We start from the raw sequence: 57,671 nt of genomic DNA on the forward strand, positions 1-57,671 counted from the left end.
TGACCCACCCTGACTTAAAAACGGAAAAGTGATTCCCGTCAATGGGATCAAACCAGTGATCCCCCCTAAGTTGATGAAAATCTGAGACATAAATAATGTCCCTATGCCGATACACATCATGGAATTAAAGGGATCTCTTGAACGGATACCGACAAGAAAGATCCGTCCCACCATATAGAACAAAACACCTAAGATAATGATCGATGGGATCAAGCCTAATTCTTCCATAACGATCGAAAATATATAATCGGTGTGCGCTTCGTTTAAGAAGCCACGTTTTTGGATACTATTTCCAAGTCCGCGTCCGAAAAGCCCACCGTTGAACATTGCATAATACCCATTGACCATTTGATGACCTGTATTGTATTCATCCGCAAATGGGTTTAAAAATGATGAGAAGCGACTATAGACATAATCAGGTAAAAGCTTTCCACCAGTTAAATTTACCAAGAAGACGATCAATGTACTGCCTACGATTCCTGCCACACCTAATATCAGGGTATACAGGTAATTCAGACCACTAGATAATAAAACGACAAAAGCCAGTAGCATGACGATCACAGCATTCCCGAAGTCGGGATAAAAGGCCATGATCCCGGTGTAGACGAAGACGATTCCGATTGGACGCCAAACCGTTTTCCAAAACTCTTGTTGGATACCTTTTTGACGATAGGAAAGAGTCACAGATAAAAACCAGATGACAATAAATTTCAAGTACTCAGCTGGTTGAATGGAAAAGCCCGCAATCGTTAACCAACCATGTGCCCCGTTTCTTCTTGGGAAAAAGAAGGCAGCGATCAATAAAAACAAAATGACGATCATGGCGATCTGGACAAATTTTTTGTTCCGAAAAACATCCGTTTTCATTTTATACATGACAGTGATTGCTACTAGACTCAACAACCAGAATATTGCTTGATTGATGACGTAAGAAGCAGCTGTGGTCGGTTGTGTGGCGGTCATCGCAACATAGGATGTGGAGCTGTAGACCATCATCAAACCCGTAACACACATCACTATATAAGGCAGTAAAATACTATAATCTAATAAATGTCTTTTCTTTACTTTTTCTGGCAAGTTTATGCCTCCTTGCCGATTTCAGGTGTCCGCTGGTCTTCATAGACCTCGCTGTACAATTGGTTCAGATCTTTTTCGAGATCCGCCATCAATTGTTGTCCTGTTTGATTATCGACGATCCCCAAGCGGATCGCAAATGCCACTTGCCGTGATAGACCATACATTTGGGTATCAACCACTTCTTCAAATGCTTTGCATTGTGCGATACATAAACTATTTTCTTGGTTTCGGATCAGCTTTTTGATTCGTTCTGCGTCATCTCTAAGCAGATCTAGCGCTTTTGTAGAATCGATGTGCTCCATTCCGGTCCCCCCATTTCTTCGTTTCACCATTATAGCATATTCTCTCTGGCTTTTGCATCATTAGATTGCATAGAAATACGTAAATGACGAACTTTAACGAGTATATTTTCAAAAAGTTCGTTTTTTAGCGAAGATCGTTCGTTTTTCCAATTTTTCATTCGTTTTATCTTCATGAATCGCGCTGGCAACCGTGAAACAAACACCCGCTGTGGAACATAAAACAAAAAACGTCCTTTACTAAAATTTAAGAAAAGCTGTTTTATCAACTTTTCTTAAAAATATTCCTGTTACTTTTTCCACAATTTATTTTTTAAAAAAAGAACAGGTCCAAAAGTCCCTGTTCTTTCACTTTGCATGAAAAGAAAAATCGTTTACCTTGTTTCGTCGCCGATCTTGCCATCGCCATTGATGTCCTCATCGGAAAGACGTTCGACTTCTTTAATAAAACCTTCGCTCATCTCTTGATAGTTCTGCTCACCAACGACCGCATCATCAGGAATTTGATCGACATTCGCAAAAAACTCAATATGATTGTGTAGATTTTCAAAGCGCATAGGAGCATCTCCGCCGTATTCACCATCAAGGTTGATCATTAATCGATTGACCTGCTCTGGCGCGTCTACTTCAAGAAAAGATGTTTTCGTATAAATCAGACGACGATCGTTGATGTGCTTGCCACCATTCATCATTAAAGCAACTAAGTGGACAATCTCAAAAATATTGGCCGTTTTGACAATGATCAACGAAAATTTCCCATCGTCAAGCTTTGCATCAGGCGCAATCTGTTCAAAGCCTCCCACTGAATTCGTCAGCCCTAAAAAGAACATCGACGCTCCGCCAATGTATTCTCCGTCTTCATACTTTAGATGCATTTTGATCGGTTTGACACGAGGGAGTAATTCCGCTCCTTTTGCTAGATAAGCTAAGTAGCCAAAAACACTTTTCAACTCAGAAGGAACATCATAGGTCAGTTCTGTTAAGTGTCCGCCAGCAGCGATGTTGATAAAATACGTGTTAGGTGTTTTTCCAACATCCATCTTCACCGTTTGCTGCTTCAAAATCACTTCCGCAGCTGCTTTGATATCTGTACGGGGAATCTTTAGTGCTCGTGCGTAGTCATTGGTCGTGCCTCCAGGAATGATCGCCATTTTTGGTCGCTTTTCTAAAGGAGCGATCCCATTGACGACTTCATTGATCGTGCCATCACCACCGGCAGCTACCACCAAATCAAAACCAGCTTCGCCAGCTCTTCTTGCTTCATCACGGGCGGAAAATGGTGCAGCGGTGGTGGCAAACGCACTCGCCTCATAACCGCCTCTTTCCAAAACATCTAAAATATCTGCTAAATTTTTTCGAATCAATTCTTTCCCAGATGTCGGGTTATAGATTACTCTTGCTCTTTTCATCGCTTGCCTCTTATCGCTTTGCTAGTTCTTCTTGCAACAGCTTGTTCACAACGCCTGGATTCGCTTGTCCTTTGGTTGCTTTCATGATTTGACCAACTAAGAAACCAACTGCGCGGTCTTTTCCGTTTTTAAAGTCATCGACGGATTGTTGGTTGTTATCTAGTACTTCATTGATCATTGGTAGTAATTGCGCAGGATCTGATAATTGGATCAATCCTTTGGCTTTTACGACTTCTTCAGCGTCGCCGCCGTTTATGATCAATTCTTTGAAGACTTTTTTCGCAATCTTCGAACTGATCGTGCCATCGGCGATCAAACGAATCATTCCCGCTAAATTGTCTGGGGTTAATTTTGTTTCTGGCAGTTCCAATTTTTCACTGTTCAGATACGCTGAAACTTCCCCCATCAACCAGTTAGAAGCTTGTTTGGGATCAGCACCGGCATCAATGGTTTTTTCAAAGAAATCGGACATTTCTTTTGATAAAGTCAAGACCATTGCATCGTATTCTGGTAAGCCCAATTCAGAGATGTAACGGGCACGACGTTTTTGCGGCATTTCTGGCAAGCTTTGACGTACCCGTTCGATCCATTCATCATCGATCACAAATCGTGGGATATCTGGTTCTGGGAAGTAACGATAATCAGAAGAACCTTCTTTGACACGCATCAATAAAGTTTTGCTGGTTGCTTCATCAAAACGACGAGTTTCTTGTTGGATCTCGCCTCCAGAAAGCAATACTTTGGCTTGGCGTTTTTCTTCAAATGCTAAACCTTTTTTCACGAAGGACATAGAGTTTAAGTTTTTCAGTTCTGTTTTTGTTCCGAATTGTTCTTGGCCGTAAGGTCGCAACGAAATATTGGCGTCGCAACGCATGGAGCCTTCTTCCATCTTCACATCAGATACTTCTGTAAACAAGATGATTGAGCGCAATGCTTCTAGATACGCATATGCTTCTTCTGGTGAACGCATATCCGCTTCGGAAACGATCTCGATCAAAGGGGTTCCTTGACGATTTAGATCCACATAAGAATAACCGCCTTTGCCGTGCATGTTTTTCCCGGCATCTTCTTCCAAATGAACTCGCTCGATGCGAATTTTTTTCTTTTTGCCTTCGACTTCAATTTCAATCCACCCGTCATGACCGATTGGTTGGTCAAATTGAGAGATTTGATAGGCTTTCGGATTATCGGGATAGAAATAGTTTTTGCGGTCGAAATGCGTTTCTTTTGAGATTTCACAATTCAACGCAAGCGCAGCTTTCATCCCAAATTCGATAGCCGCTTTGTTCATTACTGGTAAAACACCTGGATAGCCCCAGTCGATCACATTCGTGTTGCTATTTGGTTCAGCGCCAAAGTGAGCAGGTGCTGGAGAAAAAATCTTTGATTCTGTTTTTAATTCTACGTGGACTTCAAGCCCAATGACTGTTTCGAAGTTCATGCCTTATCCCCTCCTAAAATCACTGGTTTTTTCGTGTGGAAATCAGTTGCTTGTTCAAAGGCATAAGCCGCTTTATACATGGTTGCTTCATCAAAATGTTTCCCAATGATCTGCAAGCCAACAGGCAGTCCTTCAGAGAAACCAGCTGGGATCGACATCCCTGGCAGTCCTGCTAAGTTCACAGGAATGGTTAAAATATCATTTAAGTACATGGTAATTGGATCATTGATATTTTCTCCAATACCAAATGCTACCGTTGGGGAAGCTGGGCCAATGATCAAGTCGTATTGGCTGAAGACCTTATCGAAATCTTGTTTGATCAACGTTCGTACTTGACCGGCTTTTTTGAAGTAGGCATCGTAGTAGCCAGCACTTAGTGAAAACGTACCTAACATGATCCGACGTTTTACTTCTTCCCCGAATCCTTCACTGCGCGAATTAACATAGACATCTTCTAAATTGCTGACATTTTCTGAACGGAAACCGTAACGGATGCCGTCAAAACGTTGCAAATTAGAACTTGCTTCTGAAGAAGCGATGATATAGTAAACAGCTACCCCATACTTTGAATGTGGCAAGCTGACTTCTTCCACGGTCGCTCCTAACGCACGGAAAGTGTCTGCAGCTTTTAAGATCGCTTCTCGGACGCCCGCTTGAATTCCTTCGCCTAAGTATTCTTTTGGCAAAGCAACTTTCATGCCTTTGATATCACCAGTCAGACCTGCTGTAAAATCAGGAACAGCTGCCCCGGCTGACGTACTATCTTTTGCATCAAACCCACTGATGGCATTTAATGCGATGGCATTGTCTTTCACACCACGGGTCATTGGACCAATTTGATCTAACGAAGATGCAAACGCGATCAAACCAAAACGAGAAACCCGTCCGTATGTTGGCTTCAACCCGACGATTCCATTGAAAGCTGCTGGTTGGCGAATCGAACCACCCGTATCGCTACCTAATGATAAGGGGATTTGTCCCGCTGCAACGGCAGCCGCCGAGCCACCTGATGAACCACCAGGTACTTTTGTCTCGTCCCAAGCGTTTTTTGTTTTCTTAAAGAACGACGTTTCCGTACTCGCCCCCATCGCAAATTCATCCATGTTTAACTTACCTACTGGAATCATGTCTGCTTGGTAAACTTTGTCCATGACGGTTGCATCGTAGATTGGGTCAAAGTTGCCTAAAATTTTAGAAGCAGCTGTTGTGCGTAGATCTTTGGTAACAATGTTATCTTTGATCCCAATGGGAATCCCTGCCAACACATTGCTTTCAGTGATACCTTTTTGATCGATAGCTTGCGCTAACGCATGGGCTTTTTCTTCGTTCAATGCAAGAAACGCATCGACTTTTGGCTCTGTTTCTTTAATGCGAGCAAAGGTTTCGCTCGTTAGATCTGTCGCAGTGATTTCTTTTAATACTAATAAGCTATGCAATTCTTCTAAGCTTTTATTATATAGTTCAGTCATTAGGCACCCGCCTCCCCATTGTCAATGATTGCAGGCACTTTAATAAAGCCTTCTTCAGATTCTGGAACATTTTTCATTAATTCATCACGGTCCCAGCCACCGGTCGTTACATCTTCACGCATCACATTGATCGTTTCTGCGACATTCGATGTGAATGGTACTCCTGTGGTGTCCACTTCTTCAAGTGTTTCAACCATATCAATAATTTTTCCTAGCTGAGAGGTAAACTCATGTAATTCATCGTCTGAGAATGAAAGTTTTGCTAGTTTGGCAACGTGTTTGACTTGTTCTTCGCTGATCGCCATAAAATCCTCCTCTTTCTCGTATCCGTAATCTACGTTTACGTTTTTCCAATGTATTGTATCATTTTTTTAACAAATCATGAAATAGAATTTGAAAATTATCAAATATAATTGCAAATAAAAGCAGAAATCATTTCTTTCCTCGTATTGCAGGGAAGAAATGATTTCAATTAGACAAGAAGAAACAACTGCTTCTCGTCTGTGACAATACTTAACAGTTATTGTTCTGCCGAATGACTGCCTTCGATCGCAGCCACCATTTGAGCTTCATCCCAAACGGTAACGCCTAGGGACTGGGCTTTGGTCAGTTTACTGCCAGCCTCTTCCCCGGCAACAACGATATCAGTCTTTTTCGACACACTTCCGGTGACTTTTCCACCAAGGTTTTCGATTCTTTCTTTGGCTTCTTCGCGGGTGAAATGACTCAATTTCCCTGTCAAAACGACTGTTTTCTCTTTAAATGGCGACTCCACTTCTTCCAATTGATCCGTTCTCAGCCCTAGATAAGCAAAGTTAACACCCGCTTTTTCAAGTTCATCTAAAAGGTCGTGAACTTCTTGATTGTCAAAATACGTAACGACACTTTCTGCAATTGTAGCACCAATGGTTTCCAACGAAATGATCTCTTCTTCTTTGGCTTTGCTAAGGGTCCGAAGGTCACCAAAATGTTCCGCTAAAATCCGAGCCGCTTTGGCACCAACATGACGGATGCCTAGCCCGAAAATCAAGCGCTCAACTGAATTTTCTTTGCTTTGATGGATGGCACGCAAAAGGTTATTAGCTGATTTCTCTTTGATTTTATCGAGGGTCAGCAATTGTTCTTCTGTTAAAAAGTACAAGTCGGCCACATCTTTGACTAAGGATTTATCGAACATTTGCTCTAAAACACGTGGCCCTAAACCATCAATATTCATAGCATTTCGGGAAACAAAGTGGCTTAAGCCCTCTTTAATCTGCGTTGGACACTTCGGATTGATACAACGCAAGGCAACTTCTTCATCTAAATGGATCAGCTCACTCCCACATTCGGGACAATGTGTAGGCGCTTCAAAGGGTTCACTTGTTTCCGTGCGTTTTTCTTCCAAGACTTTCGCAACCTCTGGAATAATGTCCCCCGCCTTATAGATGATGACCGAATCGCCAATGCGAATGTCCTTCATTTTAATGAAATCTACATTATGCAAACTGGCGCGGCTGACCGTCGTTCCGGCAACCCGGACAGGGGTCATAACAGCGGTCGGTGTCACAACACCCGTTCGTCCCACGGTCCATTCGATCGTTTCGATCACTGTTTCCGCTTCTTCCGGTGGAAATTTATATGCCGCCGCCCATCGGGGTGCTTTTACGGTAAAGCCTAGCGCATCTTGATCTTTAAAATTATTGACTTTGATGACAACACCATCAATCTCGTAAGGAAGCTCACTGCGCTTGTCATGAAACTCTTCGATATATGCCCACACCTCATCGATGGTGTGGCACACTCTGCGTTCGTGATTTGTACGAAAGCCTAATTGATCTAATTCATTCAATGCCGAAAATTGATCATTGGCTTCAATCGGACCAAAATCAGCCAGTGTGTACAAGAAGGTGCTTAAGTTTCTTTGGGCTGCGATCCGTGTGTCTAATTGTCGCAAGCTTCCAGCAGCTGCGTTTCTCGGATTGGCGAAAACTTCCACCCCTTCTTCTTCTCGCTGTTGATTCAACTTCAAAAACGAAGCCTTTGGCATATAGCATTCGCCACGAACTTCCAACGAGATTGGTTCTTTTAATTTTAGTGGGATCGATTTGACGGTCTTTAGGTTTTCTGTAATGTTTTCACCTACCGTACCATCCCCTCGAGTTGCTCCCCGAACAAAGCGCCCTTCTTCATATTTTAATGAGATAGACAATCCATCGATTTTTAACTCGCAGACATAATCTACCGCTTTCCCCAATGCTTTTTGAACACGGGCATCAAAAGCCACGATTCCTTCTTTATCAAACACATCGTTCAAACTATAAAGTGGGATATCATGGGTGACTTTTTCAAAGCCAGGTAAAATGATGCCACCTACTCGTTGGGTGGGCGAGTCTTCGGTTACTAGCTGCGGGTAGTTGGTTTCAATTTCAACCAGTTCTGCATACAGCTGATCATAGAGATAATCTTCAACAGAAGGTTGATCTTTTACATAGTATTCGTACGCGTACTGATTTAATTGCGTACGTAGCTCTTCTGCTCGTGATTGGATTTCTTTTGAAGGGACATCCATCCTAATATCCTCCTTATTTTTCAACTTTTTCAATCGGCGCAAAGGCCGCCAACAGTCGTTTGACGCCTTGTTGTGGGAATGCCACATCTAATTCGATGTCTTGCGCGCTGCCAGTCGTCCGAACGACCGTACCGATTCCCCATTTTTTATGTTGAACTTTCTCGCCAACTTGCCATGTATTCCCCGCTGCAGAGGTCTGTTGCTTAGAAGTGACGGTCGTTTGACGCGGCTGTGTATAGCTCGGTTTAAAGACTTTTGGTTGAAACGGTGCAGCAGCTTTCGGCTGTGAACGCTCGCCTAATGATTGCAGCAGATCTTGTTCGATTTCTTCGATAAACCGTGACGGGCGATTGTATTGGGTACGGCCGTATAATGTTCTGGAAAAAGCGTTGGTCATAAAGAGCTCTTCCTCAGCACGAGTGATTCCCACATAAGCAAGGCGCCGTTCTTCTTCGAGTTCGCTTTCTTCCATTAAAGCCCGAGAAAGCGGGAAGATATTTTCTTCCAAACCAATCAAGAATACCACTGGAAACTCCAGTCCTTTTGCAGCATGCAAGGTCATCAACGTAACTTGACTACTTTCTTCTTCATAACTATCGACGTCTGACAATAAAGCTAAGTCATTTAAGAAAACACTCAACTTCTCATCTGGTGCATCTGCATCGTCTTCGTTTTGCGCCTCAAATCGTTTATCGAATTCTTGGGTAACCGATAAAAATTCTTCCAGGTTTTCAAGTCTAGCTTGTGCTTCTAAATTATTCTGGTTGACTAACTCTTGACGATAACCCGTCTTTTCTAATATTTCTTTCGTCAGTTCAGTTACTGAGAGGTAAGGAACCATTTGGGCGAAGCCATCCATCATCATCCCAAAGCTTCCTAATTCTTTGCCGGCCTTTCCAGAAATATTCGCCAACTCGACGTTCATGGCTGCTTCTAGCAATGACCACTCATGAAGATTCGCAAAATCTCGTAGTTTTTCGACGGATGTCGCACCGATCCCACGTTTTGGTACATTGATGATTCGTTCCAAGCTGATGGAATCACGAGGATTGGCGATCGCCGATAAATAAGCCAAAATATCACGGATTTCTTTGCGGTCATAGAACTTTCTGCCGCCGACCATCGTATAAGGAACGTTGGCTTTTAAAAGCATTTCTTCAATGATCCGTGACTGGGCGTTGGTCCGATACAAAATCGCAAAATCACCGAATTTACGGTTCTTTTCTGCAATTTGTTTCTGCATTTCACTGACGATAAATCGCGCCTCATCTCGTTCACTATCCCCGCGATAATAAGTGATTTTTTCCCCATCACGATTTTCTGTCCACAGATTTTTGTCTGGGCGGTTGCGGTTATTTTTGATTACTTGGTTTGCCGCATTTAAAATCGTTTGCGTTGAACGATAGTTTTGCTCTAACAATATCGTTGCGGCATCCGGATAGTCTTTTTCAAAGTCTAAAATATTTTGCATGTTGGCGCCACGCCAACCGTAAATACTTTGGTCCGCATCCCCAACGACACAAAGATTTCGAAAACGAGCGGCCAATAAATTGACTAGCGTGTATTGGGCATGGTTGGTATCTTGGTATTCATCGACATGGATATAGTGGAATTTCCGTTGATAAAATTGCAGCGCATCTTCATTGTCTTGGAAGAGGCGGATCGTATTCATGATTAAATCATCGAAGTCCATGCATTGATTATTACGCAGCTCTTTTTGATATTTTTCATAACAACGACCTACGATTTGCTCAAAGAGACTACCTTCCATGGCTTGGTAAGCTTCAGGTGTCAACAGCTCATTCTTTGCATGAGAGATCGTTCCCAAAATAGAACGAGGATCATATTTTTTGGGATCGATATTCAATTCTTTTAATACTCGTTTCATCAGCGTATTTTGCTCAGAAGAATCAATGATAGTAAAATTCTTCGAATACCCGATTCGATCAACATCCCTGCGCAAAATTCTGACACACATCGAGTGGAAGGTTGAAACCCAAACGTCTTCACCACCCGATCCTAATAGTTGACTGACCCGTTCTTTCATTTCACGTGCCGCTTTATTCGTAAATGTGATGGCTAAAATATTCCATGGATTTACATTTTTTTCTTCTATTAAATAGGCGATTCGGTGGGTTAGGACACGGGTCTTCCCGCTTCCTGCCCCTGCCATCAGCAGCAACGGCCCTTCCGTATGCATAACGGCTTCTTTTTGCCGTGGATTCATGCGTTTAAGTAATTCACTTTTGGATGACATGCTTTTAAACATCCTTTCTTTCTCAATCTTCTCAATTATAGCATTATCCGTGAATGGGGAAAACCGAACGCTTTGAAAACTTTTAATTAAAAGCGCTTTGATTTTAGTACTCACGATGCCATCAGTTTTGAAAGATAAAAGTCAGTCCGTTGTTTGTTTACATAATAAAAAGGCTGTAAACTTACCAGCCTCTTATTATGACTATTGAAAGAGATCAGCTAAAGTATTTCTCTACTAGCTTTTCATTCACATAGATTGACACTTGCCCATCATTGACCGGGAAAACACCTTTTCCGGTATCATCTAAAACAACTTTCGCTTCATTATTTCTCAATATATCCACGAAGGTCTCTCCACCATGGATCGCGCTGATGGTCATTTCTTTTTCCGCACCTTGAGCATTGGTCATCACGACCGCCAATCCAGAAAGTTCGTGTTCATAATCCCCCGTTAATACCCAACCAATACAATTAGAATCATCAAAATAGTCCACTTGATTCCCAAATGCAAGCTTCTCTCGAAGTTTTAACATATGGATCAAAGCATCACCAACAGGAGCGATTTCTTGCGCTGGGATTCCGAATAAGTCACCCCAGAAAACAACCGGTACACCCGCTTTTCGTAAAAGGATCAATGAATAAGCATGGACTTTAAACCAACCGTCTATCCAAGATTGTAAACTTTGACCAACCTGTGTATCATGATTGTCCACAAAAGTCACGGCATAATCTTCGCGCGCGGCAGTCAGTGTACCGGCAAAAATTTGACTCATATCATATTCGCCATTTGAGTGAGATGCTTCATATAAATTATAGTGCAAAGGCACATCGAATAAATAAATCAGATTTCCTGAAGAATCTAAATACTCTTCTAATTTTGGCAGATCCCCTGACCAATATTCTCCCACAACGAATAGCGGTTTGCCTTTTTCTTCCCGACGGTTCAAGATCCAGTCCGCATAATAATTGAACTCAATGTGTTTGACCGCATCTAAGCGATAGCCATCAACACCAGTCAGCTCTTGGTACCATTGCCCCCATTTATTGAGCTGTTCCACCGTCTCAGGGTTTTCCATGTCCAGATCACAACCCATTAAGTAGTCATAATTGCCCATCTCATCATCCACTTGGCTTTCCCAGCCCTTATCAGCGAAGTTAAAAATCCCGTGGTCTTTGTTACGGTCATCATAATCAACACCAGAAAAATTATGCCACGTCCAAACGTAATCATTGTACGTCCCTTGACGTCCTGGGAATGTGAACTTGGTCCAGGCTTCGATTTCTTCCTCATCACTGATCGGTTCATTACGGTTTTCGGTATTGTATTTAACCGCTGGAACGACTTCTTTTTCATCGGCACCAATCAAGTGATTGAAAACGATGTCGGCATAAACCTCTATTCCTTGTTCTTGCAGTGCTTTGATGGCTTCTAAGTATTCATCCTTTGTCCCATATTTTGTTGGCACCGACCCCTTTTGATCGAATTCGCCTAGATCATAATAATCATAGACACCATATCCAACGTCTTCGGACCCAGCTGTCCCTTTATAGGCAGGCGGCAGCCAAATTGCGGTAAATCCATACTCTTTGATTTCTTTACTCATTTCTTTCAATTTGTTCCAGTGTTGGCTATCTGCCGGCAGGTCCCATTCGAACCCTTGTAAAATGACTTTGTTATTCATTTATTTATCCCCCCTTAATTCAATTAAGCCAAATAATAGTAAAAATTGTCAAATATAAGGACAGCAATCTCAGGAAAATGAAGGTTAGCATGACCGTTTGTGACCGATTTCTATTATTCGCGCTTTCATTTTGAATGTTTTTTACTGTTTATGATTGATTTTGAATGAATCATATGTTACTATGGCAGGTGAAGAGGTGATGTAAATGCTTACAGAGGAGCGGCATCAAGCGATTTTGGCACGATTAGAGCAAGAGGAGATCGTCAAAGTCAGTGAACTGATCCAACTGCTGGATGCTTCAGAATCAACGATCCGCAGAGATCTCCAAGAACTGGAAGATAAAGGGTTTCTAGTTAGAATTCACGGCGGGGCCAAAAAAAGCCAGCAATTAGGTTTTGAACCCAACATGTCTGAAAAAAAAGCGAAATTTCAAACAGAAAAACAAAAAATTGCTCGCGCAGCCGCACAAACGATCAAAAATGGTGAAGTCATTTATCTAGACGCAGGAACAACGACCCTTGAAATGATTCCTTTCTTATCGTCCATCACAGCGCTGAAAGTTGTCACGAACTCCGTCAAGCACGCTTCCCTACTGATTGATCACGGGATCGACACCATGATTTTAGGGGGAACCATTAAGATAGCTACGAACGCTGTTTTAGGAATCAATGCCGGTGAACAGTTGCGTAAATTGCGCTTTAACCGCTGTTTTATGGGCATGAACGGTGCTCATTCGGAAGCTGGTTTCACCACACCCGATCCTGAAGAAGCCCTGATCAAGCAGATTGCACTAGAGCACAGTCAACAAGCCTATGTCTTGCTAGACCATTCCAAGTTTCAGCAAACAACTTTTGCTCAAGTTGCTTTTATTGAAGGTGCAACGATCATCACCGATTATTGCCCAAAAAACTATTTAGCGAAATTCAGAGCAAAAACAACCATTATGGAGGTAATACAATGATTTACACAGTAACACTCAATCCATCGATCGACTTTATCGTCCACGTCGATCATTTGGAGATCGGTACCCTTAATCGAATGAAACAAGACTTTAAACTACCTGGTGGCAAAGGAATCAATGTCTCACGGATTTTGAAGCGAATTGGCATCTCCTCGACTACCCTTGGTTTTGTTGGCGGATTTACTGGTCGTTTTATTGAAGAGTGGCTGACCAAAGAGGAAATCAACAGCAATTTTACGCAAGTCGCTGCCGATACCCGGATCAATATCAAATTAAAATCCGGCGAAGAAACAGAAATCAACGGCCTTGGTCCAGTCATTCAAGAGCAAGAAATCGCTGAATTGAAACACCAATTAGCCGCTCTTTCTGCCAAAGACATCGTCATCCTATCAGGAAGTAAACCAGCTGGTCTTCCAGCCGACTTTTATAAAGAATTGATCAAAATCGTTAAAGAAGCTGGTGCAGAATTTGTCATTGATACGACTGGTGCGGAACTATTTGATGCCTTATCCGATCAGCCTTTGCTGATCAAACCAAATAATCATGAATTAGCGGAACTTTATGAGACTTCTTTTTCAACGATCGAAGATATCTTGCCTTATGGCCAAAGAATGCTAAAGGATGGCGCTAAAAATGTCATCGTCTCTCTAGGTGGTGATGGTGCCCTGCTCTTTACTGGCAATGAGATCTATCGCTCCAATGTGTTGAAACGACCTTTGAAAAATTCAGTTGGCGCTGGAGATTCCATGATTGCTGGATTCATTGGGCGTTACGCAAAGACCAAAGATGTGGTTGAAGCATTCAAATGGGGGGTCGCTTGTGGCAGTGCCACTGCGTTCTCAGATGATTTAGCTGAGGCGTCATTTATCGAAGAATTACTACCGGAAGTCATTATTAAACAAGTGAATCTATAGGAGGATGGAAAAATGAAAATCAATGAGTTGATGCTGAAAGATGCCATGATCATGGACTTGCAAGCAACAGACAAAAAAGGTGCCATTGATGAAATGGTAGCAAAATTATATGCTGTCGGACGGATTTCAGATGTCGAAATCTACAAAGAAGGAATTCTTGCCCGAGAAGCCCAAACCTCAACAGGGTTAGGTGACGGCATCGCAATGCCCCATGCCAAAAACAGTGCAGTCAAAGAAGCGACGGTTTTATTCGCAAAGAGTAATGCGGGTGTCGACTATGAGGCGTTAGATGGACAACCAACGTACCTCTTCTTTATGATCGCAGCACCAGAAGGAGCAAATGATACTCATTTACAAGCGTTAGCAGCTCTATCTCGCTTATTGATCGATCCAGATTTCGTTGCTAAACTAAAAACAGCGACAACTGCTGATCAAGTACAACAACTTTTCTCAGAAGCTGAGGCACAGCAAGAAGCCGATGCTTTAGCAGAAGAAGCGGCAAACCAAGAAGCAGCACCTGCTAGCGAACGTCCCTATATCGTCGCAGTTACAGCTTGCCCGACAGGGATCGCCCACACCTACATGGCAGAAGATGCTTTGAAAAAGAAAGCCAAAGAACTTGGTGTTGACATCAAAGTCGAAACAAATGGTTCAGAAGGAATCAAAAATCGTTTAACAGAAGCTGATATCGCCCGAGCTGCTGGTGTGATCGTAGCTGCCGATAAAAAAGTTGAAATGGATCGCTTTGACGGCAAACATTTAGTAAACCGTCCTGTGAGCGATGGTATCCGTAAAACCGAGCAATTAATCAATGAAGCATTGAGCGGAACTGCTCCTGTTTTTCACGGTAGTGGCCAAGCTTCTGATAAAGAGGACGCTTCTGCTGATGGTTCAGTCGGTCAACGAATCTATAAAGATTTGATGAATGGTGTTTCTCACATGTTACCATTTGTTATTGCCGGTGGAATCATGATCGCTATTTCCTTCATGGTGGACCAGTTCATGGGTGTCCCTCAAGATGCCTTGAGTCAATTAGGAAACTACAACCAAGCCGCTTCTTGGTTCAATCAAATCGGTAGCGCGGCATTTGGTTTTATGTTACCTGTCTTAGCTGGTTTCATCGCTTCAAGTATCAGTGACCGACCTGGATTGATCGTCGGTTTCGCAGCAGGTGCCCTAGCAAATACGGGTGGTGCTGGATTCTTAGGAGCATTGATTGGCGGTTTCTTAGCTGGTTATGTCATCAAGTTCTTGCGTTCATTATTCAAAGGTTTACCAAAATCATTAGAAGGAATCAAAACGATCCTTTTCTACCCTGTTTTCGGCCTATTGATCACTGGCTTCTTGATGTTACTGATCAACGTGCCAATGAAAGCCATCAATGACGGTTTGAATAGCTTCTTGACTGGCTTAAGTGGTACCAACGCCGCTTTACTTGGTGCTTTGTTAGCAGCAATGATGGCAGCCGATCTAGGTGGCCCAATCAACAAAGCCGCTTATGTTTTCGGTACTGCAACATTGGCAACGACCGTTGCTGAAGGTGGTAGCGTCGTGATGGCATCTGTAATGGCGGGCGGAATGGTTCCTCCATTGGCAATCTTTGTCGCAACGTTATTGTTTAAAAATAAATTCACCAAAGACCAAAAAGAAGCTGGTTTAACAAACATCGTCATGGGGCTATCCTTCGTCACAGAAGGTGCGATCCCATTTGCAGCAGCAGATCCATTGCGGGCGATCCCAAGCTTTATCGTTGGTTCTGCACTGACTGGTGCGCTTGTCGGTGCCTTTGATATCCAATTAATGGCACCACATGGTGGGATCTTCGTTGTTCTATTATTATCTAAACCAATTTTGTTCTTGCTATTCATCTTAATCGGTGCGATCGTTTCTGGCGTTGTATTCGGTTTGTTGAAAAAAGCGCCTGAACAAGCTGCCTAATTGAAAAGACCCGCAAGATCCTCGTGATCTTGCGGGTCTTTTTCATTCTTGATTGGTAAAGAGCTGCTGTTCGACTAGCTTTTGGGTATTCATAAAATACACTCGTAGTTTTTTCCCATCCTTCTTTAGGTTAACCCACGTATATTTGCGCGTGCGGTGCAAATAGCCAAAATGAACATCCGGCATCGCTGCTTTCAATCCGTCTATCGGCAGCTCCTTCAAGGCTGTTTCTGGTAAATAAAATTGTAAGCAAGCTGTATAGTCTTTAAAGCGATCCTCTGAGTAATCAATTTCGAGGTGATTCCGAATATAAAAGGCATATGCCTCAATTCCATCATCTATAGTCAATTCCGGTTTTAATACAATATAATCCATCATGCGCAACCGGTCTTGGTCGATCCAAGGAAAATACGCTTGTGCATTCAAGTAACCTTTCACCCGTCGCTCCTGGTACTCTTCGTTCACCAAATCGAAGCTTCGAGTGACGAAATGTGTCGCGTTACGCTTAGTCGTCGGCTGCAGCCGATCATTTTGGTACTGGATGGTTTGGATCAATTGGTCGCCAAAGGCGTACTCAATATATGGTTCCCTCAAAATACCGACGCCATTATCCCATGTCAATTGATCGATCCCAGTTTGATCGCGAAACAAACGCTGGTATGAAAGATTCAACTCGTGATCCCACTGAAACGGATCGCGATACAATTCCACCATCACGATTCCCTGATCTCTAACTTGGACCTGCTCGACTTGTTGGGCATCCGTAATGATCACCTGAGGAATAATACGGGCATAGAATACCGAAAAGTACATTCGCCAACAAGAGGTCAGTGTGTAGCCATTGTAAAAAACATCGTACCCAGCAAATTGATTGCAATCAATAACGATCTCTTGTTCAAAATTTTTCCGCTTCGGTAACGCGTTGATTTCAGCAATCGATTGAAAATTTTGTCTTTTCTCGATTCGCTCGACGTTATGCATCAGGTACTCATCATATGAACGCAAATAGCCAAACAATCCATCTCTTTGCATCGTTTCATCGAAGTAACTTAAAATCACTGTTTTCTGTGTGGAAAATACGTCTTTCGTAAACAGGTGCCGTTGTAAAACAGCCTCTTGAATGATATGGATACTGGACTCATTTTGGCCGTCCGTCACAATCAATTCAGTATTGATTTCTTCAGGGGCGCTATGCAGCAGTTGACTGACCTCATCAAAATCATAAGGTTTCTTTTCTTGCTGATTGTAATAGTATTCCGTCGGCTGATAGCTAAGACGAACCAAAGCGAACCAATTTTCAATCAACAAACGTAACTGTGATGCTTCCATTTGTGTCGATTGTAGAAAGCCGTAAATTTTTTCAGTTTTGATCATCGCTATCCCTCTTTTCTATCCCCTTTCTTTAATTATAGTAAAGGGAGAAACGATTGAACACTATTTCGCTTTTTTTTGGTGAAATCTACGACCGTTCGTGGTAAACTAAAGGCGCTTGGAGGTGAACCTTATGGGCTTAAAATTCCAACGAGAAGACTCGCTAGATAAAATGTTTGATGATTTTGCCTTTCTTCCCGATAACGACAAAGACAATAAAAAGCAGGAAAAGGACATTGAGCGTTTCTTAAAAAACGAACCTGATGATGAAAAAGAGCAAAAAAAAGCAAATAATATAAAAAAAGCAGACTAACAAAAAAGGCACAGGACTGCGAGGTCCTTGCCTTTTTTACCTTTTTAGCTAAGAAATGAGCGACCAAATCAACTTATCTGGGAGAATTAGAATCTGATCCTCCTTCTCACATTACAACTCTTCATATAAAACACTTTGCCGTAAGCGAATCAAGCCGATAATCACCAGACAAAGAATGAAAACGACGCCTGCTAGGATCGTGACCACAAAGCCAGCTACCACGATTGGGGATTGAGTAAAGCGAATCATTGGTTCAAAAAAAGTGGTTTTGATCAAATCCGGGATGTCTGTCGCTAGCAGTTGCTGAATCGCATGATTGAAATCCTTTGCCGTTGCACTCGATGGCAAAACAGCCATAAAACTCCCTACACCATAATTTGCAACTCCAATCCATGCAACAGCAACATTTCCTAATGCAAGTAATCCGATACCAACATTTCCAACAACAACCGATCCAACGGCGATATTTCCTATACCAACGAGCAAGGCAAAACAGAAATGACCAAAAGCGAACGCGCCGATGCTGATGGTCCCGATTGCCAACGCGCCAAAGGACATAACACCGATCGATAGCAGTCCCAAACTGATAAGCCCCATAGCAATGACCCCTTTGGCTTTAACGCCAAGACAGAACCAGCCAGACGCAGTGGGTACCTCTTTCATCAGAACAAAAAACTCTCGAACGCTCGTCACTTGATTCAGTAATAAGAATAAATTGGGAATCAAAATGTGCATTAACGGAAGCCGTAGAACCCTCCGTTCACTTTTGTATTCATAATAGTAGGTTTCTTTCTTTTCTTTTAATAGCTCTTCCACTGGAGTGCCTAATAAATCGGCGAGACGAACCAATGTCTCGATGTCTGGCAACCCATTTCCTCGTTCCCATTTTGAAATGGCCTTATCAGAAACAAATAACCTCGCAGCTAATTCCTTCTGGGTTAAGTTATGTCTTGATCGATAGTCTTTTAATTTTTTACTTAATGTTTCATGCATTCGACCACACCTCCTTGTTACAAGTTTAACAAATATTAAGGAGATTTTCGCTGAAATTGGGCAAATTTGGCACTCTACGCTCCGTAGAATAGCCTAAATCCCCAATTTTTACTTTTAAAAAGCAAAAAAACGAAGGGAGCGACTTGCTCGCTTCGTTTCTTTATTCAAAATTATTTGATTGCTGCTTCGATGGCTTTCCATGCTTCTTCTTTTCCTTGTTTGGTAATGGAAGAAAAAAGAATGAACGTATCAGCTGGATCAAAGGACAACGCTTTTTTGATCATACTTTCATGCTTATTCCATTTCCCACGAGGGATTTTGTCTGCTTTGGTGGCAACAACGATCACAGGGATCTCATAATACTTTAAAAATTCATACATCTGAACATCTTCTTGGGAAGGTGCATGGCGCAAATCTACCAAAGATACTACTGCTCGCAGCTGCTCTCTTTGTTCGAGGTACGTTTCAATCATTTTTCCCCATTTTGCTCGCTCGGTTTTTGATACTTTTGCATAGCCATAGCCAGGGACATCGACAAAATGCAGCGTATTTTCAATCAAATAAAAATTCAATGTTTGGGTTTTCCCCGGTTTTGACGAGGTTCGGGCTAAGTTTTTACGGTTAATCAATGTATTGATAAAGGAAGATTTACCGACATTGGAGCGCCCTGCTAAGGCAATCTCCGGTAAGGGTGTATCTGGGTATTGTGCTGGTGAAACAGCACTAATGACGATCTCAGCTTCATGTACTTTCATTGGATCGCTCCTTTTCATTTTTTTCAAAAAGAAAGCCGGATAGCAATGAAACTATCCGACTTGGTCTCGATTAGACTGCTTTTTTTGTCTCTTCATTGTAAATGATTTTTGGTTCGCCAAGTCCTTTCGCAGCTTCTTCCGTAATAGTGACTTTTTGAATCGACTCATCAGAAGGAACATTGAACATGACTTCCATCATGATATTTTCGATGATCGAACGTAATCCACGAGCACCGGTGTTTCGCTCAATTGCTTGCGCAGCAATCGCACGTAAAGCCTCTGGCTCAAATTCGAGTTCTGTGTCATCTAATGCCATCAATTTTTGATATTGTTTGACAAGGGCATTTTTTGGTTCAGTCAAAATATGCACTAAATCATCTACCGTCAATTTCTCTAAAGCAGCCATCACTGGCAAACGGCCGATAAATTCAGGGATCAAACCGAATTTAAGCAAATCTTCAGGAATGATCTGTTGCATCACGCTCTCGCCTTCTTCAAGACGTTTGTTGTTTGTACCAAACCCAATGGTTTTTTCACCTAAGCGGTTTTTAACAATTGTTTCGATCCCGTCAAACGCCCCACCAACGATAAAGAGAATATTGGTCGTATCGATTTGGATCATCTCTTGATGCGGATGTTTCCGTCCCCCTTGAGGCGGCACACTAGCAGTGGTTCCTTCTAGGATTTTCAGCAAAGCTTGCTGAACACCTTCACCGGAGACATCACGAGTAATCGATACATTTTCACTCTTACGGGCGATTTTATCGATCTCATCAATATAGATAATCCCTTTTTCAGCCATTTCTACATTATAATCAGCAGCTTGTAAAAGCTTCAAAAGAATATTTTCCACATCTTCACCGACATAGCCGGCTTCTGTTAAACTGGTTGCATCAGCGATTGCAAAAGGCACATTCAGTGAACGTGCTAGCGTTTGTGCCAAAAATGTTTTACCTGAACCTGTTGGTCCGATCAAGCAAATATTGCTTTTCTGTAACTCCACATCTTCAGCTGTCGTTTCTACATTGACGCGTTTGTAGTGATTATAAACCGCTACAGCCAATGTTCGTTTGGCACGATCTTGTCCAATCACATATTCATTGAGGACATTCAATAGTTCTTGCGGTTTCGGCACTTCGGTAAACTCCCGAACTGCTTCTTCGTAAAACTCTTCATCAATGATTTCTTTGCACAAATCAATGCACTCATTACAGATATAGACCCCAGGCCCTGCAACGATCTTTTTCACCTCTTCTTGCGTTTTTCCGCAAAAAGAACAACGAACAGCTTCATTACCGTTTGTATTATCGTACATACTGTTCACCCCTTGAAAATTTTCCAACCTATTTAAAGGAGTGGAATTTGGTTTACTAACTTTGCAGTCTTAAACAATCATATCATAACTTTTTTGAAAGAAAAAGTCATTTTTACTTTGCCTAACGTTTTCTTATCATTTGTTAGTAATTCCGAAATACCCCCTATTTACTCCCATGAAAAAACGGCCAACACCACTAGATGTTCGCCGTTTTTAGAGTTTTGCCTACGCTTCTTTTGCAGTACCTGTTACAAGTTCAACTGCTTTTTTCATTGTAATATCATGTTTCAACATGTCTTCTGTTAAGACGCGTTTGATTTGATCTACTGGCATATTGTAAGCTTCAGAAAGTTCTTTGATTTCTTTTTCGATATCTTCTTCTGTTGCTTCCAAACCTTCTTCTTTAGCGATCGCTTCAATGACAAGGTTTGTTTTCACGCGTGTTTCTGCTTCGCCTTCAAATTGTGTGTGAAGATCTGCTTCAGTTGAACCAGTTAATTGATAATACATTTCTGGTGAGATTCCTTGACGTTGCATATTGTTCAAGAACTCATCCATTGAACGGTGTACTTCATCATGTACCATTGAATGTGGTAATTCAACGATTTCTGCGTTTTCAACTGCTTGACGGATCGCAGCTTCATCTTTTGCATCTTCTGCTGCTTTTTCTTTTGTTTCAGTCAATTCAGCACGATATTTTTCTTTTAATTCAGCTAATGATTCAACGCTGTCATCAACGTCTTTTGCGAATTCATCATCTAATTCAGGAAGTTCTTTTGCTTTTACTTCGTGAACCGTTACTTTGAAGACTGCTTCTTTACCAGCTAAATCTTCTGCTTGATAATCTTCTGGGAAAGTCACGGTAACGTCTTTGCTATCGCCAGCTTTTGTTCCTACTAATTGTTCTTCAAAACCAGGGATGAATGAGTTTGAGCCAAGTTCAAGTGAGTAGTTTTCACCTTTGCCGCCTTCAAATGTTTCTTCTCCTAAGAAGCCTTCAAAGTCGATAACGACTGTGTCGCCATTTTCAGCTGCTTCGTCTTCTTTGATAACTAATTCAGCTTGTGCTTCTTGTTCGCGTTTGATGCGTGCATCAACGTCTTCTTCTGTTACTTCACGGTCTTGTTTTTCAACAGTTAAATCTTTGTAATCACCAAGTTTTACTTCAGGTTTTACAGTAACTTCTGCTTTGATTACCCAGTCTTGACCTTTTTCCATGCTGTCAACGTCGATTTTTGGTTGCGAAACCGGATCGATCCCTGCTTCTTTTACAGCAGCTTCATAAGCTTCTGGAAGAACAGCGTTCAATGCATCTTCATACAACGCTTCTTCGCCGTACATACGGTTAAATACTTGGCGTGAAACTTTCCCTTTACGGAAGCCAGGTACGTTAAGATTGCCTTTCACTTTATTGAATGCAGTCGTCAAGCCTTTTTGGATTTCCGCTTGAGCGATCGTAAATGTCAAAACACCATCATTGGTGCCTGTTTTTTCCCATTTTGCAGTCATTTATTTCCCTCCGAATATTAATTGATTTACATATGAAATAGCTTCATGCATACCTTTAAATAGTACACTAACGTTGTTTAATTGTAAACATTTTACCATGAAAGTTGCGAATTTTTCTTTCAGCGAATGCTCAAACGTAGGATATTGCGCAAGTGTCGTTTGCGTTCTTCTATTTCATTGTCTGCTTTTGGCTGTTCTTTTTCTTCAAATAACCCGCGATAATCTTCAATGTAGCTTGCCACCCATGCGTTTGCCTCTTCTTTTGCCGGTAAAAACGGGTAACTTATCGCTAAATGATCATCGATTTCTGCTGAGACACTTTCCGCTAAAATCGGGTCCTCTTGGGCGATCGTTTCTTCGATCGCTTTATGGATCGCTTTAACAGCGTCATCCTCCTGTAAAAGTTTCAATTCTTTCGGAACGATTTGCTGCATATTCCCAAGGTAATCGATTAGGTCAAAAGGTTCGTCCACTTCAAGACGCACGAGCTCATCCACTAATTTAGGTAGCAAATACGGATTTTTGATGGAAGCCAACGTGTCATGCATCAGCGAGATAAATTGTGATTTGGTAATAGCTTGGGTAAAAATGTGCCACTCTGTTGCACTCACCGGTTGATTGGCTTCATCTAATGCGCGTAAATGCTTGCGTTTCCCATGAAAATCTTCCAATCCTAAAATTTGTTGTACTTCTTCTACTTTAGCTAGTTCACTAGCCAACTGTTCCTGATAGCGTTTTGGAATTTTTGTTTTCTGACCTAATGTAAGCCAGCGCCGAGTTTTTAAGTATTGACCATCCAAGATCAGCAGATGACCAATTTGTAAAAAACCATCAGTTTGTTTCAAATAATCATCTAGATAGTCTTCCGCAAGATCTAACGCTTTGGCAAAATCATTCAGCTGTTGCAAGCATTCCACGAGCCATTGATTGATCTCAAAACTGGCGTTTTTTTGATAAAGTTCATTGTACAAACGAAAAGCCTGCAAAAACTCTTTTGACTGGTAGGCTTTTTCTGCCGCCAGACGAAGCCGCTCATTTGGTCCCGGGAAATCAATCGTCTCACCCATTCACGACCCCTCCTTTACTAATTGCTTGATCTGCTAGTTAGTTTTGTGCACCAATCATTACGTGATTGGCATCCACCTGTTTATTAAAGGCCTTGATCAAATTGATGGTTACCACACTTGTTTCTGCAAAATAATCCGCAGCCTGCTGCTTATTTTTATTAAAGACGATTGGTAAATAACCGAGATAAAAGAAAACATTGAATTGCAGCACATAGCGCCCGCAAAGTTCGCGGATCAAGACCGTTTGCCAACTGAGTTCTTCTTCTACAAAAGAAATAACGCGAATGCCAAAGAGCATTTTCCCAATAGTTTGGCCATGATTCAGCTTCGTCATCAGAACAAAATAGCCCAGATAGATCGCTAAGGCACAGACGTTGTAAAGTCCAAACCGCTGGTTAGTTGCCGTTAGATTCGCTAGATTATAGATACTGCCGATCGTTATTTGCGTGATTGCCCGGATCACTAGAAGATCCACTAAAAAAGCAAACAGACGTATCCAAAAACCGGCAAAAAAGTAGCTAGGAAAGTCATTAAAGAACCGTTTGTCTTCGGTCTGTTTTTCAGGTTCTTCAAAATGTTGCCACGCTTTTTGTCTTTCTTCGATTTCACTTTGGTTATACTCTTCTTCTTGAAAAGACGTCAAGACTTGTTGATAAAAATCATCGGGATGGTTTACTTGTGCGTTCTTCATCGCTTTGCTGGCGTTTACTGGTTCGGCTGTTTCTGAAACCTGCGCTTCAGTTCGTACATCCGTATGACCGGTTGACGGTGTGGAGGTTTCGCGCTGTTCCCTTTGATCGATTGATGTACTTGTGTGATTGTCATCTGTTGACGATGCGGCAGCGGAATACTTGTTTTTATCTGTCATAGTTATTCACCTCCATAGTAATAAAGAGGTTTAGGGGCATCGCTTGTTCCTAGGCTTTCCATCAATTGGATCACTCGTTCTGTATTTGATTCTTTTAGTCCTTGCAGTTCGGCTAAACTTGAACCTAACCAAGTAGAAGCAAATCCAGTAGATGAAACGTCATAGCTGAAAATCTCTGCATCTTCCAAGCCTAGATCTGCTTGCATTGCTGCTAATGTATCTTCAGGAAAACCGATTTCATCCACTAAGCCAACAGACACTGCTTGCTGACCATCATAGATGCGGCCATCAGCGATCTTTCTAACGGCTTCTTCTGTCATGCCGCGTCCTTCAGCCACAATTTTAACGAACCGACCATAAGCATTGTCGACATAGGTCTGCAAGACTTCTTTATCGGCTTCTGTTGGCTCTCTCGTTGCTGAACCTACATCTTTTAGTGCACCACTTTTATACGTATTGTCTTCGATCCCTAGCTTTTCGAATAAGCCGGCATAGTTGAGCCCCGACATGATCACTCCGATCGAACCGGTAATCGTTTCATCCGTTGCGAAAATTTTATCAGCACCTGCCGAAATATAATAACCGCCACTGGCTGCCATGTTTTTCATACTGACATACATCGGAATCCCTAACTCTTTGATTTTTGCTAATTCACGAGCAATCTCGGCACTTTCATAGACGCCGCCTCCTGGGGTATTGACTTCCATCAAGATGCCCCCAATAGTTGGATCTTCTTGGATCATCCGTAGTTCTTCTAAAAATCGCTGATGATCATAAGATTCTGTTGTGAATAAGCCGCCACTGGAGCTGCTGGCGATCGTTCCTTCTAAAGATAAGCGAACAATGCGATTGTCTTGATCTCCGGCAACTAACGTTGTCTCTTCGATCGCATTACTTCCGTAGAACAAAGCATTTAAACCTTGCAGCGTTTGAGTTTCCTCTTGCTCTGGACGATTTGTGATTACTGAAAAAACCCCCGAGCAGATAAATAACCCTGCTGCGATCGCCGCTGCGATCCATCTTCTTTTATTCATTTTCCCACCTAACTTTTCGCCTTTCCCATAATTTAGTATAGATTTTTGATGACGATCACTGCTTCTTCGTCACCAACCGCATCAAATTTCTCGCTTTTTTCAGCTAAGACGTAGCCGCCAAAAAATTCCTTTGTTAGTTCATCCTGGACTTTGAATGTTTGCGCGGTTTCCACGGTGACTGATCCGGGTAAAATTTCTTGCAAGCTGTCCCAGCCCGTATCCAACATGACCTTTGTTTCATCTGTGACATTAGGATCTTTTTCTATCGCAGCTACTATTTTCTTTAGCTCTGAAAAAGTCATACAATTTACAAATTCTGGCATTTCATTCCCTCACTTTCTTACTTTTTTATTGTAGCGAACTTAAAAAAAAAAGCATAGCTTTATGAGGAAATTTCTTGGGAATCTTATTCGACAAAGCTATGTCAGCTATTTTGATTCCCTTTAGACTGGTTCAAATCAACCTTACCAATAACTATACCAATTATTTTCATATAACTTACAGTTGACAGAAACAGGAATAAATATTATGATATTGCTTGTATTTCTATAAAATATTTCACAAGGAGGATAGATAGACCAATATGGATAGCGCCTGATCTGGAAACAGATGACGAGGAAAGAGTTTATCGAAACATTCGGCGGATGACTCTAGGGACTGCACTCTACAGGCAAGAACAAATCTCATCGTAAGATGATGACAAAGACTTGCTGCGCAGATAGAAATACATAATGCCAAACTAAATTTTTTGAAAGTAGGATTATCATTATGTGTGGAATTGTAGGAATCGTAGGAAAATCAAATGCAGAACGAATTATTTTAAACGGATTGGAACGCTTAGAGTATCGGGGCTATGACTCAGCAGGCCTTTATGTCGCTGATCGGACTTCGGATCATTTAGTGAAAGCCCAAGGAAGAATCAAAAACTTGGAAGAAAAAGTGACTTCTGAAGTAACAGGAACGATCGGTATCGGACATACCCGTTGGGCGACCCATGGCAAGCCATCAGAAATGAATGCTCATCCTCACACTTCGGCAAACCAAGCACTCGTTTTGGTTCATAATGGTGTGATCGAAAACTTTGAAGAGCTTCATCAAGAATATTTAAGCAACCACCAGTTTGAAGGTCAAACAGATACCGAAATCGTTGTTCATTTGATTGAAGTGTTGAAAGAGCAAGACAACAGCACGACCAAAGCGGCCTTTAAAAAAGCTTTGTCCTTGATTCGCGGCTCTTATGCCTTTGCTTTAGTAGAAAAAAAAGATCCAGAAACCATTTATGTTGCTAAAAATAAAAGTCCCTTATTGATCGGTTTGGGAGATGGATTTAATGTCATTTGCAGCGATGCCTTAGCAATGCTCGATCAAACGACTCATTTTGTTGAGATCGAAGATGGCGAAATGGTGACCGTAACAGCCGATGCGATCGAAATCGAAGATCCAAAAGGAAACCTTGTGTACCGTGAATCTTATGAAGCACAACTAGATCTGACTGACATCGAAAAAGGAACGTACCCTTACTACATGTTAAAAGAAATCGATGATCAACCAACCGTGATGCGCCGCTTGATCCAAGAATATCAAGGAGAATCCGGTGAAGTAGTAATCGATCCAGCGTTAAAAAACGAACTTTTAGCGAGCGATCGAATCTACATCATCGCATGTGGTACCAGTAATCATGCTGGTTGGGCAGCAAAATCCATTTTAGAAAAGCTAACACAGATCCCTGTTGAGGTTCACTTATCTAGTGAGTTTGGCTACAACATGCCATTGTTGTCAGCAAAACCCTTCTTCTTGTTCTTATCACAAAGTGGTGAAACGGCAGATAGCCGTCAAGTATTAGTGACGATCAACCAGTTAGGTCTTCCTAGTCTCACGATTACCAATGTTGCTGGTTCTACTCTTTCTCGAGAAGCGAACCATACCTTATTGCTTCATGCTGGTCCAGAAATCGCCGTTGCCTCTACAAAAGCATATACCGGACAGATCGCTGTCATGACCTTATTAGCAAAAGCCATTGGTGATGAAAAAGCTGTCCCTGAAGCATTGGATTTTGACGTGTTCCATGAACTAAGCATCGTTGCTTCTGCAATGGAGGCTTTAGTGGATGAAAAAGCTGTTATCAGTCAATTTGCTGAAGATTTTCTTTCCGAAACCCGTAATGCATTTTACATTGGTCGTGGGAATGATTACTATGTATCAATGGAAGCGGCATTGAAATTAAAAGAAATTTCTTATATCCAAGCGGAAGGCTTTGCGGCTGGTGAATTAAAACACGGCACCATCGCGTTGATCGAAGAAGGTACACCAGTGATCGGTGTGATCACGGAAGAAGTGACTGGCTCTCATACGCGAGGCAATTTGAAAGAAGTCGAATCTCGTGGGGCTCACACCCTTGTGATCGTTAGTCAAGAGTTAGCAAAAGCGACTGATCAAATCATTTTGCCAAATGTTCATCCATTGGTAACCAGCTTAGTGGCAGTCGTTCCAACACAGCTGCTGGCTTACTTTGCCACTTTACAACGCGGATTCGATGTTGATAAACCAAGAAACTTAGCAAAATCCGTTACCGTTGAATAGTTTTTTAAAAAACTGAAACCGAATTGGTTATCTTCTGTTTAATAAAAAGAACTCCTCGTTCGATGACTCGATCGTTCATAGGGGTTCTTTTTTCTTGTTTTCTACCCAACAAATCCGAAAAGACTTTTAAAAGCAACTATACTTCGCAAGGCTTGCCCACGGCGTGTTCCCTTTTAAGCGTTGTCGACAAATTCGTTGACAAGTTTCTCTAGTTCGCAAGTTGGCTTCTTGCTGGTAAGTAGACAAAAAAGACGACCAAAGAATATCTTTGATCGTCTTACTTCTTCATTTATTCCGCACCGATTTCTTCTCGAACGACCGCTGCGATTTTTTCAACATAGTAATCGACTTTTTCAATGGTTGGTGCTTCTGCCATCACCCGAAGCAATGGTTCTGTTCCTGAAGGACGAACCAAGATCCGGCCTTCACCGTTCATTTCTGCTTCTGTCTCTTCCACGATTTTACGGATAGCTGGAACATCCATCGCACCATTTTTATCTGTCACTCGAATGTTGACAAGTTTTTGTGGATAGATCGTTACCTCTCCTGCTAATTCCGACAGTTTCTTGCCCGTTTGTTTCATGATATTCAATAGTTGAATTCCTGATAGTAAACCGTCACCTGTCGTATTGAAATCCAAGAAAATCATATGCCCTGATTGCTCGCCACCGAAATTATAATCGTTTTTACGCATTTCTTCTACGACATAACGGTCACCGACTTGTGTGATCACATCTTTCAGACCAATTGCTTCCACTGCTTTGTGGAACCCTAAATTGCTCATGACTGTTGTAACGATCGTTCCTTGGTTCAAGCGTTTTTGTTCTGCTAAATATTTTGCACAGATATACATGATCTTATCGCCATCAACGATATTTCCTAGTTCATCAACTGCGATGACCCGATCGCCATCTCCATCAAATGCAAGACCAGCATCGGCCCCTTTTTCAACGACGAATTCGGCTAATGGTTCGGGGTGAGTCGAACCAACACCATCATTGATGTTCAACCCATCTGGGGAAGTTCCCATTGTGAAGAATTCTGTTTCTAGATCGGCAAACAAACGATTAACGCTTGTAGCTGTTGCGCCATTTGCTGCATCGACACAAACCGTGATCCCTTCTAAATCGTCAGGAATTGTTTGACGTAGAAATTGAGAGTATTTCAATAACCCTTCTGGGAACTCATCCACCGTTCCTAAGCCATCGGCAGAAGGTCGAGGAAGTGTATCTTCCGGCGCATCAAGCAATGCTTCAATTTCAGCTTCTTGTTCATCGACTAATTTAAAGCCATCATTTCCGAAGAACTTGATCCCATTGTCTTGTGCAGGATTGTGAGAGGCAGAGATCATCACACCTGCGCTTGCTTTTTGTACTTTCGTCAAGTATGCCACTCCTGGTGTGGAAATAACGCCTAATTGAAATACCTCGATCCCAACGGATAACAAACCAGCAATCAATGCGCTTTCTAGCATTTGTCCAGAAATTCGTGTGTCTCGCCCAACCAATACGCGAGGACGACGGTCTCCGGTTTCATGTTGACTTAGTACATAGCCGCCGTAACGCCCCAATTTAAATGCTAACTCAGGTGTCAATTCCTTGTTAGCTTCTCCTCTAACACCATCAGTACCAAAATATTTTCCCATTTTAATAACCTCTCTTATTCATTCTCTACAGTCAAACGACTAAGAACTACTTGTCGTCGTGCTGCTTGCGGAATTCTCTGTTTGTTCGTTCGTCGTGTCGTCTGTTGAAGAGTTGTCTTGAGAATTCTCACTATTCACTGCTTCATTGCTATCATTGTTTGATTGATTCTCCGTAGTAGCTTCTGCAACCGGTGTGATTTGGATCGTCACGACCGTTGGATTGATTGTTGTCCCCTCAGGCACTGGAATGGTTACTGTCCGTTCCGTCGTTGTCGTGATCTCACTAACGTCCACCGGCACACCGATCTGTTGGGTTTCATCCAAGATACTTTGTGGTCCTGTCAGAACGGCACTGATACTACTCATGCGATAAATGTAATGGGAGATCCCGTCTGGAGTTGTCCCTTGTTGTGTAACAAACAATTCAATTTCTTTGCTTGGAGCCTCCATCACCAATGCAACATCTACCGAATCAGGATCCGCGATGATCGCTAATGGATTGTTGTCGCTATCCCAGGCTTCGATGGTTCCATTGACAGTGATCGAATCCCCAGTGATATCATCTGGATTTACGATCGCTACCACTCGGTCGATTTCAGCTAATGTTTGATCGCCAGTTGTGATTTCTACTTTCTGCGGATCGACACTCATTGAATCGACGCCGTAACCACTCGTTGCTCCGTCAGTGGAGATGACGGGTTCAACGGTAAACGTTTGGGTCACTTTTTTCTCGATCGTCACAGTGACTGTTTTTGGTTCGATTTCAGCTGTGACGCTTGAACTAAGATTTTTTACTTCTAAAGGGACCTCATGGGTTCCTTCATCGAGCCCAGTCAAATCAGCTACGACTCGAAAGCTCCGTGTTTCCTCACTACGTTCTGCATTCAATTGTACCCGATTTCGACTAGATAAAGTCACATCCACTGTTGTTTCAAATCCTTGGATGAAGTATTCATCCGTGTCGTAGGTGGTCTGAATCGGTACATTTTCGATCTCTTCCTCATAAGGATTTGATGTTCCCGCAAGATTGACTTGCAGGCTTGATCCGCTGGCGATGAAAAACAAAACCAGACTAAAGAACAGCGCTAGTATACCATAAAATACGTTTTGACGACGCTCTTTCTTGATCATTTTCTTCCTCCTTTGTTGACCCCTTCAAAGAAAGATTGCAGCAAGTTGCGTTTGCCAGGTTTTTCTTCCGGAACTAATTCGCGATTCAACACGTCGAGATACTCTTGGCGAGAAAGTTCAGTCAGCATGCGATTATTTAGCGTAATACTAACGTCGCCGGTTTCTTCTGAGACGATAATGGTCAATGCGTCACTGACTTCTGATATCCCAACAGCTGCTCTATGACGTGTCCCGAATTCTTTCGGAATCAGTGGACTTTCTGACAATGGCAAGTAGGCACTAGCAACAGCGATCTTATCATCTCTTAAAATGACTGCACCATCATGCAGCGGTGTATTAGGAATAAAAATATTGATCAGTAGTTCGCCCGTCACATCCGCATCTAAGGGAATCCCAGTTTCGATGTATTCTTCTAAACCAGTCGTCCGCTCGATCGTGATCAATGCACCGATCTTTCGTTTTGCCATATATTGAACAGCTTTGTCCAGTGCTTGGACCAAAACTTCATCCCGCCGTTTTTCGTTTTTAGAAGTCTTGAAGAAAGAGCTGCGTCCAAGATGCTCTAGCCCCCGTCGAATTTCTGGTTGGAAAATAACAATTGCGGCGATCACCCCATAAGTAATGACTTGATCCATCAACCAAGATAGCGTCTTTAATCCTACGATACCAGCCAAAAACCTTAGAACAATGAACAGTCCGACTCCTTTGAACAACTGGATCGCTTTTGTCCCTCGCACAAGCTGGATAAGCTTATAAACCAAATACCAAACAACGATCACATCTAAAACATTTACTAAAAAAGACCAAGAAAATATATCAAATGAGAGCAATTCTCTCCAATAATCTAAATTAAAAAAATCCCTGAAATTTATCAACATAAACAGCCTTCCTTTATTCTTAAGACTTCAGATAATAGTATAACATAGGACCTCTTCAAAGATTTGAAAAAAAACAAATTTATGAAAAAGTTTTGAAAAAATAATCAGCTCTTTTATTTAGTTTACCATTATCATGAAATCATTGTTTGTCAAAGGTCTTAGAAGATTTCATCTAAAAGAGCTTCTTGCACGCATTTCATAGGAAAAACAACAAACGACCCTGAAAAAACGTGATAAAGCGTTTTTCCAGGGTCGTTCCTCAGCTAGCGATTATTCTTGCTGACGACGTTTTGCGCGCGCTGCACGCCGTGCTGCTCTTTCAGCGAGCTGTTCTTCGCTTAACGGCTGTTTTTCTCTTCGCACACGCTCCGTTTTTACTGCCATTGGTTGTTCTGTATCAGTACTTACATTTTTTTCAAGCTTTGCTCGAATTTTTTCTTCTTGACCTGCTAAGCGGGCATAGTTATAGAAACGAGTTTTCGCATCTGAAACGGTTTTTTCAAACAAGGCTTCCGCCGCATTGGGATTGGCAGACTGCAAGGAAGCAAATCGGACTTGGGTCTGCATAAAGGCAGGCATTTGATCAAATGCTGGCTTTTTGAAATCGAGCGTCATTGGCTGTTTCCCATTTTCTGCCAACAGCGGGTTATAGCGGTAGAGACTCCAATACCCTGATGCAACTGCTTCTTGCGCTTCTTTCAAGGATTGACGCATTCCGCCAGCAAGACCGTGAGTGATACATGGCGTATAGGCAATGATGATTGACGGTCCCGGGAACCGCTCGGCTTCTTCAAAGGCTTTGATCGTTTGCATTTGATTAGCACCAGATGCGATTTGTGCGACGTAGACATGTCCGTAGGTCATCGCCATCATTCCTAAATCTTTTTTGGAAACAAACTTGCCACTAGCAGCGAATTTAGCAATAGCCGAAGTTGGTGTCGCTTTGGAGACTTGCCCCCCCGTATTGGAATAAACTTCATTATCTAACACAAGAATATTGACATCTGCACCAGAAGCGAGAACATGATCGATACCGCCAAACCCAATATCATATGCCCAGCCATCGCCACCTATCATCCATTGGCTTGGCTTAACAAACAAATCTTTTTCCTGCAGAATTTTGTTCAGCTGAGGTGTCGTGGAAGCCTCAGCTTCTAAGGCGGCGATCAATTTTGCTGCTCGCTGCTGTGTCCCAGCACTTTCTTCTCGATGAAGGTCCCAATCATCAATCAAAGCCTGCAATTCTTCTGATACAGCGGCTTTCAATGACTGCAACTGAGCTGCTAATTTCTCCCGTCGGGTTTGGTTGGCTAAGAACATGCCATAGCCATATTCGGCATTGTCTTCAAACAGCGAGTTTGACCAAGCTGGACCCTGTCCTAAGTGATTGGTTGTATAAGGGGATACTGGTGAGGTTCCACCCCAAATCGAAGAGCAGCCGGTCGCATTGGCGATCATCATGCGATCACCAAACATTTGGGTCAGAAGTTTGACATAAGGGGTTTCCCCACAGCCCGCACAAGCACCAGAGAACTCCAATAAGGGCTTATTGAATTGGGAGCCCAAAACAGTTCCTGGTTTTGCTGGATTTTCCTTTTGGCGTAAAGTCATCGCAAAAGCCCAATTTAAAGCTTGCTCTTTTTGTTCTTCGTAAGGACGCATCGTCAAGGCTTTCCCTTTGGCGGGACATGCCTCCACACAAAGGCCGCAACCTGTACAATCTTCAACGGAAACTTGAATTCGATATTTTTGGCCGTTCGCTCCTCGCATCTCTCTGACGATAAAGCCTTCCGGTGCTTCGGTTAATTCATCTTCATCTGCCAAAAACGGGCGGATCGCCGCATGAGGACAGACGAAGGCACACTCATTGCACATGGTACAGCGATCTGATAGCCACTCAGGCACTTCAACAGCGATGCCCCGCTTCTCAACCGCTGTTGTCCCGACAGGGATCACCCCTTCAGTCATTTGGTTCCTTACGAGGGTGCCGACGGATAGTTGATTGCCTTCTTGACGGTTGATGGGTTCCACGATTTCCCGCACAAATTGTGTCATAGCAGTGGATGTCCTTTCCGGCACTTCGATTGTTGCCCACTCGCTTGGAACAGGGATTTCTTGTAATAATTCGATGGTGCGATCAATGGCTGCTTGGTTCTTTTCAACGATCGCCATCGATTTGTGCCGATAACTTTTCAGCGCCTCTTCTTTTAAAATCGGCAAGATTTCCTCGGTCGGAATGATGTTTGCCAAGTAAAAGAAGGCTGTTTCCATCGCGGTATTGATCCGCCCACCTAAGCCAACTTCCATTGCCAACTGCATGGCGTTGATGGTATAAAAACGGATCTCGTTTTCAGCAAGATAACGTTTCATCTTCTTCGGTAGATTATTTAAAATTTGCTCTTGTGACCAGGTCGTATTTAATAAAAAGGTTCCGCCTTTTTTGAGTCCTTTCAGCAAATCATACGTATGCAAATACGCAGGCGTATGACATGCAACGAAATCCGCGTGTTCGATCAGATAGGTAGAACGAATGGGGGTATCCCCAAATCGCAGATGGGAAACCGTTAGACCACCAGATTTTTTCGAATCATAGTGGAAATAGCCTTGCACATATTTTTCGGTATGGTCACCGATGATTTTGATTGCTGACTTATTCGCCCCAACGGTCCCATCAGAGCCGAATCCCCAGAATTTCGCTTGGAAGGTGGATGGATCAGTTAGATCTAGCGTGCCTTTTGAGGGCAACGACAATTGCGTCACATCATCCGTGATCCCAATGGTGAAGCGTTTCTTTTGGCTCGCTTTTGGCTTAATCAATTCGTCATAAACGGCAACGATTTGATCAGGCGTCACATCTTTTGACCCAAGACCATAGCGTCCACCAATGATCGTCGGCCGAATCGCTGCATCATACATGGCACTTTGCACATCCAAAAGCAAAGACTCTCCGTTGGCACCAGGTTCTTTGCTGCGATCCAATACAGCGATACTTTTGACGGTAGCAGGCATTTTTTCTAAGAAGACTTCTAATGGGAATGGTCGATACAGATGGATCGACAAGACTCCCACCTTGCGTCCAGAAGCGCACAAATGATCCACCGTTTGCTGGATCGTTTGCGTTGAGGACCCCATCGAAACGATAACTTCTTCGGCGTCCGCAGCACCATAATAGTCCACTAAATCATAGTTGGTTCCTCTTAAAGCATTGATTTTCTTCATGTAAAAACGAACGATCTCAGGCAATGTTTGATAGTGCTGATTGATCGTTTCCCGCTGTTGAAAATGGATATCAGGATTTTGATTCGTCCCACTCGTTGTTGGGTGATTCGGATTCATCGCTTTTTGACGAAAAGCAGCCAACTTTTCATGATTAACCAGTTGTGCGAGTTCTTCATAGTCCAGCACCTCGATTTTTTGAATCTCGTGACTGGTTCGGAAACCATCAAAAAAGTTTAAAAATGGAATGTTGGCTTCAATTGCTGCTAAATGAGCGACTGGCGCTAAATCCATTACTTCTTGAACACTGCTTTCCGCTAGCATAGCAAAGCCTGTTTGTCGAGTGGCCATTACGTCGGTATGATCTCCGAAAATATTCAAGGCATTGGTTGTTACTGCTCGGCTGGCGACATGAAAGACGCCTGGCAGCATTTCCCCAGCAATCTTGTACATATTTGGTACCATTAACAAAAGTCCCTGAGATGCCGTATAGGTCGTCGTTAAGGCACCGGTTTTTAATGAGCCGTGAACCACACCCGCCGCCCCTGCTTCAGATTGCATTTCAACCACTTTCACCGGCTGCCCAAAAAGATTATGCTTTCCCTGAGCAGACCACTGATCCACTAATTCAGCCATGGTTGAACTAGGGGTTATCGGATAGATCGCCGCAAGTTCCGTAAAGGCATAGGAAATATAGGCAGCTGCCGTATTGCCATCCATTGTTTTTCTTTTTCTCATCTATATAACTTCCTTTAATCATCATTTTGCACAATAAAACACAATTCATTATAGCTGAAAATCAAGGAATATAAAAGCACCGGCTGGGTAATTTTCTTTATTTCGTGAAACGAAATACATAGTATTTAGCTAATTTCCCTCCTCATTTCACAGACTCGGATCAAAAGACCTGAGGCTTTTCTTTCAGTAGAAACTTCGGTAAACTAAAAGAAAAAGGAGGAATCTTAATGGATATTTCAATCATCAAAGCACAAGAAACAAATGCGGTAACAGGGATACATATCGGAGACCCTTCCGCTAAACCGATCGTCGAATTTATGAATTTGCGTTGTCCTTATTGTCGGCAATGGTTTGAGGAATCGTTACCGATCTTAAGTGAAGCTGTCACAGCTGGGAAACTACGCCGTGTCATCAAATTATTCGACAAAGAAAAAGAATCATTGCAACGAGGCAATGTGATGCATCGGTTTGTTTCCAGTACAGATCCTCAGGCAACGATCGCTGAGATTACAAAAATTTATCAAACACAAGACGAATGGGGTCATTTATCTTTAAATGAAGTGGCAGAATATGCGAAAAATACCTTAGGGCTATCTGAACAAAATCATCCTGCGATCGCCGGAGAAATTGTGGAAGAAGCGAAAAACGCCAACATTCAATTTGTGCCAACGATTATCTTAGATGGGCACATTTTTGATGAATCGATCACTGCTGAGGAATTAACTGCATTGATCAATGAGTAACCACAAATAAAAGAGCAGGAGCAGATTTGACGCGAACATCCACGTCAAATCTGCTCCTGCTCTTTTGATTCATTTTTATTCCATTCGACTAGCTGACTTGTTCACGAAGATGATCGGCAAATTCGTTGATTTTTCGAATGCGATGATTGATCCCTGATTTCGAGATCGCTCCTGATGGAATCATTTCTCCTAGCTCTTTCAAGCTGACCTCGGGATGTTCCAAACGTAATTCGGCGATTTCTTGCAGCTTTTCAGGTAGAGCTTGCAAGCCAACTCGATCTTGAATAAACTCGATATTGTCGATCTGCTTCGAAGCAGCATCGATCGTTTTGTTCATATTGGCGGTTTCACAATTCACCAAACGGTTGACTGAGTTACGCATGTCTCGCACGATCCGCACGTCCTCGAATTTCAACATGGAATTGGTGGCGCCGATCAGAGTCAAAAAATCAGCGATTTTCTCAGCGCCTTTCAAGTAAGAAATATACCCATTTCTACGTTCTAATGCACGGGCATTCAAACCATATGCGTTTAGCATATCGCAAATATCTTGGTTATGCTCCTCGTAGATGGAATAAATCTCTAAGTGATAGCGGCTAGTTTCTGGATTGTTGATCGATCCTGATGCCATGAAAGCCCCTCGTAAATAGGAACGCATTTTTTGAGTATTGCCCATGATCTCATCAGAAACATGGCTTTGAAACATCAGCCCGTCCATGATATCTAAGTCCAAAAGCACGCGCTTTGTCTCTTGCTTCAAACGAACGATGTAGACGTTGTTCTTTTTTAATTTCATTTTGCGACGGACCAGCAACTCGCTGCGCACGTCGTAATGATCTTTTAGTAAAGAGTAGATGCGTCTGGCAATCGCCGCGTTTTCTGTTTGAACGTTTAAAACAAATTGCTGGTTGTTGATACTTAATGACCCATTCATCCGAATCAAAGCTGCCAGTTCTGCCTTGGCATGTTCGCGATGAACTTCTAATGCAGTCAATTCTTTTTTTACTTCTGCTGCAAAGGACATTAAAAAATCCCTCCTTTCTTAGATTTTGGCCCCGTAAACGATACGTAGAAGTTCTTCAATCACTTTATCTCCGTCATGAAAAACTCCGCCATCTCTAAGCTCCAGAAAGTCAGCTGAAATGACACGGCTGGCTTCTTCTCGCAGTCCTTGGAAATCGTGTTTCACTTGTACAAGATATTCATCATAAATCTCTGGGTCCATATATCCTTCTGGAACTTTCTCGGTGTTGACTAACACCGTATCAATAAAGGGTTTGCCTAAATGCTTATGCAAGACTCGCACATGGTCGGCATCACTAAAGTGTTCGGTTTCACCTTTTTGGGTCATGATATTACAAATATAAACCGTTTCAGCTTGTGTTTCCAACATTGCTTGGCCGATCTCGCTGATCATGAGATTGGGCAAAATACTAGTAAAGAGACTACCAGGACCCAAGACGATCATATCTGCCTCCATAATTGAAGAAACAACTTTACGAGCTGCTTTCGGCTCATCATTATTTTCTTGATTACGAACAAAGACCCGTTCGATCGTTTTGCGATCAACCGCGATTTTGGACTCGCCTACCGCTTCGGTGCCGTCTTTAAAAACAGCGTGCAACACCAATGGCAGATCTGAGGAAGGATATACTCGTCCATCGATATGCATGATTTTCGACAAAATTTGAATGGCTTCATAGGTACTGCTACGCATTTCAGCAATCGCCGCAATAATCAAGTTCCCAAGGGCATGATTGGCTAAAAATTTGTCTTCCGCTTTAAAACGGTATTGAAAAATATCATTATATAATTGCGGCATATCAGATAGAGCCGCCAGAACATTGCGCAGATCCCCCGGTGGTGAAATAGAGGAAACCAAATTGCGGATCTCGCCGCTGCTACCGCCATCATCAGCGACCGTAACGATCGCTGTGATGTCGACACCTTGATTCCGCAAGCTCTTCAGGATGACTGGTAACCCAGTTCCGCCACCTACCACAACGATCTTCGGCTTTCTGATCCGGTACGTTTTCATTTTCATGAACGATTCACCGTCTCTTTGCGCTTATCTTTGTCGCGATGAGTAATATTGACGCGATAGTCTTCTGCCAAAACCGCCCCGATGCGCTCCGATAATGCAACCGAACGGTGTTGACCCCCAGTACAGCCGATAGCCACCGTCAAGCTGCTTTTACCTTCCTTGACATAGCCTGGCATGATCGTTTGCAACAGTGTACTAAATTGCTGATAGAATTCTTCCGTTTCTGGAAAAGACATGACGTAATCATACACGGGTTCATCTTTACCCGTTAAAGGACGCAACTCTGGAATGTAATGGGGATTCGGTAAGAAACGAACATCCATCACGATATCAGCATCGATCGGCAAGCCATACTTGAAGCCAAACGAAAGTATTTCAATACGAAACCCTGTCTCATGAGAAGCACGAAATTCTTGATTGATTTTTTCTCTCAGTTGCCGAGGGGTCAACGTCGTTGTGTCGATAACAATACTGGCGCGCGTCTTCAAATCGTTTAAGATCGCTCGCTCTTTGCGAATGCCTTCCGTAACTAAGCCATCCATCGCTAATGGATGTGCTCTTCTCGTTTCCTTATATCTTGACACCAATTCATTGTCCGATGCATCTAAAAAGAGCATCCGTGTGTCGATAAAATTCGTGTTTTCAATATCGATCAGCATACTTTGGATTTCTTCAAAAAACGATCTTGAACGCAGATCGACAACTAAGGCAATTTTTGTCACTTTTCCTGATTCTTTGATCAGTTCCCAAAATTTAGGGATCAAGCTTGGGGGCATATTGTCGATACAAAAGTACCCCATATCTTCAAAACTCTGGATCGCGACCGTTTTGCCGGCTCCGCTCATCCCAGTAATAATGACCAATTCTAAATGATCCACTTCAGTCATAGGTAAAACTCCTTTCTGAAACAACTCTATTATATCATGCCGGGCGTATCATTGGAACACCGGCATAAAAAAAGACGTTAGCTCAAAAAATGCCGCTAACGTCGCTATCAGCTTTAGATTGCTTGGCGATTTGCCAATGCTTTTTCAATCGTCCGATCAACTAAAATGGATTGGGCATCCACGACTGGATAAGGATTGTCAGTCACAAATTCATCCATCAAGGATAACTCGGTACATCCAAGTACTACGCTTTCACAGCCGATGCGTTCGGTGACTTCTTCCAGTATCTCAAAGTAAAGTTCTTGATCCAGATGATCATTTTCTTTGATTCGATCATAGATCAATGTATTGACCTTTTTTTGGATCGCTGGCTCTGGGAGATAGACATCAAGTCCCAACTGGCGCAATTCTTTCTCATAGATGCCGGCTTTGACACTGCCTTCTGTCCCAAGAAAGGCCACTTTTCCAGTGACGCCTTTTTCAAAAACGACTTTCGCTGCCTCACGAGGCATATGCAAAATCTCAATCTCAGTAGCCGCTTGCAACTCATCAAAAAAATAATGCGCTGTGTTACAAGTCAACACAATAAAATTTGGCTTTAATAAATTTTGTTTTTCGATGTCGTCCATTAAATAAGGAACAGGGTTTTCTAACGTATTGTCTAAAATATATGCCGTCCGATCCGGTACTGTCGCATGATTGAATAAAACATAGTTCAAGTAATCTTGGTCTTTATGGGTCTGTGTCCGTCGGTTTAAAATGCGGACGAAACTTTCCGTCGCTAACGTTCCCATGCCGCCTAAAATACTAAAAAAATTCTCCATCTTCTAGCCTTCTTTCGTATGGAAATACGTTTTGAATCGTTTGTTGTATAGATGGAACATTCTCTTTAACAGAATCCAACGCTTCAGAGATAAGTCTTCTTTATAAAAGACGGTCGTTCCCCAGCGATTTTCTGCTAATAATTTTTTTGCTCGTTCTTTCGCAGGATTTTCTTTTGCATAAGTCAAGAAGATGTTTTTTGGTACCCCTAGCCATAATTTCGCTTCTGGCGCGTCAGCTTTGCCATAAACCGTTTCTGTATAAGGTTTTTCGAAGACTAAATCTTCAGTGATAAACTTTGCCAAATTCAATCCGCTTAAGGTAATAAAGAAACTGCTTCTTCCTTGACGCAAGTTGATTTCAAATAGTTTATATTGCCCGTCTCGCGCATCATATTTCAAGTCAAAATTGGCAAATCCAACATACTCGATCTCTTTTAAAAACTTACGGATCATTTGATAAATTTGATCATTTTCGTCTGGAATGATCACTACGTAATTCCCAACAGCTCCAGGGGTTGGGTCTTCTAGTAAAGGATGACCTAAGCCCATCACGCGAACTTCGTGATTCTCATCAACATAGGCATTTAAAACCCGCATGTTGCTGTCATCACCGGGAATAAAATCTTGGACGATCATTTCATATTGATAACCCGCTTGATAAATGCGAGAAACGATTTCTTCAAATTCTATTCGATTATCAATAATAAAGGCTTTTTTGCGTCCTTCAAAATCAACTGACAGCCATGCTACACTATTTGCCGGTTTCAAAGCCACAGGAAAATCAAAAGGCAGCTCTCCTTTGAACGTTCCTTCCGTCAACAGTTCAGGCGTTAAAATGAAGGTCTTAGGATAAGGCAAGCCATATTCCTCGCAGACTTCGTAAAAGCTTACTTTGTTGATCAACCGTTTTAGTAAAGAATAATCGTTAGCGATAAAGGTATAATAGGGCTTCAATTCTTCTTTATGCTTCGCTAACAGTTCCGCATAACCATCGCCGCAAGGAATCAACAAATATTTCATCGCAGGATCGTTGTAAGTATTTTTTCCTAACTTGATCAACGTTTCAGTGAATCCGGGATCATGGTCAAAACCTTCCACTTGATTGATTTTTACAATTTTACTAAAGCGGGTTGGCGCAAGTTCGGCGCCTGCATAGGCAACTGATTGAATACCATATGCTTCGTGGAACGCTCTGGCCATACCATAAACATTCATATCGCTTCCTAATAATATGGGAAGAAAATTTTCCTGACTCATCAAAAATCACTCTCTCTTTTGAATACGAAAAACGACCTCTCTCGTTTCGTTTAATTACAATAGCATTATAATACCACAAAGAAAAAAGCAATCAAAGTATCTATCTTTGATTGCTTTCTCCCACTTTGAACGGATAGAACTTATAGGCAGTTTATTCAATGCGAATATACGTATACCTATTGCTATTCTAACAAATAAAATTTTGATTTCAAGCCCTTATCATGAAATTTGCAGATATTTCACGCTTCCTTAAACTTTAGCGAAACCTATTGACAGACAAGTGAAAAAGTGAGTGCTTTTTCATCTGCTTAAAGGACTTTTTTCAAATAATGACCGGTGTAGCTGTCTGAAACCGCAGCAATTTCTTCTGGTGTACCAGTTGCAATGATCGTGCCACCGCCTTCGCCACCTTCTGGACCTAGGTCAATCACATGGTCCGCTGATTTGATGACATCCAAGTTGTGTTCGATCACTAAAACGGTGTTGCCAGCGTCGACAAATCGTTCCAAAACTTTCAACAAACGGGCAATATCATCCGTATGCAGACCAGTCGTCGGTTCATCTAAGATATAAAAACTCTTGCCATTGGAATTTTTGTGCAGTTCACTGGCAAGCTTCATCCGTTGCGCTTCCCCACCAGACAAAGTAGTCGCTGGTTGTCCCATAGTGACATAACCTAAACCGACATCGACGATCGTTTGCAATTTTCGATGGATTTTGGGAATATGTTGGAAAAATTCCACTGCATCTTCCACGGTCATATCTAAGATTTCCGAAATGTTTTTTCCTTTGTAATGAACTTCTAACGTTTCTGAGTTATAACGTTTGCCATGACAAACCTCACAAGGTACGTAGACATCAGGTAAGAAGTGCATCTCGATCTTGATGATTCCGTCCCCTTTACATGCTTCACAGCGTCCACCTTTTACATTAAAACTAAAGCGTCCTTTTTTATAACCACGGACTTTCGCCTCATTGGTTTTAGCAAATAAATCACGAATGTCATCAAAGACACTGGTATATGTTGCCGGATTGCTTCGAGGTGTCCGACCAATCGGGCTCTGATCGATATCGATCAATTTCTCAATAGCTTCATAACCAGTAATGGTTTTAAAGCGGCCAGGTTTGTTCGAATTCCGATTGATTTTTTGCGCCAAGGCTTTTTTCAAAATTTCATTGACTAATGTTGATTTACCAGAGCCAGAGACCCCTGTAACTGCGACGAACTTTCCTAATGGAAAATCGACCGAAATGTTTTTCAAGTTATTCTCGGAGGCACCGGTCACACGAATCTTTTCACCATTGCCTTTGCGGCGTTCCGTCGGTGTTGGGATTTCTCGTTTTCCAGATAAGTATTGACCTGTTAAAGAAGACTCATTGGCAGCGACTTCATCGGGAGTGCCTGCAGCGACGATCTCGCCACCTGCATGTCCTGCACCCGGACCGACATCGATCAAGTAGTCTGCTGCCCGCATCGTGTCTTCGTCATGCTCAACGACAATCAGGGTATTCCCGAGATCACGCATTTTCCGCAATGAATCTAGCAAGCGATCATTGTCTCGTTGGTGAAGACCGATCGATGGCTCATCAAGAATGTAAAGCACCCCAGACAGATTGGAGCCGATTTGTGTTGCCAAGCGAATTCGTTGCGCTTCCCCACCAGAGAGTGTGCCTGACGCACGACTCAAGGTCAAATAGTCCAATCCGACATTTTTTAAGAAGCTTAAACGATCATCGACTTCTTTCACGATCGGACGTGCAATCATTTGCTCTTGTTCCGTTAGTTTCAATTCTTCGACAAAGTTCAAGGCATTGTTGATCGCCATCTCACTCATTTCACCAATATGCTTCCCATTGACTTGCACGCACAGCGCTTGAGGGTTCAAGCGATAGCCATGACAGGTTTTACAAGTCAACTCTGTCATGTACAAACGCATTTGATCACGGGTAAAATCAGAGTTGGTTTCATGATAACGGCGTTTGATATTTGGTAAGATCCCTTCAAAAGCGACCTCAACATCACGCACCCCACCAAAATCATTCTCATAATGGAAATGGAACATCTCCCCATTCGAACCATTCAAGATAATATCTCTGTGTTCTTCTGGCAATTCTTCAAATGGTGTGTCCATATCGATATTGAATTCTTGACAGGCTTGTTCCAGCATTTGCGGATAATATTGTGAACTGATTGGATTCCATGGCAATAGTGCGCCTTCACGCAACGTTTTGCTTTGATCGGGAATCACTAAGTCGACATCGACTTCTAGCTTCACGCCAAGACCATCACAGTCTGGACAAGCACCAAAAGGCGCGTTGAATGAAAAGAGGCGTGGTTCTAATTCTCCAACCGTAAAACCGCAATAAGGACAAGAATAATGTTCACTGAAGAGCATTTCTTTTTGGCCGATCACATCGACTACCGCATAGCCGTCCGCTAACCGTAATGCCGCTTCAAAAGAATCAAACAGGCGTGAACGTATGCCTTCCTTCACAACAATCCGGTCGATGATGATGGCAATATCGTGCTTTTTATTTTTTTCTAATTCAGGCGCTTCAGAAACATCATAGACTTCACCGTCTACGCGCATCCTTACATAGCCTTCTCTTTGGATACGTTCGAAGACTTTTTTGTGCTGCCCTTTCTTTTGGTAAACGATCGGTGCCAACAATTGGATCTTGGTGCGTTCTGGTAATGCCAAAACTTCATCCACCATCTGCTCAACCGACTGACTAGTGATCTCGATGTGATCATTTGGACAAATCGGGTGACCGATTCTAGCGTAAAGAAGCCGCAGATAATCATTGATTTCAGTAACCGTCCCTACTGTTGATCGCGGGTTCTTGCTGGTGGTTTTTTGATCGATAGAAATCGCTGGACTAAGTCCATCAATGCTATCTACGTCTGGTTTATCCATTTGACCTAAAAACTGACGGGCATACGCCGATAGACTTTCTACATATCGGCGTTGTCCTTCGGCATACAACGTATCAAAAGCTAAGGAACTTTTCCCTGAACCCGAAAGACCAGTAACAACAACGAGTTGGTCTCTGGGAATCGTCACATCGATATTTTTTAAATTATGGGCCCGTGCCCCATGGATCACGATTTTATCATTTGCCATAGTGTTTCTCCTTCTAATCAGCAGCTTTTAGCTCAAGAATAGTATCTCTTAAGGTAGCAGCCGTTTCAAAATCCAATGCTTTCGCAGCATCTTTCATCTCTTTTTCTAGCTTCAACAACAAGGTTGCTTTTTCCTCACGACTCAGTTCTTCATAAGAAGTCGTGGTGTATTCACCGGTCTCTTCTGCCACTTTTGTGATCGCGATCAGATCGCGAATTTCTTTAATAATGGTTTTCGGTACGATCCCATGTTCTTCGTTGTAGGCTTCTTGGATACTTCGGCGTCGCGCCGTTTCATCGATCGCTCGCTGCATCGAATCAGTCATTTTATCAGCGTACATGATTACTTTTCCTTCAGAGTTTCGAGCTGCCCGTCCAATGGTTTGGACTAATGAGCGTTCGCTGCGCAGGAAGCCTTCCTTATCGGCATCAAGAATCGCAACCAGAGAAACTTCCGGCACGTCTAACCCTTCTCGCAGTAAGTTGATTCCGACCAGTACATCAAATTCACCGAGGCGCAGGTCTCGAATGATCTCTGTTCGTTCCAATGTTTTGATGTCACTGTGCAAGTATTTGACTTTGATCCCTAATTCTTTGAAGTAATCCGTCAAATCTTCAGACATTTTTTTCGTCAAGGTCGTCACAAAGACCCGTTCATTTCGCTCGACGCGCTCATTGATTTCTCCCACGAGGTCGTCAATTTGACCCATGATCGGTCGTACTTCGATCACCGGATCTAACAGACCAGTTGGTCGAATGATTTGTTGAACGACGGTATCGGTTTGATCGTATTCATAGGGGCCAGGTGTTGCTGACACATAGACGATTTGATTGACATGTTTCTCAAATTCTTCCAAGCGTAACGGACGGTTGTCCAGTGCAGAAGGCAAACGGAAGCCATAATCCACTAACATTTGTTTTCTAGCACGGTCACCATTATACATCCCACGAACTTGGGGCATCGTTACGTGTGATTCGTCGATTACTAATAGAAAATCATCTGGGAAGAAATCCAATAACGTATAAGGCGGTTCGCCTTCTTTTCGTCCATCCATGTGGCGAGAGTAGTTTTCGATTCCTGAGGTATACCCCATTTCTCGCATCATCTCAATATCATAGTTGGTTCGCTGCTCTAAACGCTGTGCTTCCAGCAGCTTATTTTCTGCTCGCAAAACTTTCAGTCGTTCATCGAGTTCACTTTGGATTGAAGCGATCGCATGTTCCATATGGTCTTCATTGGTCACAAAGTGGGTTGCCGGAAAGATCGACACATGTTCGGTGTCACTCATGATCTCGCCCGTCAAGGCATCAACTTCACGAATCCGATCGATTTCATCGCCAAAAAACTCAATGCGCAACGCTCGCTCATCACGAGAAGCTGGGAAAATCTCCACAACATCGCCGCGCACGCGAAAACGCCCCCGTTGAAAATCGATGTCGTTTCGTTCAAATTGGATCTCGATCAATTCTTTTAATAGTTGATCCCGAGACTTTTCCATCCCTACTCGTAAAGAAACAACTTGTCTTGCATACTCGATCGGCGAACCTAAACCGAAAATACAAGAGACAGAAGCTACAACAATCACATCGTTTCTCTCTAATAAAGAACTTGTCGCCGAGTGACGGAGCTTATCGATTTCATCGTTGACACTGGAGTCTTTTTCGATGTATGTATCACTGGAAGGAACATACGCTTCTGGTTGATAGTAATCATAGTAACTGACAAAATACTCGACTGCATTATTTGGAAAGAAATCCTTAAACTCGCCATATAATTGTCCAGCCAATGTTTTATTATGGGCAATGATCAATGTCGGTTTATTGACTTCCTTGATTAGATTAGAAATCGTATAAGTCTTACCGGTCCCAGTGGCTCCCAACAAAATCTGTGCTTTTTTTCCACCGACCACCCCGTCAACCAATTGATGGATCGCTTCTGGTTGATCCCCAGCTGGTTGATATTTTGATACTAAGTCAAATTCATGGGAAGTTGTTCTTTCGATCATCTTCATTCCCCCTCGATTATTCTAAACGACAACAAAAAAAGAAAAACTCGCTGCCGCTTTTCCATAAATAAGTATATCATAGCGAACATACTTTCGCCATCATTTGCTATGAAAGTTTCATGCGATTAAGCATAACTTAACATGTTTGATTTTCTAACATCTAATGTGAGGTTTAAACGATTTTGTCATATTTTTAAAGAGAAAGACTTGTGTGTTGAAGAAAAAATCCATATAATCTATAAATACGTTATATCTAAAGGGGGAATTTTCTTGAAAAGAAAACACATGTCCTTCGCTTTAATCGCGCTGATTATCAGCATTTTTACGCTCTCAGTAAAGTCAGCAAGTGCGGAGGAAACTACGTATAAGATAGGAACAGATTTAACATTTGCTCCTTTCGAATTCCAAAATGAAAATAATGAATACGTTGGGATCGATATAGATTTATTAAATGCGATCGCAGAAGATCAAGGTTTTGCAGTTGATTTACGTCCTTTAGGTTTTGACGCCTCCATTCAAGGCGTGCAATCAAATCAGTTAGATGGCATGATCGCTGGGATGAGTATCACAGATGAACGTAAAGAAACCTTTGATTTCTCTGATCCTTATTTCGATAGTGGGATTCAAATGGCAGTAGCTGCTGACAATGACAGTATTACTAGCTACGAGGATCTTGAAGGCGAAACGGTCGGTGCAAAGGTTGGTACCGAAAGTGCCCGCTTTCTAGAAAGCAATAAAGACCAATATGGCTACGACATCAAATTATATGATGACGCTACTGGACTATATGGCGCTGTACGCAATGGTACTGTGGCAGCCGCTTTTGATGATTATCCAGTGCTTGGCTATGCTATCAACAATGGCGAACCAATGAAGCTTGTCGGCGAACCTGAAAAAGGCGCTTCTTACGGATTTGCCGTCAGAAAAGGCCAAAATCAAGAACTCCTTGAAAAATTCAACGCTGGTTTAGCCAATATGAAAGCTTCCGGCAAATACGACGAAATCGTCAATACTTACATCACAACGTCTGATACAGATGCAGGCACTAGTGAAATGGTGAAAGTCGAACCAAAGAAAGATGTTTACCGAATTGCCAGTGACTCAGCCTTCGCTCCATTTGAATTCCAAAATGAAGACAATGAGTACGTAGGGATCGATGTTGATTTAATGAACCGGGCGGCAGAATTGCAAGGGTTCAACATCGAATTCAATTTCATCGGTTTTTCCGGAGCTTTGCAAGCGTTGGATGGTAACCAAGCAGATGGGATGATCGCTGGGATGACAATCACTGATGAGCGTCGTCAATCCTATGACTTTTCTGATTCTTACTTTGAAAGTGGTATTCAGATTGCTGTAAAAGAAGGCAATGATTCCATCAAATCCTATGAAGATTTAGATGGAAAAACCGTCGGTGCAAAAGTTGGGACAGAAAGTGCAGACTTCTTGATCGCCAACGAAGAGAAATATGGCTATTCGATCAAATATTATGATGCTGCCGATCAATTATATGCGGCTGTTAACGGCGGACAAATTGATGCCATGATGGATGATTATCCAGTGATTGGTTATGCCATCAGCCAAGGACAAAAACTAGTGACACCGATTGAAAAAGAATCTGGTGGTCAGTACGGTTTTGCGGTGAAAAAAGGCCAAAATCCTGAACTGATCCAAATGTTCAATGAAGCATTGAAAGAAATGAAACGGACTGGGGAGTACGATCAAATCATCAATAAATACATTGAAGATGGCTCTGCCACAGAAAAACGAGTGGATGAATCAACGATCACTGGTTTGATCAGCAACAACTATAACGTCTTGTTAAAAGGATTATGGAATACCCTTTTACTAGCATTGATTTCTTTTGCCTTAGCATTAGTGATCGGAATCATTTTTGGACTATTTAGTGTTGCTCCAATCAAAGCATTGCGGGTTTTTGCAGGGATCTATGTTGACATCATTCGTGGTATTCCTATGATGGTATTGGCTTTCTTCATCTTCTTCGGCCTCTCCGATGCGATTGGTATCACGATTCCGGACTTTGCTGCTGGGGTCATTACATTGACCTTAAATGCCAGTGCCTATATCGCTGAGATCGTCCGTGGTGGGATCAACGCGGTGCCAAAAGGTCAGATGGAAGCCTCTCGTAGTTTGGGGATGACCTACACTCGGACAATGCAGAAAATCATTTTACCGCAAGCGATCAAAATCATGATTCCATCTTTCGTTAACCAATTCGTTATCTCGTTGAAAGATACAACGATCATCTCGGTTATTGGAGTCGTAGAATTATTGCAAACTGGGAAAATCATCGTTGCACGAACCACACAAAGTACCTATGTCTACTTGATCATCGCGATTATTTACTTAGTCGTGATCACAGCTTTAACGAAACTTGCAAAAGTTTTAGAAAAGAAGGTGAAATAGCATGAAAGAAAAAATCTTAGTTGAAAATCTTGTAAAAAAATACGGCGACAATACCGTATTGAACAATATCAATGTTTCAATCGCTGAAGGAGAAGTCGTTTGTGTGATCGGCCCTTCAGGATCTGGGAAATCGACGTTCTTACGCTGTTTGAACCGCTTAGAAGAACCAACCAGCGGCGATATTATCGTTGACGGCGCACATCTGATGGATAAAAACACCAATATCAATGCTGTTCGTCAACATATCGGCATGGTGTTTCAGCATTTCAATCTCTTCCCTCACTTGTCGGTTTTAGAAAATATTATTTTAGCTCCAATGGATCTAAAAAATGCTTCTCGGCAAGAAGCGGAACAAAACGCGATTCGTTTATTAGAGACGGTGGGTTTGGCAGATAAAAAAGACATGTACCCGGACAATCTGTCTGGAGGACAAAAACAACGGGTGGCAATCGCTAGAGCCTTAGCAATGAATCCCGATGTGATGTTGTTCGATGAACCAACCTCCGCCCTCGATCCAGAAATGGTTGGAGATGTACTCAATGTTATGAAGGATTTGGCAAAACAAGGAATGACCATGGTAATCGTTACTCATGAGATGGGCTTTGCCAAAGAAGTAGCAAACCGTGTGATGTTTATTGATGGCGGTAATTTCTTGGAAGACGGTACACCTGAGCAAATCTTTTCCAACCCTAAGCACGATCGTACGAAAGATTTCTTAGACAAAGTATTGAATATCTAAAAAAATCCTCTGCAACAGCTCTTTTCTCGGACTGTTGCAGAGGTCTTTTTTTTTATTGATTTTTTCGTTTGGTTTCTTCTGAAATCCGCTTTTGATTTTCACCTAAAAATACTTTTGTATCGATAGGGTTGGCTTTGTTCGCCCCTCCGACGCCAGTATCAACCATCTTTCCCCAACCCTTCAATGGCTCTTTCCCTGCTGCACGAAGTTGCGCATTTTTTAAACGTAACGCTTGTTTTTTCGCTTCTTTTTTCGCTTGATGTTTTGCTTGCCACTGCTTTAAGATGCTCATCTTCATTCCCTCCTCTCCTTGTTATGAATCCTTACATAAATTCTTAGCAACCGGTATGCTGGTTCCTGTTGATCTGGTAAGAGTATACAGGGTTCACCTTTAAAATAGCAAGTTTTTATTGAGTAGTTAAATCTATTATAACATTTCCTTTTCACCATCGTAAGCTGCAGATACTAATTTTACTAAAACCATGAAAGGACATTTGAAATCAAGTAGCCAGATCAGAAGCAACATGTTACACTTATTAAACAACACTCCCTCCAAACCAAAATAGGTATACAAACATTTTTCTTTTTTATTTTATAGCAAATGACGGGGTTTTCCTAATAAAAAACCAACATTAAAATAACAAAGGAAGGCCAAGAAAATCATTTTGGAGGAACCTATCTTATGAAAACCATCATTTTATTTTTCCCACTAATGATACTCTCCCTCTTTCTCACTGGCTGTACCTTGATTGACGAAATCATGGATGACAACACCAAAAGCAGTTTTTCACCAGAAGCAACGTCGTCTTCTCAAACTTTGTCAGCTTATTCAGAAACCAGAGCTTCTTCTTCCAGAACTGAGAACCATGCATCAGAACCCGCATCAGAAACAACTCCTTCTTCTGATGACGTTGTACAAGCTCAGAGCAGTACCGAAACAGCTGCCCCTCAATTTTCGTATTGTGAACAATTGCAGATCGGGCTGCCGCGACGGTGGAATCGAACAGTCAACAAAGACTTGCTCCATCAACTGCAAATAGGAATGTCTTGCGATCAAGTTCTTGAAACCATGGGTGGCCTTCCTTCTTGGCGACTAGCAGTCGTAGGTGTGGAATCCAATGCCTGGATCAATTCCGATGGTGAAGCAATCATTGTCACTCTTATTAACCGAACCGTTTCTGATGTGGCCTGGCATGATCAGTTTTCTGAATCAGAAATTGAGTAATCCATTAAGCGATCTCACGTGACTGATATTGGTAAAACGCAGGATGAAATTCAATCACCACTTTTATCAGAAGTCATCTAAAAAACTTGGGAGTTGAAGGATCAAATGAAACTGAGTCGACTTAGAAAAAAAATCCGGGAGCATAGCAGAAGAAGCCTTTTGCTTTCTTTGGGTATCAGTTGTTTTTTGCTTGGCGCTGCCCTCTTCTACAGCGAAAACCAGCCGGCAGCTGCCTACGAGCAGTTTTTAGAGATCGATTACTTAACTGCTTTACTGGAAGAAAGACCTTCCCCTGAGTCCATCAGCGATCTTGGCCTCGATCTCATCAAACGTAGTGATCGGGTAAACCAAGAGCGCAGTGCCATCAACCGAAAGCGGCGCCGCGAAAATGTGATCGTCACAGAAGAGACTAGAAAAGTTTTTTCTCCCGATCAAGGAGCAATGGTTGATGAAGTAAGAAAAGTAACCACTCGCTTACCTGATTCAGCCATTGATTTGTTATCAATGATGGTTGATAGCAGCGCTCTCGAGACAAAAAGAGTGCCTTTAGGTTCACGGGACAAACTGTCCAAAATCAGATTTGATTTTGACTTTGATGATTCTGGTAATGAAAGATTAGCGAAAATCACATTGGTTGATGTCCCAGAATTTTTCGGTATTGATTTCTCACAATTCGAGAAAGAGGCTGATGTTGAGGAGATCAAAGAGACATTGATCGTACAGTATGGTTTAGATGCTCACATCAGGGACGTTAGCGCCATTCGGAGACTTTTCTTTGTTCATGAAGGATTTGAGTTTTACATTAGTCATACCTACAATCCGAATGGAGTCGGCATCACCGTCCAAGCGGTAGAACCATAAACGAAAAATAGTTAATCCCCCTCTCTTTGCGGGATTAACAAAAAAAGCGTCCGCGAATACAAACGCAGGCACCTTTTTTCTACTTCTATTTTGTTTAGGCAAAAACGGTCGACCAATTGTCACGTTCATCAAGAAATTCTTGCGCTAATTTTTGCGCACCTTCTAAGGTATGGTTCGCCGCCCAACCGCATTGCACTTCATTGCTGGCAGGTACTTCAGTTGCTTGCAAAACATCCTTCATGGTTTTTTCTAGGACTGTCAAAATCTCTTCATAATCGTCATGATTCAAGACAGTCAGATAGAAGCCGGTTTGGCATCCCATGGGTGACCAATCCACGATATAATCTGCATGATTACGAATCAACTCTGCCGTCAAATGTTCTAAAGAATGCAGACTTGCCATATCCATATGTGCTTGGTTCGGCTGCTTCAAACGAACATCATATTTGATGATGGTATCATTTGTTCCTTGTTTTTTATCGGCAACCCGTACATAAGGTGCTTTGACTTTCGTATGATCCAAATTAAAGCTTTCAACATTCATTTTCATTGTACTTCTCTCCTACTCTTTTTGTGCTTCCACAAGCCAAACATACTCATTGATTTGCTTAAAACGACTGGTAAACCCATGTTGGCGAAAATATCGTTCGATATCCGCAGTAACTGGATAGTACTCCCGTTGCAGATCAGCGGCTAGTCGCTGGTGTCCAGCTTGCCGCGCTTCATCGATTAGCTCCATTTTTCGGGCTAGGGAAAGAAACATCGTATCCCCAAAAAGCACTTTCCCGCCTTTTGGCAGCATCGCCGCATATTTGCCGATTGCCCGTTGTTTTTCGTCCTCCGTAAGATGATGAAAAACATAGGTAGAAACGATCGTATCGATTACATCCGTGATTTCAGGAAAAACCTCCATATCACCATCTACAAAAGTCACTTTAGAAAGACTGGGTTTTGACTTGGCGATCCGCCGCATCTCTGGCGATGGCTCGATTGCCAGCACGTTTTTTCCTTGAGTAAGTAGAGCTTGTGTTAGATTTCCAGTTCCACTACCAAATTCTACCACAGACCGCCCTGCCTTTTCAGCAATTTCAGCTAGTAACTGTTCATATTTGAAAAAAACCGCTCGATATTCTTCATCCTTACCTGCAACTGTTTCATCGTACTCAGCTGCCCAGTCAGAAAAAATTGGAATAAACTCTCTGCCCATCACTAGCTACCTGCCTTTTCAAACGCTTGTTCTAAATCCGCCAGAAGATCCTCACTGTCTTCGATGCCAACCGACAACCGAATCAGGCCATCTTTGATCCCTGATTGCTGGCGGATTTCTTTAGGGATCGAGGCATGGGTCATCACGGCTGGCACTTCTACCAAGCTTTCCACGCCACCTAAGCTTTCTGCTAAAGTAAAAATCTTTAATGATTCAACAAATTCTGCTGTTTTCGATTCATCGTTTAGTTCAAAAGATATCATACCGCTATACCCAGACATCTGTGATTTGGCGATCTCATGACCTTCATGGTCAATCAATCCTGGATAATAGACCTTTGCAACAGCTTGATGTGCTTGTAAGTAGTGGGCAATTTTCATCGCATTGTTTTGATGTGCTTTCATCCGCAAAGCAAGTGTTTTGATGCTTCGTTGGATCAACCAGCTATCATGAGGCCCCAATACACCGCCAATAGCGTTTTGTAAAAAGGCAATTCTTTCGGCGATTAGCGGCTCTTTGGCAACCGCTAATCCAGCTACTACATCACTGTGTCCACCGAGATACTTGGTAGCACTGTGAATCACAATATCTGCGCCTAATTGTAGCGGCTTTTGAAAATATGGCGTCGCAAAGGTATTATCCACGATCGTCAAGAGATCGTGCTGGGCAGCTAGTCTCGCAACCGATTTGATATCCGTGATTTTTAACAGCGGATTCGTCGGTGTTTCCAGAAAAATCGCTTTGGTCTCCGGAAGAATTGCTGTTTCAATAGCAACTAAATCATCGGTTTTGACAAGTGAATAAGTCAACCCGCTTTTTTCTAATACTTGATGAAGCAAACGAAATGTCCCACCATAAACGTCATCTCCTAAAATGACATGATCTCCTGTCTGAAAAAGCGTGAAGATCGCATGGGTGGCTGCTAATCCAGAGGCAAAAGCAAACCCTTGAGCGCCTTCTTCAAGATCTGCAATCAATTCTTCTAAGGCAAAACGAGTTGGGTTGCCTGAACGACTGTATTCATATTGCTTTGGCTGACCAAGAGCATTTTGCCGATAGGTAGATGTTTGGTAGATTGGCACACTGACTGCACCGGTGAGTTCGTCTTCGCTGATACCGCCGTGAATTACTTTTGTATTAAAATGCATTGTTTGTTCCTCCTATGAATGGTGTGATTGCTGATTGGCCAGCATAAATCTTTTTTGATAGATAGCGGTCGCCACCATCGGGAAAGACTGTGGCGATCGAGCTTCCGGTTGGTAATTCGAGGCTTTCTTTTACTGCTGCTGCCATCACGGCTCCACTTGAACTTCCAACAAGCAGACCATAGTTTCTTGCCAAGTAACGAGTAAAGGCAAAGCCTTCGGCATCACTTATCGTATAAATGTTATCAATAAGCAAATCGTCAAAAAATTGTGGAATGAACTCAACACCGATCCCTTCAATCTCGTGGCCATGGGCAGGACCGCCGTTCAAGATTGATCCTTCCGGTTCAACAACAGCAAGACGAGTGCTTGATTTTTGCTTCTTTAAGTACGTCGCGACACCCGCAAAAGTACCACCACTGCCAGCGCCTGCAACAAAGCTGTCAATTTTTCCATGTAATTCCTGATAGATCTCAGGCCCCAATGTTGCTTGATAGGCTGCAGGATTGTTCTGATTATGAAACTGCAATGGCATAAAACTATTCGGCTGTCCTTTTGCTAATTCCTTTGCTTTTTCGATTGCCCCTTGAATGCCAGCTTCCGTTGGTGTATGAACGATAGTTGCGCCTAATGCCTCAATCAATTGCTGCTTTTCAATGCTGAATTTCTCTGGAATAACAAAAATCATTTTTAGTCCATGCTCGATCCCGGCAATAGCTAAGCCAATCCCGGTATTTCCGGCTGTCGGTTCAATTACTGTTGTCTCATGATTGATTGTACGCTCACGAAATGCCTCATCGATCAAGTACTTTCCTAAGCGGTCCTTAATGCTGCCACCAGGATTTAAATATTCAAGTTTCGCATAGATTTTACTTCCCTTTTTTCCGCCTAAAGCTGCGGCATCAAATTCAAAGAGCGGGGTATGCCCTATCAATTCTTTTACATTTTTAACGATCATCGTTTGACTCCTTATTCAGATTTTTAGGCAAAACTTGTAAGCTTCATATACATATTTTGGCTTGCAATCATCAGCCGTCGCCATTGAAAGCGGTAAAAAAAAGCAAACAAAAAGGGGTACTGACTATTACATCAGTACCCCAAAAAAATGTCGTCTTATCCGGATAGAAGCGAATCACTAAAAAAATCAGCGATCTGCTGCGACAAAGGAACTAATAATAGGCATGACAAATGGGTATGCTGCTTTTTGCACCATACAACAACAACAGGTAGTTTGTGTGTTGAAGTTCGTCATGTCTTGTTCCCTCCTTTAATTTGCTTGTTATCAAAATAGCACGACTCTTTTTTTTTGTCAAATATTTTTTTAATCAACAAGTATCGATCAATGAACGTTTATAAAATAACATTAAAGAGGATAATAAGCAGTCACATAGGCATCCACGGCTTTGATCGCGGCTACAACATCTTCTGCGGATACCGTGAACGGCATATTGTGAATCGTCTCCCCTTCGATGGTTGCTTGTTTACCGACTTTCATAAGCTCTGCATCGCTAACATCAGAAAGATGCATTTCAGCTAATGTCGTTGGTAATTCCAACGCCTGATACAACTCAATATATTGGTCAATTTCATCAGGATCCGCGTTTTCCAGCATCAATTGTGTAAGTGTCCCGTAAGCAACTTTCTCCCCATGAGTCAAATCATGGACGTCTCCTTCAAGGGCTGTCAAGCCATTATGGATCGCATGAGCTGCTGCCAAACCAGCACTTTCAAAGCCTAAACCACTTAACAGAGTGTTGGCTTCAACGATTTGTTCAAAAGCTTCGGTAACGACTTGTTTTTTATTTGCTTGATAGGCTTTCAGTGCATTCTCAAAAAGAATCTCTTCGCATTTTTCAGCGATTGCCATGCCGGCAATTGGTTGAATACCACCCACCATATTCTTACTATGGCTTCGGGCAACGGCGCGTGCTTCGACATAGGTTGCTAGTGCATCCGCAATACCCGCTGCAAGTAATTTGGCAGGCGCTTTCGCAATAACGGCTGTATCCACTAAGACAAGTTCAGGGTTTTTGTTGTAAAAACGATATTTTTCAAAGCGACCTTCATCTGTATAAATAACAGAAAGTGCCGAAGTTGGTGCATCAGTAGAAGCGATCGTTGGCAAAACAGCAATCGGTATGTTTAATTCATCCGCAACAGCTTTCCCAGTATCGATGGCTTTCCCGCCACCTAATGCAGCAATTACTTCAATGGATTCGCTTTTGGCTTTAGAGACGATACGATCGATTTCATTTGCAGAAGCTTCTCCACCAAAAATTTCTTTTACCGGACCTAAATCAGCCGCTTTGAGATTTTCAAATAAATCTTCCCCGGCAATTTTCCAAACTGTTTCATCGGTCAAAAGCAGCACTTTCTTTCCTAGATCTTTAATGTGAGATAAACCATCCTTCAATACTCCTTTTCCTTGAACGTATCGTGACGGACTCGCAAATATTCTTTCCATTGTATCTCCTCCTTCAATTGGTCTACTTTTATTGTGACACACTAAGCAAGCGATTTCAAAGGAAAAGAAAAAAAGATGGCCAAGAAGATTCGATTCTCGCCCATACTGCACATTTATAGCCATACAAACACTCATGCCCTTATAAAACTGATGGTTTTATAAGGGCATGAATTGGATTATTTACTTGTTATTTCTTTTTCCCACCAAAAGCATCTTTCATTTTATCAAAAAACCCTTCTGGTTGTTGTTCGGTGGTTTCATGACCACTAGCTTTTGCATAAGCCCGCAATGCTTCTTTTTGTTCCTCATTTAAGTTCTTAGGTGTGATCAGCTTCACTTTGACTTGTTGATCGCCATTGCCGCCTCCCCGTAAGCGAGGTGCTCCTTTACCGCGTAAGCGGAAGTTCGTACCTGTTTGGGTCCCAGCTGGGATTTTTAACTTCACATTCCCGTGAACGGTTGGCACATTGACCTCATCTCCTAAAGCTGCTTGGACAAAGTTCAACGGCAACTCGTAATAAATCTCTGAACCGTCACGATCAAAAATATCACTTTCTTCCACACGGAAAACAACGTATAGGTCCCCATAAGGACCACCATTGGTTCCAGCTTCCCCTTGGCCAGATAAACGCATTTGTTGTCCATCTTCGACACCTGCAGGCACGTTGACTTTTACATTATGTTTTTTCTTTTCATGGCCAGTACCATGACAGGTTGTACATGGTTCTTTGATTTCTTTCCCAGTTCCATGACAAACATCACAGGTTTGACGGCTCATTACACGACCAAGCGGTGTTTGACGTTCAACATTGATAGTACCTGCACCATGACATTTATGACAGGTTTCTGGTGAAGTACCTGGTTTTGCCCCGTTCCCGCCGCAGGTATGACAGGTTTCTTCACGATTGTATTGAACAGTTTTTTCCACTCCGAAAATCGCTTCTTCAAAGGAAAGATCAACCGCATATTGCAAGTCTGCTCCTTGTCGAGGTGCATTAGGATTGGCTGCTCTGCCGCCTCCGCCACCAAAAAACGATTCGAAAATGTCTTCAAATCCACCAAAACCGCCACCGGAGAATCCGCCACTGTTAAAGCCGCCGAATCCACCGCCATAACCGCCTCCGTAGTTCGGATCGGTACCAGCATGACCATACTGGTCATAAGCAGCTCTTTTTTGGGAATCACTTAATATTTCATAGGCCTCAGAAATCTCTTTAAACTTTGCTTCTGCATCAGGTTCTTTATTGATGTCTGGATGATATTGTTTTGAAAGCTTACGATAAGCTTTTTTGATTTCGTCATCCGAAGCCC

General features: G+C 42.4%; 46 protein-coding genes (2 of these 46 running past the window's edge). 10 read left to right on the forward strand and 36 right to left on the reverse strand.

Annotation, left to right across the window (positions count from 1 at the left end; all coding sequences use genetic code 11):
• From A5882_RS14195 to A5882_RS14240, 9 genes are all read right to left on the reverse strand, one after another.
• On the reverse strand, nt 1-1,077 hold the 5' portion of the coding sequence (locus A5882_RS14195; RefSeq protein ID WP_005235746.1) for an FtsW/RodA/SpoVE family cell cycle protein. The gene continues 87 nt to the left of window position 1, outside the view; the window shows 1,077 of its 1,164 coding nt (coding positions 1-1,077); its start codon is at nt 1,075-1,077; its stop codon lies off the left edge, out of view.
• A gap of 2 nt (nt 1,078-1,079) precedes the next feature.
• Entirely contained in the window at nt 1,080-1,379 is a 300-nt protein-coding gene (locus A5882_RS14200) for a YlaN family protein (protein WP_008380108.1), read from the reverse strand.
• 371 nt (nt 1,380-1,750) lie between these two features.
• Nucleotides 1,751-2,785 (reverse strand): diacylglycerol kinase, encoded by a 1,035-nt coding sequence (locus tag A5882_RS14210; RefSeq protein ID WP_005235735.1) that lies wholly within the window; start codon nt 2,783-2,785, stop codon nt 1,751-1,753.
• A 10-nt stretch (nt 2,786-2,795) separates the two neighbouring features.
• Nucleotides 2,796-4,226 carry an Asp-tRNA(Asn)/Glu-tRNA(Gln) amidotransferase subunit GatB gene (gene gatB, locus A5882_RS14215; protein WP_086373005.1) on the reverse strand — a complete coding sequence of 477 codons (1,431 nt, stop codon included), beginning with the start codon at nt 4,224-4,226 and terminating at the stop codon, nt 2,796-2,798.
• On the reverse strand, nt 4,223-5,695 hold the full coding sequence (gene gatA, locus A5882_RS14220) for an Asp-tRNA(Asn)/Glu-tRNA(Gln) amidotransferase subunit GatA (RefSeq protein ID WP_016611859.1): 1,473 nt from the start codon (nt 5,693-5,695) through the stop codon (nt 4,223-4,225). Before gatA ends, gatB begins: the two co-directional genes overlap by 4 nt.
• Nucleotides 5,695-6,000 carry an Asp-tRNA(Asn)/Glu-tRNA(Gln) amidotransferase subunit GatC gene (gene gatC / locus A5882_RS14225; protein ID WP_005225977.1) on the reverse strand — a complete coding sequence of 102 codons (306 nt, stop codon included), beginning with the start codon at nt 5,998-6,000 and terminating at the stop codon, nt 5,695-5,697. The genes gatA and gatC overlap by 1 nt, the downstream gene beginning before the upstream one ends.
• Before the next feature lie 215 nt (nt 6,001-6,215).
• Nucleotides 6,216-8,246 carry an NAD-dependent DNA ligase LigA gene (gene ligA, locus A5882_RS14230; RefSeq protein ID WP_086373006.1) on the reverse strand — a complete coding sequence of 677 codons (2,031 nt, stop codon included), beginning with the start codon at nt 8,244-8,246 and terminating at the stop codon, nt 6,216-6,218.
• Nucleotides 8,247-8,259: 13 nt separating this feature from the next.
• Complete coding sequence (pcrA, locus tag A5882_RS14235) at nt 8,260-10,503, reverse strand: DNA helicase PcrA (RefSeq protein ID WP_034878535.1); 2,244 nt, start codon at nt 10,501-10,503, stop codon at nt 8,260-8,262.
• A gap of 214 nt (nt 10,504-10,717) precedes the next feature.
• Nucleotides 10,718-12,184 (reverse strand): alpha-amylase, encoded by a 1,467-nt coding sequence (locus A5882_RS14240; RefSeq protein ID WP_005235728.1) that lies wholly within the window; start codon nt 12,182-12,184, stop codon nt 10,718-10,720.
• Between the two features lie 205 nt (nt 12,185-12,389).
• Between A5882_RS14240 and A5882_RS14245 the strand changes: the two genes are divergently transcribed.
• From A5882_RS14245 to A5882_RS14255, 3 genes are read left to right on the forward strand one after another with little or no spacing between them, the layout of a single operon-like run.
• Nucleotides 12,390-13,145 carry a DeoR/GlpR family DNA-binding transcription regulator gene (locus A5882_RS14245; RefSeq protein ID WP_005235726.1) on the forward strand — a complete coding sequence of 252 codons (756 nt, stop codon included), beginning with the start codon at nt 12,390-12,392 and terminating at the stop codon, nt 13,143-13,145.
• Complete coding sequence (gene pfkB / locus A5882_RS14250; RefSeq protein WP_005235724.1) at nt 13,142-14,059, forward strand: 1-phosphofructokinase; 918 nt, start codon at nt 13,142-13,144, stop codon at nt 14,057-14,059. Before A5882_RS14245 ends, pfkB begins: the two co-directional genes overlap by 4 nt.
• A gap of 12 nt (nt 14,060-14,071) precedes the next feature.
• On the forward strand, nt 14,072-15,997 hold the full coding sequence (locus A5882_RS14255; protein WP_005235722.1) for a fructose-specific PTS transporter subunit EIIC: 1,926 nt from the start codon (nt 14,072-14,074) through the stop codon (nt 15,995-15,997).
• Between the two features lie 42 nt (nt 15,998-16,039).
• Here A5882_RS14255 and A5882_RS14260 read toward each other — a convergent pair whose 3' ends face one another.
• Nucleotides 16,040-17,371: a hypothetical protein gene (locus A5882_RS14260; protein WP_005235720.1), complete on the reverse strand. Its 1,332-nt coding sequence runs from the start codon at nt 17,369-17,371 to the stop codon at nt 16,040-16,042.
• A 130-nt stretch (nt 17,372-17,501) separates the two neighbouring features.
• Between A5882_RS14260 and A5882_RS14265 the strand changes: the two genes are divergently transcribed.
• Entirely contained in the window at nt 17,502-17,681 is a 180-nt protein-coding gene (locus tag A5882_RS14265; protein ID WP_008380128.1) for an SPJ_0845 family protein, read from the forward strand.
• Between the two features lie 111 nt (nt 17,682-17,792).
• On the opposite strand, the gene A5882_RS14270 is transcribed toward A5882_RS14265, so the two are convergent.
• From A5882_RS14270 to A5882_RS14305, 8 genes are all read right to left on the reverse strand, one after another.
• Nucleotides 17,793-18,674 (reverse strand): helix-turn-helix transcriptional regulator, encoded by an 882-nt coding sequence (locus A5882_RS14270; protein WP_086373007.1) that lies wholly within the window; start codon nt 18,672-18,674, stop codon nt 17,793-17,795.
• A 170-nt stretch (nt 18,675-18,844) separates the two neighbouring features.
• Entirely contained in the window at nt 18,845-19,429 is a 585-nt protein-coding gene (gene yihA, locus A5882_RS14275) for a ribosome biogenesis GTP-binding protein YihA/YsxC (protein ID WP_008382206.1), read from the reverse strand.
• A 70-nt stretch (nt 19,430-19,499) separates the two neighbouring features.
• Nucleotides 19,500-20,744, reverse strand: a complete 1,245-nt coding sequence (gene clpX, locus A5882_RS14280) for an ATP-dependent Clp protease ATP-binding subunit ClpX (RefSeq protein ID WP_005235713.1) — start codon at nt 20,742-20,744, stop codon at nt 19,500-19,502.
• Between the two features lie 225 nt (nt 20,745-20,969).
• Nucleotides 20,970-22,253 (reverse strand): trigger factor, encoded by a 1,284-nt coding sequence (gene tig, locus A5882_RS14285; RefSeq protein ID WP_005235710.1) that lies wholly within the window; start codon nt 22,251-22,253, stop codon nt 20,970-20,972.
• A gap of 119 nt (nt 22,254-22,372) precedes the next feature.
• A complete protein-coding gene (locus A5882_RS14290; protein ID WP_086332412.1) occupies nt 22,373-23,320 on the reverse strand; it encodes a hypothetical protein in 948 nt (315 codons plus the stop codon).
• 37 nt (nt 23,321-23,357) lie between these two features.
• A complete protein-coding gene (locus A5882_RS14295) occupies nt 23,358-24,188 on the reverse strand; it encodes an RDD family protein (RefSeq protein WP_086332413.1) in 831 nt (276 codons plus the stop codon).
• A gap of 2 nt (nt 24,189-24,190) precedes the next feature.
• Entirely contained in the window at nt 24,191-25,222 is a 1,032-nt protein-coding gene (gene sppA, locus A5882_RS14300; protein WP_005235703.1) for a signal peptide peptidase SppA, read from the reverse strand.
• A gap of 32 nt (nt 25,223-25,254) precedes the next feature.
• Entirely contained in the window at nt 25,255-25,545 is a 291-nt protein-coding gene (locus A5882_RS14305; RefSeq protein WP_005235701.1) for a hypothetical protein, read from the reverse strand.
• Nucleotides 25,546-25,990: 445 nt separating this feature from the next.
• On the opposite strand from A5882_RS14305, the gene glmS reads away from it, so the two are divergent.
• Entirely contained in the window at nt 25,991-27,802 is a 1,812-nt protein-coding gene (gene glmS / locus A5882_RS14310) for a glutamine--fructose-6-phosphate transaminase (isomerizing) (RefSeq protein WP_008382201.1), read from the forward strand.
• Nucleotides 27,803-28,091: 289 nt separating this feature from the next.
• Here glmS and glmM read toward each other — a convergent pair whose 3' ends face one another.
• From glmM to nifJ, 4 genes are all read right to left on the reverse strand, one after another.
• On the reverse strand, nt 28,092-29,447 hold the full coding sequence (glmM, locus tag A5882_RS14315) for a phosphoglucosamine mutase (protein ID WP_016620049.1): 1,356 nt from the start codon (nt 29,445-29,447) through the stop codon (nt 28,092-28,094).
• A gap of 39 nt (nt 29,448-29,486) precedes the next feature.
• Nucleotides 29,487-30,578, reverse strand: a complete 1,092-nt coding sequence (locus tag A5882_RS14320) for a YbbR-like domain-containing protein (RefSeq protein ID WP_016620048.1) — start codon at nt 30,576-30,578, stop codon at nt 29,487-29,489.
• Nucleotides 30,575-31,456 (reverse strand): diadenylate cyclase CdaA, encoded by an 882-nt coding sequence (gene cdaA, locus A5882_RS14325; protein ID WP_005235688.1) that lies wholly within the window; start codon nt 31,454-31,456, stop codon nt 30,575-30,577. The genes A5882_RS14320 and cdaA overlap by 4 nt, the downstream gene beginning before the upstream one ends.
• A gap of 270 nt (nt 31,457-31,726) precedes the next feature.
• Nucleotides 31,727-35,410, reverse strand: a complete 3,684-nt coding sequence (gene nifJ, locus A5882_RS14330) for a pyruvate:ferredoxin (flavodoxin) oxidoreductase (protein ID WP_086373008.1) — start codon at nt 35,408-35,410, stop codon at nt 31,727-31,729.
• Nucleotides 35,411-35,637: 227 nt separating this feature from the next.
• Between nifJ and A5882_RS14335 the strand changes: the two genes are divergently transcribed.
• Nucleotides 35,638-36,153, forward strand: coding sequence for a DsbA family protein (locus A5882_RS14335; protein WP_016611872.1), 516 nt, complete (start codon nt 35,638-35,640; stop codon nt 36,151-36,153).
• A gap of 88 nt (nt 36,154-36,241) precedes the next feature.
• Here A5882_RS14335 and whiA read toward each other — a convergent pair whose 3' ends face one another.
• From whiA to uvrB, 7 genes are all read right to left on the reverse strand, one after another.
• Complete coding sequence (whiA, locus tag A5882_RS14340) at nt 36,242-37,177, reverse strand: DNA-binding protein WhiA (RefSeq protein ID WP_005235679.1); 936 nt, start codon at nt 37,175-37,177, stop codon at nt 36,242-36,244.
• A gap of 18 nt (nt 37,178-37,195) precedes the next feature.
• Nucleotides 37,196-38,197: a YvcK family protein gene (gene yvcK, locus A5882_RS14345; protein WP_008382192.1), complete on the reverse strand. Its 1,002-nt coding sequence runs from the start codon at nt 38,195-38,197 to the stop codon at nt 37,196-37,198.
• Nucleotides 38,194-39,084 (reverse strand): RNase adapter RapZ, encoded by an 891-nt coding sequence (gene rapZ, locus A5882_RS14350; protein WP_005235675.1) that lies wholly within the window; start codon nt 39,082-39,084, stop codon nt 38,194-38,196. Before rapZ ends, yvcK begins: the two co-directional genes overlap by 4 nt.
• Nucleotides 39,085-39,197: 113 nt before the next feature.
• The gene (locus A5882_RS14355; RefSeq protein ID WP_005235674.1) at nt 39,198-39,908 is read right to left on the reverse strand and encodes an amino acid racemase; all 711 of its coding nucleotides are present in this window, start codon (nt 39,906-39,908) and stop codon (nt 39,198-39,200) included.
• A gap of 3 nt (nt 39,909-39,911) precedes the next feature.
• The gene (locus A5882_RS14360) at nt 39,912-41,165 is read right to left on the reverse strand and encodes a carboxylate--amine ligase (protein ID WP_086373009.1); all 1,254 of its coding nucleotides are present in this window, start codon (nt 41,163-41,165) and stop codon (nt 39,912-39,914) included.
• 308 nt (nt 41,166-41,473) lie between these two features.
• Nucleotides 41,474-44,290, reverse strand: a complete 2,817-nt coding sequence (gene uvrA / locus A5882_RS14365; RefSeq protein ID WP_086299388.1) for an excinuclease ABC subunit UvrA — start codon at nt 44,288-44,290, stop codon at nt 41,474-41,476.
• Between the two features lie 13 nt (nt 44,291-44,303).
• Nucleotides 44,304-46,295, reverse strand: a complete 1,992-nt coding sequence (gene uvrB, locus A5882_RS14370) for an excinuclease ABC subunit UvrB (protein ID WP_008382187.1) — start codon at nt 46,293-46,295, stop codon at nt 44,304-44,306.
• Between the two features lie 270 nt (nt 46,296-46,565).
• Between uvrB and A5882_RS14375 the strand changes: the two genes are divergently transcribed.
• Together A5882_RS14375 and A5882_RS14380 are read left to right on the forward strand one after the other, a co-directional pair.
• On the forward strand, nt 46,566-48,719 hold the full coding sequence (locus A5882_RS14375) for an amino acid ABC transporter substrate-binding protein/permease (RefSeq protein WP_008382186.1): 2,154 nt from the start codon (nt 46,566-46,568) through the stop codon (nt 48,717-48,719).
• Nucleotide 48,720: 1 nt separating this feature from the next.
• Entirely contained in the window at nt 48,721-49,458 is a 738-nt protein-coding gene (locus A5882_RS14380) for an amino acid ABC transporter ATP-binding protein (protein WP_005235668.1), read from the forward strand.
• A gap of 52 nt (nt 49,459-49,510) precedes the next feature.
• Here A5882_RS14380 and A5882_RS14385 read toward each other — a convergent pair whose 3' ends face one another.
• Nucleotides 49,511-49,750 (reverse strand): hypothetical protein, encoded by a 240-nt coding sequence (locus tag A5882_RS14385; RefSeq protein WP_008382185.1) that lies wholly within the window; start codon nt 49,748-49,750, stop codon nt 49,511-49,513.
• Between the two features lie 390 nt (nt 49,751-50,140).
• Between A5882_RS14385 and A5882_RS14390 the strand changes: the two genes are divergently transcribed.
• Together A5882_RS14390 and A5882_RS14395 are read left to right on the forward strand one after the other, a co-directional pair.
• Nucleotides 50,141-50,683: a hypothetical protein gene (locus A5882_RS14390; protein ID WP_086299387.1), complete on the forward strand. Its 543-nt coding sequence runs from the start codon at nt 50,141-50,143 to the stop codon at nt 50,681-50,683.
• A 105-nt stretch (nt 50,684-50,788) separates the two neighbouring features.
• The gene (locus tag A5882_RS14395; protein WP_086299386.1) at nt 50,789-51,544 is read left to right on the forward strand and encodes a Tat pathway signal sequence domain protein; all 756 of its coding nucleotides are present in this window, start codon (nt 50,789-50,791) and stop codon (nt 51,542-51,544) included.
• Nucleotides 51,545-51,638: 94 nt separating this feature from the next.
• Here the strand turns inward: A5882_RS14395 and A5882_RS14400 are convergent, their stop codons facing one another.
• The 6 genes from A5882_RS14400 to dnaJ form a co-directional block, all read right to left on the reverse strand.
• A complete protein-coding gene (locus tag A5882_RS14400; RefSeq protein ID WP_008382180.1) occupies nt 51,639-52,094 on the reverse strand; it encodes an S-ribosylhomocysteine lyase in 456 nt (151 codons plus the stop codon).
• Between the two features lie 12 nt (nt 52,095-52,106).
• Complete coding sequence (locus A5882_RS14405) at nt 52,107-52,751, reverse strand: class I SAM-dependent methyltransferase (RefSeq protein ID WP_005235661.1); 645 nt, start codon at nt 52,749-52,751, stop codon at nt 52,107-52,109.
• Between the two features lie 2 nt (nt 52,752-52,753).
• Nucleotides 52,754-53,899 (reverse strand): cystathionine gamma-synthase, encoded by a 1,146-nt coding sequence (locus tag A5882_RS14410; RefSeq protein WP_086299385.1) that lies wholly within the window; start codon nt 53,897-53,899, stop codon nt 52,754-52,756.
• Complete coding sequence (locus A5882_RS14415; protein WP_005235659.1) at nt 53,889-54,854, reverse strand: PLP-dependent cysteine synthase family protein; 966 nt, start codon at nt 54,852-54,854, stop codon at nt 53,889-53,891. The genes A5882_RS14410 and A5882_RS14415 overlap by 11 nt, the downstream gene beginning before the upstream one ends.
• Before the next feature lie 405 nt (nt 54,855-55,259).
• Complete coding sequence (locus A5882_RS14420) at nt 55,260-56,360, reverse strand: glycerol dehydrogenase (RefSeq protein WP_008382170.1); 1,101 nt, start codon at nt 56,358-56,360, stop codon at nt 55,260-55,262.
• A 187-nt stretch (nt 56,361-56,547) separates the two neighbouring features.
• On the reverse strand, nt 56,548-57,671 hold the 3' portion of the coding sequence (dnaJ, locus tag A5882_RS14425) for a molecular chaperone DnaJ (RefSeq protein WP_005235650.1). The gene runs 46 nt beyond the window's last position; only the last 1,124 of its 1,170 coding nucleotides appear in the window; its start codon lies beyond the right edge, outside the window; its stop codon occupies nt 56,548-56,550.

It is taken from the genome of Enterococcus sp. 4E1_DIV0656, assembly GCF_002140695.1.
Taxonomy (GTDB): domain Bacteria; phylum Bacillota; class Bacilli; order Lactobacillales; family Enterococcaceae; genus Enterococcus_D; species Enterococcus_D entomosocium.

Coding starts and splice junctions, on each gene's coding strand:
- A5882_RS14200 (WP_008380108.1), bottom strand. CDS start 1,379: ATGGAGCACATCGATTCTACAAAAGCGCTAGATCTGCTTAGAGATGAC.
- A5882_RS14210 (WP_005235735.1), bottom strand. CDS start 2,785: ATGAAAAGAGCAAGAGTAATCTATAACCCGACATCTGGGAAAGAATTG.
- gatB (WP_086373005.1), bottom strand. CDS start 4,226: ATGAACTTCGAAACAGTCATTGGGCTTGAAGTCCACGTAGAATTAAAA.
- gatA (WP_016611859.1), bottom strand. CDS start 5,695: ATGACTGAACTATATAATAAAAGCTTAGAAGAATTGCATAGCTTATTA.
- gatC (WP_005225977.1), bottom strand. CDS start 6,000: ATGGCGATCAGCGAAGAACAAGTCAAACACGTTGCCAAACTAGCAAAA.
- ligA (WP_086373006.1), bottom strand. CDS start 8,246: ATGGATGTCCCTTCAAAAGAAATCCAATCACGAGCAGAAGAGCTACGT.
- pcrA (WP_034878535.1), bottom strand. CDS start 10,503: ATGTCATCCAAAAGTGAATTACTTAAACGCATGAATCCACGGCAAAAA.
- A5882_RS14240 (WP_005235728.1), bottom strand. CDS start 12,184: ATGAATAACAAAGTCATTTTACAAGGGTTCGAATGGGACCTGCCGGCA.
- A5882_RS14245 (WP_005235726.1), top strand. CDS start 12,390: ATGCTTACAGAGGAGCGGCATCAAGCGATTTTGGCACGATTAGAGCAA.
- pfkB (WP_005235724.1), top strand. CDS start 13,142: ATGATTTACACAGTAACACTCAATCCATCGATCGACTTTATCGTCCAC.
- A5882_RS14255 (WP_005235722.1), top strand. CDS start 14,072: ATGAAAATCAATGAGTTGATGCTGAAAGATGCCATGATCATGGACTTG.
- A5882_RS14260 (WP_005235720.1), bottom strand. CDS start 17,371: ATGATCAAAACTGAAAAAATTTACGGCTTTCTACAATCGACACAAATG.
- A5882_RS14265 (WP_008380128.1), top strand. CDS start 17,502: ATGGGCTTAAAATTCCAACGAGAAGACTCGCTAGATAAAATGTTTGAT.
- A5882_RS14270 (WP_086373007.1), bottom strand. CDS start 18,674: ATGCATGAAACATTAAGTAAAAAATTAAAAGACTATCGATCAAGACAT.
- yihA (WP_008382206.1), bottom strand. CDS start 19,429: ATGAAAGTACATGAAGCTGAGATCGTCATTAGTGCTGTTTCACCAGCA.
- clpX (WP_005235713.1), bottom strand. CDS start 20,744: ATGTACGATAATACAAACGGTAATGAAGCTGTTCGTTGTTCTTTTTGC.
- tig (WP_005235710.1), bottom strand. CDS start 22,253: ATGACTGCAAAATGGGAAAAAACAGGCACCAATGATGGTGTTTTGACA.
- A5882_RS14290 (WP_086332412.1), bottom strand. CDS start 23,320: ATGGGTGAGACGATTGATTTCCCGGGACCAAATGAGCGGCTTCGTCTG.
- A5882_RS14295 (WP_086332413.1), bottom strand. CDS start 24,188: ATGACAGATAAAAACAAGTATTCCGCTGCCGCATCGTCAACAGATGAC.
- sppA (WP_005235703.1), bottom strand. CDS start 25,222: ATGAATAAAAGAAGATGGATCGCAGCGGCGATCGCAGCAGGGTTATTT.
- A5882_RS14305 (WP_005235701.1), bottom strand. CDS start 25,545: ATGCCAGAATTTGTAAATTGTATGACTTTTTCAGAGCTAAAGAAAATA.
- glmS (WP_008382201.1), top strand. CDS start 25,991: ATGTGTGGAATTGTAGGAATCGTAGGAAAATCAAATGCAGAACGAATT.
- glmM (WP_016620049.1), bottom strand. CDS start 29,447: ATGGGAAAATATTTTGGTACTGATGGTGTTAGAGGAGAAGCTAACAAG.
- A5882_RS14320 (WP_016620048.1), bottom strand. CDS start 30,578: ATGATCAAGAAAGAGCGTCGTCAAAACGTATTTTATGGTATACTAGCG.
- cdaA (WP_005235688.1), bottom strand. CDS start 31,456: ATGTTGATAAATTTCAGGGATTTTTTTAATTTAGATTATTGGAGAGAA.
- nifJ (WP_086373008.1), bottom strand. CDS start 35,410: ATGAGAAAAAGAAAAACAATGGATGGCAATACGGCAGCTGCCTATATT.
- A5882_RS14335 (WP_016611872.1), top strand. CDS start 35,638: ATGGATATTTCAATCATCAAAGCACAAGAAACAAATGCGGTAACAGGG.
- whiA (WP_005235679.1), bottom strand. CDS start 37,177: ATGTCCTTTGCAGCAGAAGTAAAAAAAGAATTGACTGCATTAGAAGTT.
- yvcK (WP_008382192.1), bottom strand. CDS start 38,197: ATGAAAATGAAAACGTACCGGATCAGAAAGCCGAAGATCGTTGTGGTA.
- rapZ (WP_005235675.1), bottom strand. CDS start 39,084: ATGACTGAAGTGGATCATTTAGAATTGGTCATTATTACTGGGATGAGC.
- A5882_RS14355 (WP_005235674.1), bottom strand. CDS start 39,908: ATGGAGAATTTTTTTAGTATTTTAGGCGGCATGGGAACGTTAGCGACG.
- A5882_RS14360 (WP_086373009.1), bottom strand. CDS start 41,165: ATGAGTCAGGAAAATTTTCTTCCCATATTATTAGGAAGCGATATGAAT.
- uvrA (WP_086299388.1), bottom strand. CDS start 44,290: ATGGCAAATGATAAAATCGTGATCCATGGGGCACGGGCCCATAATTTA.
- uvrB (WP_008382187.1), bottom strand. CDS start 46,295: ATGATCGAAAGAACAACTTCCCATGAATTTGACTTAGTATCAAAATAT.
- A5882_RS14380 (WP_005235668.1), top strand. CDS start 48,721: ATGAAAGAAAAAATCTTAGTTGAAAATCTTGTAAAAAAATACGGCGAC.
- A5882_RS14385 (WP_008382185.1), bottom strand. CDS start 49,750: ATGAGCATCTTAAAGCAGTGGCAAGCAAAACATCAAGCGAAAAAAGAA.
- A5882_RS14390 (WP_086299387.1), top strand. CDS start 50,141: ATGAAAACCATCATTTTATTTTTCCCACTAATGATACTCTCCCTCTTT.
- A5882_RS14395 (WP_086299386.1), top strand. CDS start 50,789: ATGAAACTGAGTCGACTTAGAAAAAAAATCCGGGAGCATAGCAGAAGA.
- A5882_RS14400 (WP_008382180.1), bottom strand. CDS start 52,094: ATGAAAATGAATGTTGAAAGCTTTAATTTGGATCATACGAAAGTCAAA.
- A5882_RS14405 (WP_005235661.1), bottom strand. CDS start 52,751: ATGGGCAGAGAGTTTATTCCAATTTTTTCTGACTGGGCAGCTGAGTAC.
- A5882_RS14410 (WP_086299385.1), bottom strand. CDS start 53,899: ATGCATTTTAATACAAAAGTAATTCACGGCGGTATCAGCGAAGACGAA.
- A5882_RS14415 (WP_005235659.1), bottom strand. CDS start 54,854: ATGATCGTTAAAAATGTAAAAGAATTGATAGGGCATACCCCGCTCTTT.
- A5882_RS14420 (WP_008382170.1), bottom strand. CDS start 56,360: ATGGAAAGAATATTTGCGAGTCCGTCACGATACGTTCAAGGAAAAGGA.